The sequence below is a fragment of the Armatimonadota bacterium genome (assembly GCA_018268395.1).
Taxonomy (GTDB): Bacteria; Armatimonadota; Fimbriimonadia; order Fimbriimonadales; family Fimbriimonadaceae; genus JAEURO01.
In genome coordinates, this window is the sequence record JAFDWQ010000001.1 from 879,330 (window position 1) to 936,820 (window position 57,491).

Here is a 57,491-nt window from a genome sequence, read left to right on the forward strand (position 1 = left end):
GTCTCCAATGCGCGGCCCCTGTCGAACCGCGCAAGAAGGATCCCGCCGGTGCGCTGAAGCGTTACGAATCGGCGCGCGGCCAAAGCGAGCCTCCTCGCTGGGACAAGGGGACCGACGCTGTTCCTCAAACGGCGGACTTCGGCCTACCGGTTCCGGACGCGTCGGCCGTCTTCACGATCGCCGACGACGGTCTTGCTCCGTTCATCGACCTCGAAAGAACGCTTGAGATCCCCGATCCTCCGAGCGTCCGCCCGAGCGACGTCGTACGGCTTCTCGGCCCGCCGCGCGGCCCACCGGCGTCATAGGCTTCTCGTCGTCGCGCCCGAGCGCGTCGCGCCCAGGCGCAGGTACCGCCGACCCTTCGGCGACACGACAAGCCAAAGATGACCATCTTTATCGGAAAGACCATCGCCGCCGCACTTGCGACGGCGCCGCTCGCCTCTGCCCCGTTATCGCAGGTCGAGCCCCTCGACACTCCGACCACGTCCGTGGCCCAAGACGCACCGCCCGCGGAAGGGACCGCAGCGGGTCAACAGAACAAGAACGCGTTCAATCCCCAAATCTCCCTTGTCACCGACTTCCGGTGGAACGCCGTCGACAACGACAAGTCCTCGCGCAAGCGGGCGTTCCTCAAGGAAGCCGAACTCGGCTTCGCGGCCGACGTCGACCCCTTCCTCAAAGCGGAGGCCTATGTCGCTTTCGCGGACGAGGACGGCGAGACCGTATCGGACGTCGAGGAGGCCTTCGGGCGTTACAACAACCTGGCACCCGGCCTCTCGGCGAAGTTCGGGAAGATCGCAGCCGCGATCGGTCGCGTTCAGCGCAACCACGCCGACCAGCTCAACTGGCTCGACTACCCCCTCATGGTCGAGGACTTTCTGGGGGAAGAGGGCCTTCGCGCCGGGGGAGGGTCGCTCAGTTACCTGCTTCCAGGCGAGAAGTTCCATGAGTTCACCCTTGAAGCCATGGACTCCCACGACAAGGGCATCTTTGCCGGCGGCAACGCGGGGGCTCCGGTCGTGGTCGGCGCCTATCGCACGTTCTTCGACTTCAGTGCGGACTCGTCGGCCCAGTTCGGGGTCAGCTACGCGAACGGCCCGTCACCGACAGTGGGGTCACGGTCCGACCTTGTCGCCGCCGAGTTCACGTACAAGTGGCAGCCGGGGACGCCCGGTCGCTCGATGGTCTTCGAGGCCGAAGGCTATTGGGGCAAGCAGGGCGGTCTGTCCGATCGTAAGTTCGGCGGCTTCGCGGCCGTCACGTACGAGGTCCGGCCGCGGCTCTTCGCCTACGCCAAATACGACTACAGCGAAATCCCTGGAACGTCCGACCTGCACAAAGGTTGGAGCCTGGGTGCGACGCTGAAAGTCACCGAGTTCCACCATTGGCGTGCCGAGTTCCAACACCTTGACAGCAACTTCGAACCGGCCCGCAACCGCCTGAACCTCCAGTTCCAATGGATCATCGGCGCCCATCCCGCCCACAAGTATTGATCATGAAACGCACACTCTTGACCGCATTCGCCGCCTCATGCGCGGCCTCGTCGTTCGCCGTCGTGAAGATCGTCACGACGACACCGGACCTTGCGTCCATCGCTTCCGCCGTCGGCGGGGCCAACGTCTCCGTGTCCTCGATCCTGGTCGGAGCACGGGACCCTCACCGGATCGAAGCGAAACCCAGCTATATGAGCCGCGTCGGTGGCGCCGACCTCTTCCTTGCGATCGGGCTCGAGCTCGAAGTCGGGTACGAGCAGGCCATCCTGGACGGAAGTCGGAACCGAAAAGTCCAGGTCGGTTCGAGCGGACACGTCTACGCCTCGTCGTGGGTTCCGGTCCTCGAAAAACCGACGGGCGCCGTCTCGCGGGCCATGGGCGACATCCATCCTTACGGGAACCCCCACATCTGGCTCGACCCGTGGAACGGCAGGACGATCGCCTTTCGCCTCGCTGGAAAGTTGGGCGAACTCGACCCGGCCCACGCCGGACAGTACAAGACCAATGCCCAGGCGTTTGCTGAGCGGATCGATATCGCCATGTTCGGTGGCCAAGCCATGTCCAAATACGGAGCAGGCAAACTTTGGGACTGGCAGAAATCGGGCACCCTCCGGTCGAACGCGGGCTCCGTACTCGGCGGGTGGGCCGGAAAGATGGCCCCTCTCTATGGAAAGCAGATCGTCACGTACCACCGTTCGTTCAGCTACTTCGCCAACCGTTTCGGACTGAAGGTCGTCGACGAACTCGAACCGAAACCGGGCCTCGACCCGACGCCGGGCCATCTCGCCGAAGTCATCAAGGCCGTCTCGGCGAACGGGGTCAAGGTCATCTTGCAAGAGTCGTTCTATTCGGCGAAGCACGCGCAGCTCGTCGCGGCTCGGACGGGTGCGAAGGTCGTGACGGTGCCGCAGAACGTAGGTCATGATTCCGCTGCCCGCGACTACGTCTCGCTCTTCGATGTGATCGTCGACAGACTGACGGCGGCGGTGAGATAGGGCCATGGCGGACTTCTGGGCCCTGATGCAGTGGCCGGTCTTGGCCGCGCTCGTGATGTCGCCCGTGCACTGCCTGTTCGGGCTGCACATCGTCCGGCGCGGCGTCATCTTTATCGACCTTGCCGTGGCCCAGACGGCCGCACTCGGAATGGCCTTTGCGGTGGCGGGCGGACACGACGTCCACTCGCCCACCGCCTATTGGTCGTCCCTGTCGTTCGCTTTGGGGGCGGCCTTGCTCATTTCGCTCTCACGGCACAAGCTTGGACGCGTGCCCCACGAGGCGGTCATCGGGATCATCTTCGTTCTGGCCTCCGCGATGGGGATCGTCGTGCTCGAACAATCGCCGCACGGACTCGAAGAACTCAAGGACATCTTGAGCGGGAGCATCCTTCTGGTCCAACAGCAGGACGTCTCTGCGACGGCGGTGGCCTATGGCACGATCTTGGTCGCGATGCTCGCCCTATGGCGCTGGACCACGGCTGTGACCCTCCGTTCTGAAAACGCCCCTAAAGGCCTCTGGAGGACGCTCTGCGACTTTGCGTTCTACGGGCTGTTGGCGTTCGTCGTCGCGTCGTCGGTCAAGATCGCCGGGGTGCTCGTCGTCTTTACGTGGCTCGTCATGCCGCCCGTGATCGCCTTCTTTTGGCTGTCCAAGATGACGACGGCGGCGATGGTCGCCGTCCCTCTGGCCCTCTTGGGGTCGGTCGCTGGACTCTGGATGTCGTTCCGCTACGACTGGCCTACGGGCCCCGCCGTCGTGGTCGCCTTCGGAGCGGCCGTGGTCCTTGTCTATCTGGTGCGAGTCGTCGTCCCAGAACGGGCCGGTCAAAAGGAAGCGCCGCCATCCGTGGCGGAACTCGAATCAGCGTAGCGTCGGCGTCGAAAGGCGCCGACGTCAGACTCCTTGAGCGATGATGATCGCCTCAGCGACCTCCCTCATCGACATACGCTGGTTCATGGACTGCTGCTGGATCCGTCGGTACGCTTCGGCCTCGCTGACGCCTTCCCGCTCCATGAGGACGCCCTTCGCCTTTTCCACCAGCTTGCGAGACTCGAGGCGCTCGGTCAGATTCGACACCTCGCTCATCAATTGGCGGTTCTGCTCGAACCGGCTCCGCGCGACTTCGATCGCCGGTGAGAGGTCGCTCGGCTTGAACGGTTTCGTCAGGTAACCGAAGACGCCCGCGTCTTTGGCCCGATCGATCAGGTCCTTGTCGGAGTAGGCGGTCAAGAGCACGCACGGGGCGATGGCTTGCCCGGCCAGTTCCTCCGCGGCCTCGATGCCGTCCATGTGAGGCATCTTGACGTCCATCACGCAAACGTCGGGACGGTGCGTCCCCGCGAGTTCGACCGCACTCCGACCGTCCTCGGCTTCCGCCACGACTTCGTAGCCTAAGGTCTCCAGCATTTGCCGGAGGTCCAGGCGGATGATGGGATCGTCGTCTGCGATGAGTACACGCATCTTGGTCTCCGGGGGAGCGGCCAGGATACCTTTCAGGGTCCCGGAGAGCCCGGCGGGCAAGGGTCAAAGTCAACACGCGATGATCCTGAGCGTGACATTGAACCCGTGCGTGGACAAGACGTTGTTCACGGCCGGAGTCCGGCTTCACGACTCGAACAAAGTCGCCCGGACCGAGACCGACGCGGGGGGCAAAGGCGTCAACCTCTCGCGCATGGCCGCCCAACTCGGGGCGCGCACCGTCGCGACCGGTTTCATCGGGTGCGGGACCGGTCGCATGGTCGTCCACTCGCTGGAGCAGGCGGGGGCCGGTCACGACTTCGTCGAGGTCGCCGAAGAAACGAGGACGAACGTCTCCGTCGAATCCGGAGACGGGCCGCCGACGGTCTTCAGCGCCCCGGGCCCCCGTGTGGACGGACTCGAGTGGGAGCAACTGCTAACGATCGTCTCGCACCACTGCGACCGTCACGCTTGGATCGCTATGGGCGGGTCCCTTCCGCCTGGAGCCCCTCTTGACGCGTACCGGATCCTGGGTGACTTGGCGCACCAATGCGGCGCGAGGGTCTTGCTCGACGCGGACGGAGACGCGATGAAGGAGGGCCTTCATTGTGGCCCCGGCCTCATCAAACCGAACCTGGACGAAGCCGAGAGGCTTCTCGGCCGAACGCTCGGCTCTCTCCAAGAGGCCCGGGACGGTGCGGTCGAGCTTGCCGCGTTGATGAAGCAGAGAAACGCCGACGCCTCGGTCGCCCTGTCGCTCGGTGAGCACGGTGCCGTGCTCGTGACCCCCCGAGGCCTGTGGCTCGGGGTCCCGCCCCAGATCCAAGCCAAGAGTTCGATCGGGAGCGGTGACTCTTTCCTCGGCGCGTATTTAACGGCCCTCGGTAAAGGGCTCCATGAAAGGGATGCGCTACGGTCCGCAGTGGCGGCAGGGGCAGCGACAGCTCTGAGCGACGGCACCAGGATCGGAACCGTCGACGAAGTCGACGCCATGGAAGCGAGAACCGTGGTGCTCGACGAAAGCGACCTCGATGAGATCGATTGGCCGGCGGTCGACGCCTGGCCGTATCTCGGCTACCCCTCGGAAACGGGATAGGGCCTCGCGCCACGCTTCGGCCCCGGTATCATCGAACTCCTTGCCGGGGTGGCGGAATGGTAGACGCGGCGGTCTCAAAAACCGCTGGCCCACAAGGTCGTGCGGGTTCGAGTCCCGCCCCCGGCACCAATCCCGTCTGTTCGCCGTCAGGACCGGTCCAGGAAAACCCGACCAGGGAATATTCGTCCGACTTGCAGTGAAACCGGTATTCGCCTTACTCGCGCTGTGGTGTGCGGCCCTTTCGTCCGCGCAGAGCCTTCATTTTTCAGCGGACGGGTGCATTCCGTTCGAAACGATCGCCGGGACGACCGACGGTCGGCTCCTCGATGCGCGCGTCGACGTCCTACGGTGCAAACGCGACTGGGACGAGTACTTCAGCGCTCAGTTCGGCGCCGGCGGGCCGGTCTTCACGTCGCTCGTCCAACCGGACATTTGTCGGGAGCAAGTGATCGCCGTCAACCTGGGCAACGCCGGTACCGCGGGAGTACGGCCCGTCGTCCGGTCCGTCCGTTCCCTTGGAGGCGGTCTTTGGGAGGTCGTCGTCGACGCCACACGCCCCGAAGGCCTCTCGCAGGACGTCGCCGGCATCTTCAGCCCGTACGTCGCGTTCCGAACGCCCTATGGACCTGACGACTACGACGTCGTGATCCTGGACGGCAAGAAGCGGGACACCTTGAGGCTACGTTCGGAACCTGCACGGCGTCGATGGGATTGGAGGGATGGACGATGACGACTTTGATCGCCGCAGCTTTGCTCGGCCCGCAACAGCACGGTAACGTCCGTATGTTCGGACACTTCATGAAGACCACCGTCGTGACTCAAGCCGCACCAGGCGCTTCGATGGACAAAGACCTCGTGGTCGCGCGGTCGGAGGCCGAATGGAAGCGGTTGCGGGAGAAGCTCGGTCTCACGTCCGAGCAGGACCAGGAGTGGCGCAAGCTCCACGGTCCCTTGGGTGCCTTGGACTGGAAGGTGGACCAAGTGGTCTTTGCGCAAGCGGGTTCACGCCCGACAGGCGGTTACCAGGTCAAAGACCTGAAGGTTACGAAGAGCGCTTCCTCTGAATCGTGGACAGTCGAGCTTTACGTCTCGCCCCCGCCCAAGGACAGCCTGAACATGACGATGGTCACCTACCCGTACACGGTCTTTCGAATGCGGAAACTGACAGGTGCCCCGCGCTTGATCGTGCATCAGAACAAGGGCTAGGACGGCCTGACCCTTCGGGCTACCATCGGTTCGTGCGGGCTGAAACCGTTTCCGTCGGAACCGAAATCCTTTTGGGTCAGATCACGGACACCAATGCCGTCGAACTCGGTCGGGTCTACGCCGAGTGCGGCATAGGACACACGCACCGTCAGACGGTCGGCGACAACCTCGAGCGTCTGACCGAGTCCCTGCGTCTGGCGCTCTCTCGGTCGGACGTGGTCGTCACGATCGGAGGTCTGGGCCCGACCGAGGACGACCTGACCCGGGACGGCATCGCAGCGGCCCTCGACGACCCTCTCGTTCACGACCCTGAGGTCGAAGCCGCCTTACGCGCCCTGTTCGAGCGACGGCGTCTCGTCTGGCTCGACAGCCAAATCCGTCAGGCGTTCCGGCCGACGTGCTCGGAAACGGTCGGCAACCCGAACGGGACGGCTCCTGGTCTCGTATGCCGCAAAAACGGAAAGACCGTGATCGCGATGCCTGGACCTAAACCGGAGTTCGTCCCGATGCTGGAAGGACCGGTCCGTCGGATCCTGCTCGCTTTGGGAGACGGCGGCGTCATTCGGAGCCGTACGGTCCGCATCGCAGGGATGGGCGAGAGCGTGGTCGAAGACAGACTCAGGGACTTGATGCGGCAGTCCGACCCCACGGTCGCCCCTTACGCGAAAATTGGAGAAGTCCATCTGAGGATGACGGCCAAGCGTCCGACGGAATCCGAGGCGGACAGCGTCCTGGACGGTCTCGAGCGTGAAATCGTCGAGCGGCTGGGCGACGTCGTCTACGCGATCGGTGACCGTCCGCTTGAAGCCGTCGTCCTCGATCGGCTGCGCGAGACGGGAAAGACCCTGGCGACCGCCGAAAGTTGTACGGGCGGAGGGATCTCGCACAGACTGACGGCCGTCCCCGGCTCGTCGGACGTCTTTCTCGGCGGAGTGGTCAGCTACGCCGACAGTCTGAAGCGGTCCCTACTCGGCGTGTCACCGGCGACGCTCGACACCCAAGGGGCCGTCAGCGAGGCGTGCGCCAAGGAGATGGCGGACGGGATCCGACGGGCGACGGGCGCCGACTACGGGATCAGCGTCACCGGGATCGCGGGGCCTGGAGGCGGCACGGAAGAAAAGCCTGTCGGGCTTGTGTGGACCGGTCTGGCCACCCCGGAAGGGACCCGAGCGTTCCGCAACGACTTTCTGGGCGACCGACAATCGGTCCGCCAGCGAAGCGTACAAGCGGCCTTGACCGCACTGTGGACGTCGATCCGCGCCTCCTAGCCGTGCGGAACGTCCATTCGCTCGAAGAAGAACTCCATCATCCGTCGGAAGTCGACACCCGTGTGCCCCAGGTCTGTGCCGACCTGGACCTCGATCCCCTTTCCAAGCCGCCGGAAAGCTGAAACCAGTTGGAGACTGTTACAAGGATGGACGTTCTCGTCGGCCGTCCCGTAGTACAGCATCAGCCACCCTTTAAGCTTCTCGGCGTACGTCATCGCCGAGCCCGCGGTGTAGCCGTCCTTGTTCTCGTCGGCCAACCCCATATAGCGTTCGGTGTAGATCGTGTCGTAGTTGTGCCAGTCCGTCACGCCGCTGCTGCTGCATGCGGCCTTGTAGAGATCGGGGTACCGAAGGAGGCACATGATCGAGGCGTACCCGCCGTAGGACGTTCCTTGAATACCGATCCGTGTCGGATCGACATAGCCTTTGGAGACGAGCGCCTTCACGCCTGCAGCCTGATCGTCGATCTCCGCGATCCCCATGTTCCGGTAGAGCGGATCGCTGAACGCCTTTCCGCGACCGCCCGTTCCTCGGTTGTCGAACGAAGCGACGATAAAACCGTAGCCTGTGAGCTCGTTGTACGGTTGGAACGTTTCGGAGAACCCTGAGGAATGGGGATCGATCGGCCCCCCATAGACCGAGACGAGCAACGGATACTTCTTGGACGGGTCGAAGTTCCTCGGGAAGGAGACCGTGCCACAGATCTTCGTCTTGCCGTCGCCTCCCGTGAACTCGACGCGCTGGGAATGCGCATACCCTGCAGCCCGGAACTGAGAGAGGTCGGATTCGGCCAAAACCTTGATCACCTTGCCGTTCAAGTCGATCAGGCGCGTCACAGGCGCGTCCTGGCAGCTTTGCGCAACGTCGACGGCGTACCGACCGTCCGGCGAGAGTTCGACCCTGTGGTTCAAGGACGGATCCGTGACACGACGGTTGCCTTTTCCGTCGAGGCCGACCACCATCAACTGTTCCAGATAAGGGTTGTCCCCGTTCCGGGCCATATAGTAAAGCCGGTTGCCAGACACGTCGATCCGGACGACGGAGCCCATGTCGAACCCGTTCGCCGTCACAGGACGGAACGCTCCGGTCTTGGGGTCGAGAATCCCGACGTTGAGGAAGCCGTTCCGCTGGTGCTCCCAGAGCACTTTGCCCTTGAGTTCCGGCCGGGACGCGACGCCTTCCAAGCTGTCGAACGACCAGACTCCCAGTTTGTTCTCGACGTACGAGGCCGGCCACTCTTCCCGGACGATGACGCGGGCGACACCGGTGGACGGATCCGCTGCGCAATACTCCATCACCTTTTGCCGGCGGTCGGTGCGTCGGAACCGGAGTTCGGATCCGTCCGGAGCCCACTGGACGTCGTACACATAGTGTCCGATCCCGTCGTCGAACGGCCCTGGACGGACTTGGACCTGGACCGACTTCCCCTTCGCCGCGTCGTAGACGAACACGTCCACAACCGGGTTCTTTCCGCCCGGTTTGGGATAGGCCTGAGGCTCGAAGACGGGTTGGGCCGTCGCTTGCTTGAAGACGACCATGTTGTCGACGACAGGGGTTTCGTCGAACCGGTAGTACCAGAGGAGGTCACCTTTGGCATTCAGCCCCATCGCTTCTGACTGGTTGAGTTCCTCCCCGTAGACCCAACTCCCTTTTCCGTACTTGACCCGTTTGGCAAGGTCGCCGTCGGTGGTCACGGCCGCTTCAGCCTCACCTTCTTTCTGGAACGAGACGTTGCCGTCCTTGTACCAAGCCTTGACCTTGCCGTCTCCGTTGAAGACTTCGGAGTACTGCCCCCCGCGTCCAGGCGAGCGCCGCGAACGGCCCGAAGGCGGTGCGGCGGCCCGCTCTGGGGCTTTGTCGATCCGTGTTTCTTTTCCCGTAGCCGGGTCGAGCAGCTTCCACCCGTCCCCAGGGTCATAGCCGAGCTTGCCGTCAGCGGTCCACCTCCTTTCGCAGACGCCGAGCTTCACGGTCCCCCGCTGCTCCCTACCGTCCTTCTGCATGCGAGCTTGCACGGGCCAACCCGCCAGTCTGTCCTGTGCTGCGGACACGGAAACGAGCAGGGCGAAGAGGCCGAAGGCGAGGGGTTTCATCGTCGACGAAAGGTTAGACGATCCGGCACTTAGATCGCCGGTTTCTTTCTTTCGAACAGGGCTGCGAACGCGGGCGCGAGCACGAGGGCCGGCAGATAGACCTCGCTGTGGACCTTTTCCGCCATTTGCACCTTCAGCAGCCCGAGGCCGATCGCGACCAGCATCACCCCGCCTGCGGCCGTCGCCTCCGCGACGATGTTCGGGTTCTTGACGAGCGGCTTCAGGGGCCGGGCCAGCGCGGTCAGGGAGCTTTGCACGATCAATACGAACACGGCCGATGCCAGGACGCCCTGACCGTACGAACGGGAGGCCGCCGCGAGGAACACAGAGGACACGCCGTCGAGCAAGGACTTCAAACTCAGGAGGTCGATGCGTCGTTCGATCCCGTCCTGGATGCAACCCATGATCGTCATCGGCCCGACGCAGAAGAGGATCACGGCTCCGACCAGGCCCTCGTTGAACGCGTGGTCGGCTCCGCCGAAACGCAGGCGGACGGCCTCGCTCATCGCTTCGAGGCCCACGTCGATGCCGATCAGTTTTCCGATGACCCCGCCAAGGGCGATCGAAGCGGCGACGACCAGAACGTTCTTGGTCTCCAAGAACATCTTGATGCCGATCCCGACCGTGACCAATCCGATACCGGACATGGCGACGCTCTGCAGTCCGGGCGGTAGCCACGTCCCGACGCCGAGACCAAGCAGCGACCCGACCAAGACGGTCAAGGTGTTCAAGAGCGCGCCCCGGAACGGCAGGGGCGCCCGATCTGCGCGGTGTCCTTCTTGGCCGTCCACGTTCTCTATGACGGGACTCTCGGTCGTTGAAGTCGCCACGCTGTCGTCAGTTTAAAGACTTCATGCCGGGCCCCGACCTGACTTTCGTCAGGGGCCGTGTCTGGATCAGGCCGTTGCCTCGACACTGGGCACGGGGCCCTGAGGGTTCCGGCGCGAGTTGGCGGCCGCTATGGCGACACCGATCGCGACCAGAAGAAGGCAAACGACCTGCGCCAAAGTCACGGGTAGCCCCTTGACGTACGTCGAACTGGCGATCTGGGCCGCCATTTCCTCCTTCGTCCCGGCGCGGAAGAACTCATAGACGAAGCGGCTCAGCCCGTACGCGACCACGAACAGCCCGAACGAAACTCCAGGTTTCCGGGGCTTCGCCTTGTCCCAAAGGGCAATGGCTGCAGCACCGACGAGCATCAGGGCGGTATCGACGAGCTGAGCGGGGACGTGTTTGTCGGGCAGGCCCTGGACGATCACGCCGTACCACTCGGTCGTGGGCCGGCCGTAACAACAACCGTTGAACAAGCACCCGATCCGGCCGACGGCCTGGGCCACAAGGACCGGGACGCCGACCGTGTCCAAGAAGGGCCAGAACGGCACTTTCGCCCTCAATCGCCAGACGAGAAAACCGAAGAACCCGAAAAGGATGCCTCCGAAACTCGTCAACCCTTCGAACCGGAGCGACCACAGCTCAGCGGGATGGCTCTGATAGTACGGCCAGTTTTGGACGATGTAGGTGATACGAGCTCCCAAGATGCCGGGGAGGACCAGCCAGAACGCTGAATCCCAGATCTTGTCCTTGTCGATCCCGTAGTGCGGTGCCCTTTTCCGTGCGATCGAGACGGCGATGACGACGCCGATGACCAAGAGCACTCCGTACGACCGGACCGGAAAGCTGCCTAGGCGGAAGAGCTCGGGGTGCATACGCGGTTCAACAGTGTAGTGCCTGGAGCCCGTTGGGCCAGGACCCGCTTAACCTACGCCGAGCAGCTTGAGGAACACGATTTCGCCTTCAGCCTTGGATTCGGCCCTGATCTCGATCTTTTCAGGAGACGGGACCTTGACCGTCTTCGTCCAAATCCCGTCCGAACGGACTTTGGTCTTGAACAAGGCCTTCCCGTTGAAGGAGACGAGAATGACGTCGTCGGGCCGGCCCGTCCCTCGGAACAGCGTCACCTTTGGCATGAGCGGCTCATCGTCTTCGGTCGGGTTCGTGATGGTCAGGGTCTGCGTGGCGTCACCGGACACCTGGAACGTCCTCACCGGAGACTGTTTCGCCGTTCCACCGACGACCTTGACGAAGACCTCGGCCTTCCCGCCTCCGAACAGCTTGCCGCGACCGCTCCACGACCCGTCCGGTTTGGTCCACGCGACGCAGACGATGCGCCCGTTTTCGATGACTTCCAACTTGCTCTTCTTCGGAGCTGTCCCTCGGAAGGCAGTGATCCCGGCCTCCACCGTCGAGCCTTCCGAAGGTTCCGTGATCCACGGCTGGTCCGGTGTCGAAGGCTTGTCCGGAGCGGAAACGGGCTTGAAGGCCCAGAGGACGATGGCCAGGACCCCGACGACGGCGGCTTTGACCAGCGTCCTCACGAGGCGGCACCCGTCGCAAGCCTGGCGGCGTCTTCGATCCACCGTTCGGGTTCGATCCGCTGCCATTCGGCCGGCTGGATGATTTCGAGGATCCGGTCCGGACTCATCGCGGCCAGGTCCGAATACGTCAACACTCCGGCGTCGCGCAACTTCCGTTCGTAGAGGTGGCCGATTCCAATGATCTGGATCAGCGGGTCTTTCCCGGCCGGCCGGATCGGCTGGAACACGGGCGCACCAGTCCGGGACGCTTCTTCAGACACCCAGACGGGCGCCTCTTGGGCAGGCGGAACTTCGACTTCGGTTTCGGATGCGGCTTCGTCGACCTGAGGTTCAGGAACGTCCTCCGCAGGTCCTTGCCCTGTCTCGTACAAGTCCGGACTGTCGACGGCGGCGACTTCTTCGACCGGTTCGGGTTCGACGGTTTCGGGTCCGTCATAGACGAGTGGCGGGTCGTCGGCCGTGTCCGATGCCTCGGCCAACATCAGGACAGGGGCGTCTTCCCTTGTCTCGTCTTCGTCAGACCGAGTGCGCTCGATCTGTTCTTGAAGTTCGGCGATCGTGCTCCTTCGGGCGTCTAACTCCGCTTGGAGCCGGGCGACTTCTTCGGCCGACGGACGATAGGCGAGCTGGGCCTCGATACGTCGTAAGTTCTCGATGCTCTCGGCGACGGCCTGGTCCTTCGAGGCGGACACGAGCTTTAGCGACTCGACGTCCTTTTCCAGGGTCTCGGCCTTCGTCTTCAAGTTTTGCGCCTGCAGGACTTGTTCGCGATCGCTTTCGATCTGTCGCTTCAGTCCGTCAGCTTCTTGACGGTGCTGTTCGGCGGCCGCTTCGCTGGCCTCAAGCCGCTCCCTCAGTTCGGACAGTTCTTGCTCGAGGCCGACCGTCCGCTCGTTCGCAGCATCGGCCTGTTGGGCCAAAGCCTTCGCTTCGTCCAGTTCGGTTCGCAGTCCGCTCAAGGCCGCTTCCTTTTCGGCCAGGGTGGCCCTGGCGGTTTCGGCCTCGCTCTGGACCGCTTCCAAGCGATGTGACGCCGCCTCACCGTCCTCGATCCGGCTTTGAAGGTCATCGATGCGGCGTTGCGCGGCCGAAAGTTCTTCTTCCAACCCGGCACGGGCCGCCTCGGCCGAACGCAACGCCTCGACCTCTGACCGGTACGCGTGGAGGTCTTCGACAGTGCGCCGCGAGTCCGCCAGCGAGTGGTTCAGCGCGTCGATCTCGTTTTGAAGCCGGGCGCCTTCGTCTTGAGACAACATCAACTGGTGACGGGCGTCGTCCAAGTGGGCCGTCACCCGCTCGAGATCCGTGCGGGCCCGTTCCGCCTCGTTCTTGGCCTCGTCCCAGCCGGCTTGCGCCGCAGCGGCGGATCCGACAGTGTCGGTCTCGTGAAGGCGGGACCGCATCTCCAGCATCGATTCCGAATGTTGGGCGACGTCTCTGCGAAGTTTTTCGTTCTCGGCTTCAAGGAGGCCCGAAGTCTCTTTCGACCGTGCCGCTTCAGCCTGGAGGTCGAAACATTTCTGCTTCCAATTGGCCGCCTCCGTCTCGGCATGGCTGAGTTTCAAGGTCATGGCCGCGTCGAACGGAGGCTCCTCCTTTTTCCGGCGGAACAAGAGGGTCACGACCTCTCCGGCCGCGACGCCGATCGCGACACCAAGTACGAGCCACCACATCACTGGATCCATGAGACTGCCACTAGAAGAACGGTTGTCGGCGCACAGACGTGCCCCCTCAATTTTCGGGTAACTGTCGCCGTCTCTGGAGCCTCAGTCCTCGTTCCTGGTTCAACCTTCGGTCGACGGCGCGCCTTCGTCCTTCTTTTTGAAGACGTCCGAGAGCGTCCCCCAGACGAGAAGAGTCCCGGCGACCGTGATGCAAACGTCGGCGACGTTGAAGACCGGAAAATTGATCAACCGGATCCAGAACATGTCCGTGACCTTTCCGAAGCGGAGCCGGTCGGTCAGGTTCCCCACCGACCCTGAAGCCAGCAATGCGGCCGTCACGTGCGACAGCTTCGGGTCGTCCGGATGCTTCCAGCTGTACCACGCAGCGACGATCGCGATCCCCACCGCGACCGGTGTCAACACGACCCCGAAGCCCTGGAACATGCCGAAGGCCACGCCCTCGTTGTAGACCAGTTTGAGTTCGAACACGTTCGGCCAGAGCGTCACGATGTGCCCCTCGACCCCGCCTGTCGCCGACCGGGCCCACGCCTTGACGAGCTGGTCGACGAGCAGCAGACCGGGAGTCAGTGCGAGGAACAGGCGGAAGTTCCCTTTCATCGTCCGAGCACCTGTCGGTCCCTGGCGCTCAACCAGACTTCCTCACCATCGAGCTCGACCCGTTCGACGTCGGGCCTGCGCAGACGGCTCCTGGCGCATTCCGGCCAATCCGAGACGCGGAAACGGACCGAGCGCTCGCCGGGACCGACCTGGACGGCCGCCGACTTGAACAAGACGGCGAGGTCGCCGCAGTCGGCAAGAGCCGCCGATTCCTCCGCCGACAGCGTCAACGCGAACTCGATGGCCTGAGAGTCCCGTACGTCGCTCTCCGCCTTCCACTTTTCGAATTCGGAGTACACCCAGGCCCGGATCGAGAGGAGCGTCTCGAAGTTCGCGGCCAGAGCGGCGTCTTCGACCCGTTTCGGCTTCAGGCAGTCCAGAAAGACCGACGCATGACGGCGGCCAGGGATCTTCTCATAGACCTCCTCTGCCAAATGTGGGAGAAAGGTCGCCGAAAGGAGCGTCAAGGTCCGAAGGACTTCGTGACAGGCGTGCTGGGCCGCACGGCGAGAGGGCCAATCCTTACCGTCGCAGTAGAGACGGTCCTTGATCGAGTCACCGTAGAACGCGGAAACCTCCTCGCCGCAGAAGTTGTGCAGGGCGCTGAGGGCGGCGTTGTACTTATAGACCTTCAAAGAGCCCAGGCATCGGTCGGCGAGTTCCTCGGTCCGGTCGATGATCCATCGGTCGATCGGTTGGAGTTCGAAAGTCGCGTTTGGGTCGTAATCGTACAAGTTTCCTAGTAAAAATCTTAACGTATTACGAATACGGCGATACCCTTCGCCTGCCGCCTTGAGAAGGTTTTCCCCATACGGCGCGTCGTCTTCGAAGTCCACTGTCCCGGCCCAATACCGGAGGACGTCGGCTCCGAACGTGTCGCAGACAGCGACCGGATCGCTCACGTTTCCGGACCGCTTCGACATTTTCTGTCCCTTCTCGTCGTTGACCCATCCGTGAGTGACGACCTGACGATAGGGGGCCCCGCCCCGGACCGCCATGCCGAGGATCATCGAAACGTTGAACCAACCTCGGTGCTGGTCCGAACCTTCGAGGACGAGGTCTGACGGCAACGGCTCCTTCCATTCCGGTTCGACGTCGCCCTCCAGGACGCACAGGTGCGTGCACCCGCTGTCGAACCAGACGTCGAACACATCGGTCTCTTTTCGGAACTCCGTCTCGCCCGTCTCCGGATGCGTGTAACCGGCTGGGAGGATCGCTTCGGGGGGATCCGTGTACCACGCGTCGCTCCCCTTCTCTTCGACCAGTTTCGCGACCGCTTCCATCGCCACGGGGTCGAGCACGGGCGTCCCGCTTTGGGCTCCGTAGAAGACCGGGATGCCGACGCCCCAAGGCCTCTGACGACTGATGCACCAGTCCGGGCGGCCCTCGATCATGGAGCGAAAACGCGCGTGACCTGACTGAGGGAACCAGTCGACGTCATCGACCGCCCTCAACATGCGTTCGCGCAAGCCGTCATGGTCGATCTGCACGAACCACTGCTCGGTGGCGCGGAAGATCACGGGATTGTCGTCCCTCTCGGCGTGCGGATAGCTGTGCAGAAAGTCTTCCTGAGCGAGAAGGTGGCCGACTTCCTCCAGTCGGGATACGACGAGCGCGTCGCACTTCTTGTAGTACACGCCCGCGAACTCACCGGCCTCTTCGGTCATCGTTCCGCGAGCGTCGACGGGGCACAAGACAGGGAGGCCGTACTTTTGGCCCGTATAGAAGTCGTCCCGACCGTGGCCGGGCGCCGTGTGCACGATGCCCGTCCCGTCTTCCGTCGTGACATAGTCGGCGAGAACGCCCACGGAGTCCCGTTCGAAGACCGGATGTCGGAACGTCAAGCCCTCGAACGCCGAACCGGGAAGACTTCCGACGGTCGTGAAGTCCGTCCAACCGACTTTCTCCGCGACCTTTGCGACGAGTTCATGGAGGACGACGTAGTGCGAGCCGTCCACGTGGACGACGTCGTACGTGTATTCCGGGTGGAACGCCAAGGCCAGGTTGGCCGGGATCGTCCACGGCGTCGTCGTCCAGATCACCGCGTACACGTCCGTGAGGCCGGAAAGGGGTCCAGGAAGCCCGCCAGGAAGCGGAAAACGCACCGTAATGGCTTTGCTCCTGACGTCTTTGTAAACGATCTCCGTGTCGGCTAGAGCCGTCTGGACCGTGGGCGACCAAAGGGTCGGCCGAAGTCCGCGGTAAACGTAACCCCGTTCCACGAGCCGTTTGAAGACCCGAACGATCCCGGCTTCGTAACGGTAGTCCATCGTTCGGTACGGCTTGTCCCAGCGACCGAAGATCCCCAAGCGGCTGAACTGCTCCGTTTGAAGGTCGATGAACCGTGCCGCGTGCTCGCGGCAGGCCCGTCGGAGTTCGACTTTGTCCGGCGTTTGGTGCTGCTCGGCGAACTTCTTCATGACCGCCTGTTCGATCGGCAAGCCATGGTTGTCGAAACCGGGCACGTAGGGAACCCGGTAGCCCATCACCATCCTGCTCTTGAGGGCGAAGTCCTTCAAGATCTTGTTGAACGCCGTACCGATGTGGATCGGGCCGTTGGTATAAGGCGGCCCGTCGTGCATCAAGAACAACGGATCGTCCTTCCGGTGTTCTTGGACGGTCTCGTAGAGCCTCGCCTCTTTCCAAGCGGCCTGAATCGCCGGTTCGCGCACGGGAAGGTCCGCCTTCATGGGGATCGTGAAGTCGGCGTCGGGCAGGTTCAGGGTGAGCTTAAAGTCCATGCGCGCGAAGGAGCGAGTTTACCGACGTCCGCCGGGTGCGGCCAGGGAGGGGCCGCCGTTGAAGGAGGGCGGCTTCCGGGCCTAATGCCGGCGAGGGCCTTCCCCTGTCTGGTAACTACCGCAATCGTGTCCGGACAGATCGATCGGATCGGAGTCATCACCAGCGGCGGCGATTCGCCAGGAATGAACGCGGCCGTCCGGGCCGTCGTCAGGGCCGCGATCGGTCGCGGCATCGCCGTCACGGGCTTCCAGCACGGTTGGCAGGGCGTGATCGAGAACGAGTCGCGCGAAATGGTTTCGCGGTCGGTCGGAGGGATCATCTCCCAAGGCGGGACGATCCTTCGTTCGGCACGCTCGAAAGAGTTCAGGACCTTCGAAGGCCGCGCGAAGGCCCTGGACGTCCTTCGGGCTAACGGCGTCAGCGGCCTCGTCGTGATCGGTGGGGACGGCTCGTTGACGGGCGCGAAGATCCTCTCCGAGGAGTTTTCGTTCCCCGTCGTCGGCGTACCGGCCTCGATCGACAACGACATCAGCGGGACCGACTTTTCGATCGGGTTCGATACGGCCGTCAACACCGCGCTCGGTGCGATCGACAAGGTCCGCGACACCGCCTATTCCCATGAGCGGGTCTTCGTGATCGAGGTCATGGGCCGGGCGAACGGCTTCATCGCGCTCGAAGTCGCATTGGCCTGTGGGGCCGAAGCGGTGATCGTGCCCGAAGTCCCCTATTCTCTCCTTGAGATCTGCGACTATCTCCGGAACATGTCCGCGAAGGGCAAGCGGTCCGCGATCCTGATCGTCGCAGAGGGCGCCGCCCGAGCGAGCGACATCAAGGAATTCGTCCATTCGAACACGGGGTTCGAGGTCCGGTACCTCGTCCTCGGCCACATGCAACGGGGCGGCTCTCCGACCGCGTTCGACCGGGTTTTGGCCCTTCGCCTCGGCGCTTTGGCCGCGAACAGGCTCGTCAGCGGTTTTACGGGAGAGATGGTCGGCGTCGACGGCACGAAACTCGTTTCCCATCCGCTGTCGTACGTCCTCAGCACCGAACGGACGATCGATCCAGACAAGCTCCTTCTGGTCGACGCCATGGCGCAGTGACCTGCCGTCGGGTCCGCCCATAATCCAGAAAGTGAGCAAGTTGCACACGCTGACCGTGCCCGACGTCCTCTGGATCAACCTTCAGGTCACAGGCGCCCCAAGACCGTACTCGTACGCGACGCTGGAAGAAGGCACGTTCCTTCAGTACGGCCACGGGTCGAGCCGAGACCTTGCCGGTCAAGCGGCCCGCTTCTTGACCGGGTTCGTCCGACTTCGGCCGATTTCGGAAGGTTGCCCCGCCACGGCGTTCGTCGGTTGCGTCTCGTTCCTCGAAATGAACGGACATTCGCTGGATTTGGACGACGGATCGGCGGCGCAATGGGCTCAGGAGTGCTGGGCCGACCCCTCGAAGGCGGTTGGCGCCGTAGCGGCCCGACTCTCGGAAGACGATGCTCCTCACGGCCATGGTGTTCCGGACGTCCGGGCCATCGTCCAGTCCGTGCTCGCGCGGTATCCGGACACGGTCGCAAAACTGGCCGGGGCGACGACCGCCGTCGCCTGAATCAGACCGGGCCGAAAGCGCCGCCGAGGTAGAGCCCGGCAAGCAACAGCAACGTCCAGTTGTGCAAGGCGTGGTACGCGCCAGACCTCAGAACACCGCCGATACGGTACTGGTAGGCGAACCATCCTCCGGCAAGGCCGAGGGACAGTCCGATCCCGAGCGGAACGCCGACGATGCAGTGCGCCAGGCCGAATTTGAGGCTTTGCCACACGATCGGCCAGAAGTGATAGTGCCCCTTGCGGAAAACGTACTCCTCATTGAGGGCCAGACGGGGCACGTTGACCGCGAGGAGGCCGAGGAACACCCACGCGAAAACAGGGATCTGAAGGCCCGAAGCGATGAGGTTCCGAGCCGCGCCCGGCTTCTCGGCCGGAGTCGCGATCAGTTGGAGCCAGGAGAATCCCAGCACTTGGGGCCAAAGGGCGACGAGGACGAGCCCGACCGTCACGATCACGACCAGCACGGCCCAGGCACCGAGAAGGGCTGGAAGCCACTTCCAGCCCTTCAGGCACTCGAGGACCTGATAGTCCTCCTTGAGCGTCCCCCTCCGGAGCGCCAAGACCAAGTTCACCGTGACCCACGCCGTCGCTGCCCATCCGAGGATCGTCAGCGGAGTCACGGGCTGAGTCTGACAGATTACTTCCGGCGCCGACGGGCGAGGCCGACGATGCCAAGGCCGAGCGCGATCATCGAAGCAGGCTCGGGAACGGGGGTCAGCTGGGCCTGGCCGCCGCAGTTGTCTTGCGGGATCCAGAGCATCGCGTCCATCTTGTTGTTCTTGCCCGCGTCAAGCATCGAGATGGCGTCGTTGATGACGGCGGCATGAGAGTCGTACCAGCTCGAATCGAGCTTGAACTGTCCCTTGTTCTGCTTCAGGTCCGTGCCGTAGCGTGCGGCCCAGACGGCGATCTGGAGCGAAGCGGCCTTGTTGTCCGACGTGTCCTTACCCGCGCCGTTGGAGAGGACGCTGCCCGCCAGGGAGAAGATCGGGTCGTTCTTCGTCATCGCGGTCTTGACGTCCCAGGTCTGGCCGACGCTGACGATGTTGTCAAGGTCGACACAGTAGCTAGTGAAGACGGAGTTCTTGTCGAGGTTCTTGAATTCGAGTTGCCCGCCGAACCCCGAGAAGGCGTTGCCTTTGTAAACGATCTTCACGGTGAGGCCGTTACCTGTGCCTTTCAGCTTGATCGTATCGGCGAAGGACGCCGCCGCACACGCGGCGAGCGCGACGAGTGTCACAGTCCTGAGTTTCATCATGTGGCTCCTTGGTCCACAGGTCAAGGTGCAATCCGCATGCCCGATAGCGCACGGTCCCGCAATTCAGGGGCAATTACCGGGCCGGAAGACAAAACCGCCCGTGCGAAGGGCACGGGCGGCGTTCCGGAGAGAGGACGGAGTCAACGTCGTCGTTTCTTGGCCAGCGCGGCGAGTCCGAGACCGGCCGCGAGGAGGCTGAAGGGTTCAGGCACCGGTCGGAGTTGGGCTTGGCCCCCGTCGATCGGGCTCGGCTTCAAGTACACGGCGCTGTTCTGATCGTCGTTGCCGAAATAGGCTTTGGCCTGGCTGAAGATCGAGCCATGGCTACTGACCCACGACCATTCGAGCTGGAAGTCGCCGCCGGAGTTCGTGTTGAGGTTGGTCCCGTACCGTGCCGCCCACACGGCGATCTGCAAGGCGGCCGCTTTGTTGTCGCTGTTCACGGACGCAACGTTGTTCGCGAACACGGAACCTGCTTTGGAAATCCGGCTTCCCTGTGTCGCCGAGTCCTTTTCGACCACGTTGTAGACCTGTCCGTTGGAGATCGTGTGCTCAAGGTCCGCGCACATCGATTTGAACAGGATGTTCTTCTGCAAGTCCTTGAACGTCAACTGCCCCGCGAACGCTGACCGCTTGCTGCCATAGAACTTGTAATCGACTCCGCCGACCCCGAGGCCCGAACCCTCGTACCGGATGTCGTAGGCCTGCGCAGACGCGGCGAGCGCCCCCAGGAAGACGAGCGAAAGTGTGGTCTTCATCGTGTTTCCGAACCCTCCAAGACAAAACCGCGGAAAGCGCTCCGCGAAGGTCTATTCTGCAGCCCGATCGGGCCGTCAAGGCCTGGTCCGCGCAAATCCCGGCAATGGTGCGTGGACCTCGCCTAGGACCCCCGAGGTTTGGCAGGACCGAAGTTAAGCCGGGGACACGGGTTCTTCCGAAGAGGCCAGCCCGACCTTGGCGAAGAAGTCCTCGCCCATGATCAATTTGACCACCTTGTTCTGGTTGATCTTGTACTTTCTCGGTCGGGGGTCGATCACGTTGCACTCGACCGACTCGTCGAAATCGAACGTCGGGCCGGACGGTTGCCACCGCGCCTTGGTCGTCTTCAGCCACTTGGAGTCGTCGCGGTCGGGCGTGTCCAGCTTAAAGTGGGCGCCTCGACTCTCGTCCCGAAGGATCGCTCCCCCGACGATCGCCTTGCTCATTTCGATCATGTTCTGGAGCGACCGCGTAAAAGGCACGGCCTGATTGGTCCACCCTCCGGAATCGATCAACCGGCACTGCTTGGCCCGGTCCGAGAGTTCTTCCAGCTTGTCCCGCGCCGACAGAAGCTCCTTTTGAAGGCGCCAGATCCCGCAGTAGTTCCACATCGTCTCCTGCAGTTCGGCGAGAAGGCGGTACGGGTTCTCTGAGCCGGTCGACCCGTTCAGACCGTCGTATTCGGACCGCCGGTACGAGACCGCTTCGCTGAAAGTCGTCTGGGCGACGTCCTCCCACCCACCTTCCAGAGCCGAGCCGAGATAGGCTTGCACGCCCAGGGCTGCCAGTTCGCCTCCCGTCAGACACGTGAGCAGGGCGTTCGCGCCGAGGCGGTTCGCACCGTGGTACTGGTACTCGCACTCTCCGGCGGCGAAGAGTCCGGGAACGTTCGACATCTGGTTCCGGGGCGAGTTGACGTCGAGCGTTTCGCCGTTCGTCCCTTTTTCGTAGTCGACCCAAAGACCGCCCATCGTGTAGTGAACGGCCGGGTAGATCCGCATCGGGTTATCGATGGGGTCTTCCCGCATGAACTTTTCATAGATCTCGAGGACGCCTCCCAGTTTGTCGTTGATGAGGTCGCGGCTCCATCCCTTTTCGCGGTGCAGATGGCCGATGTCGAGATAGACCTGTTGCCGCCGCCCGACGCCTTTGTCCATTCGGCAGACGCAATAAATGATGAAGCTGACCAGGTCGCGGCTGAGGAGGTTTCCATACGTCGGGTCCAGCTCCTCGCAGAAATACCAGCGGTCCCTTTCGGGAATGTCCTTCGGCGGTCGCTTGTCCTCCGGATCGCGCGGCGACCAGAGCCGTCCTCCTTCGCCTCTTACCGACTCGCTGATCAACCGGCACTTGTCTTCACCGGGGATCGCGGTCGGATGGATCTGGACCATTTCCGGATTTCCATAGACGGCTCCTTCTTGGTAGCAGACGCTGACCGGGTCGCCCGTGTTGATGATGGAATTGGTGCTCCGGCCAAAGATGACGCCGTTCCCGCCGCTCGCGATCACGACGGCGTCGGCCGGGAAACTCTCGATCGCCATCGTCCGCAGGTCCTGCGCCACGATGCCTTTGCAGACCCCCTTGGCGTCTTTGACGAGGCCGACGAACGTCCATCCTTCGAACTTCTCGACGTCCTGGCTCGACTCGTATCGCCGGACTTGCTCGTCGAGCGCGTAAAGGAGCTGTTGCCCCGTCGTCGCGCCCGCATAGGCCGTACGGTGCTTCAAAGTCCCTCCGAACCGACGGAAACTCAGCATGCCTTCGGCCGTCCGGTTGAACGGCACGCCCATCCGGTCCAGGAGATAGATGATGGCGGGCGCCCGCTCGGCCATCCGCATCACGGGAGGCTGGTGGTTGAGAAAGTCCCCGCCTGTGATCGTGTCTTCGAAGTGCAGGTAAGGCGAGTCGCCTTCGCCCCTCAGGTTGACGGCACCGTTGATGCCTCCTTGGGCGCAGACGCTGTGGCTCCTCTTGACGGGGACGACGCTGAAGAGCTGGACTTTAACGCCGGCTTCGGCGAGCTTCATCGTGGTCATGAGCCCGGCCAATCCACCGCCGACGACGATCACCTTCCGTTGGGCCATGGGGTCGTCATCGTTTTACCCTGAGCACCGTCCACACGGCGGGGGCGGACGTCACGCGGCCTCGTCCTTGCCCGGACCGGCCGCCCCGGACCCAAGCGCTGTCGACGCCAGCCGTAAAATCGCCTCGATGACGGTCACCGTCCTGGGTGCAGGAAGCTGGGGCACGGCGCTTTCGCTCGTTCTCGCCAGGAACGGTCACGACGTGAACCTCCTCGGACGCGAATCCGGGGCTCTTGACGACCTGGTCCAGCGCCGCGAGAACCTGCGCTATCTGCCAGGGTTCGTCCTTCCCGAATCGGTCCGCGTCGCGTGGCTCGACGCCGACAGTCCGGTCGGCGACGTCACGGTGATCGCGGTGCCGTCGGGGGCCGTACAAGAGGTCCTCCCCGTCGTGTGCCGGTCGAACGTCGTCGTCGTAGCCAGCAAGGGCCTCGCGCCTGGCGGAGAGGCCCTCATCTCCGACGTCGTCGAAGCGGCTTGTCCGTCCTCCCGGGTCGTCGTCCTAAGCGGCCCGAACTTAGCCGTCGAACTCGCCCAGAGTATCCCGACGGTCGCGGTCGCGGCGAGCAAAGACTCCGATGCGGCTTGCCTCGTAAGGGACGCGTTCCATTGCAGGTCGTACCGCGTTTATGTCAGCGACGACGTCAAGGGCGTCGAGGTCGCGGGCGCGCTCAAGAACGTCATGGCGATCGCAGCGGGTATGTCCGACGGCCTTGGTTTCGGCGACAACACGAAGGGCGCGCTCCTGGCCCGTGGCCTCCACGAGACGGCGCGGATCGGGCTCGCCCTCGGTGCCCGGCTCGAGACGTTCCTCGGAATCGCGGGGGTCGGCGACCTCTTCGCGACCGCTAACTCTCGCCTGTCGCGCAACTACCGCGTCGGATTCGGGCTGGGCGAGGGCCGTCGGCTCGCAGACGTGCTTCAGCAGATCGGTCAGGTCGCCGAAGGGGTGACCACCGCTGAACTCGTCCTTCATCTGGCGCGAAAACTCGGCGTCGAGGCGCCGATCTGCGACGTCGTAAACCAGGTCATGCGCGGCAACGTCGATCCCAGAACGGCCGTTTGGCAGCTCATGGAACGGACGCCGAAGCGCGAAGGACTTGAAGCGCCCGGAACCGGTTGACGATCGCCCAGACCGAGACGGCGAGCGTCGCGATTGCGGCAAGGGCATAGCTTTGGGCGTGCATGAGACCGGTCGCCGCCAACCTTCGGTCCGCCTCCTTGGAAGGATCTTGAAGCACGGTTGCGGTGCCGAAGTAGACCAGGCACCAAAGCACGATGCCGAGCACAAGGATCGCGCCAAGACACACGGCCAGCGGACGCACGAGGTCGCGCCAACCCAGCACCGGCATCGGACCGACCCGACTGACGGCGGCCAAGACGAGCCCAGAGACCGCACCGAACCACCACGTCGCCAAGAATCCCCATCCTAGAGCCAGAAGCACGGGAGCCTGTGTCCCGATCGAAGGGTGGTAAGTGCCCAGGTACGGCTTACAGACGGACACGGAGAACAGGTCGTGGACAATTCCGAAGACGACAGCGGCCAGAATGCAGGTTCCGACGATGCGCACCCCTTGCACAGTTTTTTCGACGCGCCGGGCCGTCGTCGCGTTCGGCTCCAACGTGGGCGACCGCGGCCGGCACGTCCTGGAAGCGCTCAAGTTCCTGGGTTCGCGGGTCGGGATCGTTGCGTCGAGCGGGCTTTACGAGACCGCTCCGATGTACGTCGAAGACCAGCCTCCGTTCCTCAACGGTGCCGTCCTGATCGAAACGGACCTTGACCCTCGGGAACTGTTGAAGCTTTTGAAAGACATTGAGTCACGGATCGGCCGTCAAGCACGCGAGAGGAACGGACCCCGCGAGATCGACCTCGATCTGATCGACTTCGAAGGCGACGACGTCGACCACAGTGCGACGCTCACTGTCCCGCATCCGCGTGCCCACGAACGAAGGTTCGTACTCGATCCGATGAACGAAATCGCCCCTGATTGGGTTCTCAATGGATACGGGGCGGTACGCGACCTCTTGAAACGGGCCGACGTACAATCCCAGGAAGTCAGGCGGACGGCCGATGCCCCAATTCTCCTTTAGCGCCATCGACGGAAACGGGAGGCCCGTGCAAGGGGTCGTCGATGCCGGTACAGAGAACGAACTGATCGTCCGTTTGTCCGGCCAAGGGCTCCGGGTGCAGTCGATCACACGGGGAGCCGCGGCACCGACGCCCGCTACGCGGCCTCCGGCCCCGGCCGTGTCCACTGTGGCCGCACCGCCCGTGGCCCCGGTACGCCCTGTGACGCGAGTCGCCCATGAGCCCCGCCGTTCGGACGGCCGCCCCTATCTCGCTCCGGCAAAGACGGTCCGGACGAAACGGGCCACGTACAAGCAACTCATGTTCTTGTTCGCCCAGACCGCGACGATGCTTCGGAGCGGGGTCAGTCCGGCGGACACCTTTCAGAGGCTGTCGGTGTCGGCCGTCCCTCCCCATATCGCTCAGGCCGCACACGGCGTCGCCGACATGGCGACCGCAGGGATCAGCATGGCCGACGCTATGGCCGTCTATCCCGACGTCTTTCCCGAGGCTGCCGTCGGAGCGGTCCGCGCCGGCGAAAACGGTGGTTACGCGCACGAAGCCTGCCGGCTGCTCAGCGTCCAGTACGAAAAGTCGCACCGGATGATGTGGCACGTACGGTTCCTGCGATGGGCGACCATGATCGGCCTTTCCGCGATCCCGGTGGTCGAGTCGTTCGTGCAAGGACTTGACCGGTCGTTCGCCGACATGAGCGGCGTGGCCGGATTGGGGCAAGGCATGATGGCCGCGTTCCGCGGATGGTCCGGCCTTTGGCTCGTCCTGCTGTGGGCCTGTTACTTCGCCGCCAAGGCCTGGATGCGTCAGACCCGGAACCGGGATCTGCGTCACGCGCTCGCCCTCAAAGTACCCGTCTTTGCAGAGCGGGCGAAAAAGGAGGGGCTCGCGGCGTTCACGTTCCATACAGGGCGCCTGTCCCAGGCCGGCCTCAGTCCCAACCGCGCTTGGACGTTGGCCGCGGCCGCAGTACCGAACCAAGCTCTCGGGAGGGCCTTTGCCGCCATGAACGACGGGACGTCCGACGGAGTGCGTTTAGGCGACCTTGTCCGTCGGTCCGAGTTGTTCCCCCGCGACTACGCGAACATTTTGGAGACCGGAGAGGCGACAGGGACTTTGCCGCAAGCGTTGGAATACGTGTCCCAAACGGCAGACCGGGACCGCTCGTTCGCCGACCGGAAGGCGAACTGGTCCTTGTACGGCACCTACATCCTCCTTTTCATCGTCTTCGGGATCGTGTGCGGTACAGCTTTTTACACCGGATACTTCAACGCGCTTTACAAGCACACGGTCGGTGAGGCGGAGGCCGAACCCTGATGCCGGTGTTCACCTACACGGCCCAGCGTGAAGACGGTCAGACGGTTTCGGGGACCGCTCTCGGGGATTCGTTCGAAACCGTGGCGGGTCAATTGAAGTCGCAAGGGATGACCGTGCTGAGCCTTGCCGCCGCTCCCGCACCCGGGGATCCGGTGGTCGCGGCGCCGAGCCCGCTAAGACCCGAGCAACCGCGTGCCGCGGCTCCGCCCCCTACCGAAGCCCGCAGTACGTTCGCGACCCAGGTCGCGGGGCCGATCGTCGGCCAAGTCTCGCTCTCCGCGCTCCACTTCTTCTTCCGGCAACTGGGCACGATGTTGAACGCGGGCATCAATCCGGCAGACGCCCTCGAGACCCTGAGCAGGCAGACCGGCAGTCCGAAACTCATGTCGATCGTGCGCGAGACCAAGGAGCACGTCATCGCAGGCCGACCGATCAGCGTCGGTCTGCACCGCTATCCCGAAGTCTTCAACCCGCTCATGATGAGCATGGTCCGGGTCGGAGAAGAAGGAGGCTTCCTTGCCGACCAGTGCTCGCAACTCTCCGAGTACATCCAGCGGGACATGGAACTGAGGAACACGATCAAGCGCGAGACCGCGATGCCGAAACTGACGGTCGGCGCTAGCCTGGTCATCATCTTTGGCGCCAACGCGACGATCCAGGCGGTAGCGCCGGGCGGGCTCACGCTGCCGACCCCTTGGATCGTCTGGCTCGCGGCGGCCGCACTCGCGATCGGTGCGTTCCTCTTCGTCAAGTTCTTTTTGCCACGGCCTCAGGTCCGCCGTGCGTTCGACGAGTTCGTCCTCAACCTGCCCGGTGTGGGCCCGATGGTCCACGGATTCGCGATGGCGAAGTTCGGTCGGGCGTTCGGCGCTTTGTACAGGGGTGGCGTCGCGATCCCGAAGGCGGTCGTCCTATCTGCGGAAGCGTGCGGCAACGAGGCGGTCCGGGCCCGGGTCGTTCCGGCGGCGGCAAGGATCGAAGGCGGCGCCTCGATCACCGAGACCTTTACGGCGACCGGTGCTTTTTCGCCGCTGGTGCTCGATATGGCGAGGACCGGAGAGACGACGGGCAACATGGACGAGATGTTGCTACGGATGTCCGAGTTCTACGAGGACGAGGGCATTACGAAAGCCCAAATGGCGGCGAAGATCATTGGCGTCTTGGCCCTGGTCGCCGTCGGAGCGTACGTCCTCTTCATCTTGGTCTCTTTCTACTCGTCATACTTCGGTCGCATGACGAGCTCCTAAGGCGACCATAATCCGGAGTGCCGTCGCACTACGAGACTCTGGGGCTCGAACTCGGCGCGGGTGAAGCCGAAATCCGCGCGGCTTACCGACGGTTGGCCCGGACGCTCCACCCCGACGTCAACCGCGCAGAAGACGCGAAAGAGCGGTTCCAAGAACTGCAGACGGCTTACGAAGTCTTGAGCGACGCTCGGCGCAAAGCGGCCTATGACGACATCCTCGGCCGTCAGTCCGGTCGGTCGTCGATGCCTGCCGACAAGGAAGCCAGACGCCGTCAGAAGGAGCGCGAAGAGGAAGAAGAACTCGCCCGACGGGCTGAAGAACGAATGCGGGACGCGCGCCCCGGAGCCCGGATCGATCCGGCCGAGACGGAACGCCTCTCCCAACTGATCAATACGGGAAAGATCGTCGAAGCGGAACGGATGGCGGCCGACATGATCGCCCGCGAGCACCGGCAGCCCGTCCCACACGCCGTCTTGGGCGACGTGTACCGGTTCCGGGGCGAATATGCGAAGGCACTTCAGAGTTACGGGTACGCCGCACAGTACGAACCGAACAACCCGGTCTACCAACGGAAGTACGAACAACTTCTGGAAGGAGGTGTCGGAACGGTCGCCGCGGCACGGTCCGACACGTACGTCCCGGAGTTCAGCTTTCCGCCCCTTGCGGTCGGTGGAGGCGTCTGTCTCGCCGCCGTCCTCTATGTCGCCCTGTCGCCGGAACCGCCTCTCGGCCTCTTCTTCGCTCCGAAATGGACGCTAGGCAACCTCGCGATGCAGCTCGTAACGGGCCTCGTGGCGGGGGCGTGCCTGTCGCTTTCGGGAGCCCTTGCACGGTTCCAGGTCGCGGCCGGAGCCGCCATGACGAAGGTCCGACCCGCGACGGCTCTCGGGCTCGTCGCCGTGGTCTCGTTCTGGCTCGCGTGCCTCGTGTACTACGCGATCGGTCAGTCGCAACACGCGTTCAACCGTTCCCTGTCGCTGACGTTAGGCGCAGCGGCCGGGGTGACGGTCGCCTTCGCACTCGCAGGCTGGTCGCGCGGCGGCGACTTGGCGCTTCAAAACCTCCTATGGTGCGGGAATCTCGTCTACGTCTGCACGATGCTCGGTTGGTCCGTGACGGACGCTCTCAAGGGCAGTGCCTGATCCGGAGAGAGGGGCCCTGCGTGACGCTGCCGGGCGGCAGGCGTCAGACTGCATAATATGGCCGTGACCGCCAGAGTGCTCCCCTTCTTCGCCCTGCTCGCCGTCGTCGGTTGCGGAGGCGACAAAGCGGATTTCACGTCCGTGCCGAAGTCTTACGCCACGACGCTGGTCTCTCCAGCAGGCGCGACCGCGATCACGATCAAGGGCGCGTCCCGCGACGGTCGCATCGTCGGCAAGTACACCAAGGACGGCAAGGACAAGCTCTTCGGCTGGCTGGTCGACGGCGATACGACGGACATCGTCCTGCCCGCCGAATGTAAGGACATGGACGGCATCGACGACATCGGGAACCTGATCTGCTCCGACCGGACGGTCATCCCGACGAAGCTGTTCCTCTACAAGAGCGGCAGCGTCTCGTCCTTGACCCTCCCGACCGGCTACACCGATGTCACGGTGAACCAGATGACGGCGACGGGCGGCATCGCAGTCATGGCGAGCAAAACGGGCGAGACGAAGGGCTACTTGATGAAGATCGGCGAGGATCCGGTCGTCAAGACCGACGCGGGCGGGGCCACCGTCGCCGTGTCGGCGGACGGAAACGTCGCATGCAACATGACCGCGAACGCGCACGTGTCGTGTTTCGCCGTGATCGGCGACAAGAAGGGCCCCGTGTTCGCGGTCGCGAACGGTGATGTCGTCGCGGCCGGGATCAACGATGCCGGTGTCATGGTCGCGACGAAGACCCCTCCGGGCGACGTTCCGCGCGCGGTCAAGATCACAGGCCCCAACATGGCTCTGCTCCCGTTACCCGCCGGTGCGACCGAAAGCGTCGCGACGGACATTGAGAACGGCGGCCTAATGGCGGGGCGGGCCAAAGTCGGGGCCGAATGGGAAGCTTGCGTCTGGTTTCCAAAGGGCGAAGCGGTGCTGGTCAAAAACCTGGTGAAGCCCCCCATCGCCGGCGTCAAGTACACGTCCGTCAGGGTCGTCACCCCTCTCGGGATCGTGGTCTGCGAAGGCACGAAGACGACGGGAAACGTGACCGTCCCCATCCTGTACGCGCTTAATCCGTCGTACTGAGACCCTTGAGAGGCCAATCGCCGGCCACCGTTCAGGCCGACCTTGACGGTGGCCGTCCGTTGCTTCCTGGAGACTCGGCCGTCCCCCGGTACAATCGGCCCTTCCGATGCCGAAAAAGACCTCGATCATGACGGCGATCCCGTACGTCAACAGCACGCCCCACATCGGCAACGTGTTGACGACCTTGAGCGGCGACATCACCGCTCGGTACATGCGGATGCGCGGGCACGACGTCTTCTTCCAGGTCGGGACCGATGAAAACGGGCTGAAGATCAAGGAAGCGGCCGAAGCGAAGGGCGAAGACGTCCATACGTTCGTCGACGCGATCTCCCAGCGGTTCGCCGACATCTTTCAGAGCCTGAAAATCTCGTCCGACGCTTTCGTGCGGACGACGGAGGACCGTCACGTCAAAGCGTGTCAGGAGCTGTTCCGCCGCCTCCAGGCGACAGGCCATATCTACGAAGGCACCTACGAAGGATGGTACGACGTCTCGACGGAGACCTTTTTCAAGGAGGAGGAGCTCGTCGATGGACTCTCGCCCGACGGCAACGAAGTGCGCTGGGTCAGCGAGCAGAACTGGTTCTTCCGTCTCAGCGCCTTCCAGCAACCCCTCCTTGACGCTTACGCCGATGGCACCCTTCGCGTCGTTCCGGAAACGCGGCAGAACGAGGTTTTGAGCTTCATCAACCAGGGCCTGCGCGACCTCTGCGTGTCCCGGACGAACCCGGGCTGGGGGATCCCCCTTCCCGACGACCCGTCCAAGGTCATTTATGTCTGGTTCGACGCCTTGATCAACTACCTGACAGCGACCGGATGGCCGGACGCGGGCTGGGAGGACGCATGGCCGCCCGTCGTCCAATGGCTGGGCAAAGACATCCTGACCCGGTTCCATGCGACCCTCTGGCCGGCGATGCTTATGGGCGTCGGCGCGTGGGACGGTTTCGTCACGAAAGAGCGGCCGTTCACGGTCGTCGCTCACGGTTGGATCCTGCTCGGAGCGGACAAGATCTCCAAGTCCAAGGGCAACGTCGTCGAGCCGTTGGTCCTGGCCGCCGATCTTGCGGCCCGCGCCGGCGTTCCGGAACCGATCGCCGTGGACGCCCTCCGGTACTACGAGGCCGCGACGATGTCCTTCGAAAGCGACTCGACGTTCACGTACGAGGACTTCGACCGGCGCTACAACTCGGATCTGGCCAATGACCTTGGCAACGCCCTGAACAGGTCGCTGAGCATGGCCCACAAGTTCGTGGGGGGCTCTGTCCCTGAAGGCCCTAGCCTTCCCGAAGCGGTCGAGGCCGTCTGGTCGGCGCGTTCGGCGTACGACCAGGCGATGACCGATTTCCGGCTCGACCGGGCGACGGACGCGGCTTGGGGCCTTGTCCGCTACTTGAACAAAGCGATCGATACTTGGGCTCCGTGGTCGTTGGCCAAGAACGGGGACGCGTCCCTCGGCTCTGTCGTCCGCTCTATGCTGCTGTGCTTGCGTTCAGCCGAAGGACTGGTCCGGCCCTTGATCCCGGACGCCGCGGACGCGATGGCGGCCCAACTCGGCTTGCCCCCCTTGACCGCTTGGGACCAGATCGGTGACGAAGGGTCGTTGCCGGCAGGGACGGCCCTGTCGCAACCTGTCCCGATCTTCCCTAGGCTCGAGACCAAGCCCGCGACAGCCCCCGCACCGGATAAGAAAACAATGGAAGACAAGCCGAAGTCCGAGAAGCCGAAAGCCGGCCCGGCGCCCGTGATCGAGTTCCCGGACTTCGCCAAAGTCGAACTTCGCGTGGCCCGGATCATCGAAGCCGAGAGGATCGAAGGGAGCGAGAAGCTGATGAAGCTCCAAGTCCGGATCGGAGACGAGCCGCGGCAGATCGTGGCCGGGATCGCAAAGGCGTACGCCCCGCTCGACCTGATCGGGCGGCAGATCATCGTCGTCGCGAACCTCAAACCTGCAAAGCTGATGGGCCACGAAAGTCAAGGCATGCTGCTTGCCGCCGACGACACGGACGGGGCTCCGATCCTGCTACAGCCCGAACGGGAGTCTCCCGACGGAACGAGCGTTCACTGACCGTCGGACTCTTCCTCGGCCGGTCGGCCCCGTGATCGGATAACATCGCTCCATGCAACGCAGGGAGTTCCTGAAAGCGGCGGCGGCGGCAGGAGCGACCGCCCTCGGCTCGAAGCTGGCAATGGCGTCCGGAGGTCCGGATCCGGCAGGACCGGCCGGTGAAGCGCAGGCCAAACAAAAGCGGTCGACGATGATCGACGCGACCGCAAAGAAGATGGACAAGGTCCGCGTCGGGTTCATCGGCGTCGGCGCACGCGGCAGTGGCCACGTCGAGCAAATGCTGCTGATCGACGGCGTGGAAGTGACGGCCATCTGCGACGATTGGAAGGACCTTGCCGACCGCTCGGCCGCCGCCTGCGTCAAGGCCGGACGTGCGAAACCGGCCGTCTATAAGGACGGCCCCTTGGCGTACAAAAAACTGCTGGACCGCAGCGACGTCGACATCGTCATCATTGCGACGCCGTGGGATTGGCACACACGGATGGCCGTCGACGCCATGGAGCGAGGCAAGCACGCCTTCATCGAAGTCCCGGCCGCCGTCACGATCGACGAGTGCTGGAAACTGGTCGACACGTCTGAAAAGACCCGCAAGCTGTGCATGATGATGGAGAACGTCTGCTACGGCCGTGAAGAGCTCATGGTGCTCAACATGTGCCGCCTCGGCGTCTTCGGCGAACTCCTCCATGGCGAAGGTGCCTATATCCACGATCTGCGCGGCCAGATGCACGAGGTCGAACACGGCACGGGTTCGTGGCGGACCGTCCAATACCAGAAGCGCAACGGGAACCTTTATCCGACGCACGGTCTCGGGCCTGTCGCCCAGTACATGGGCGTCAACCGTGGCGACCGGTTCGACTTTCTTTCGTCGGTCAGCTCTCCGAGCCGCGTCCGGTCGATTTACGCGAAGAAGAACTTCCCGCCCGACCACAAGTGGAACAAGACGCCGTTCGTCTGCGGCGACATCAACACGTCGCTGATCAAGACCGTCCTTGGGCGGTCGATCATGGTGCAGTGGGACGAACAACTGCCCCGCCCGTACAATCGGTTGAACCTGATACAGGGGACCAAAGGCGTTTGGGGCGGCTTCCCGGACCGTGTGGTCGTGGAAGGGATGTCCAAGAGTACGGACTCCTGGGAAGAGGACGACAAGCTCAAGCCGTATTACGAAAAGTTCGACCACCCGTTGTGGAAGCGCATCGCGAGCGACCCTTCGAACAAGGGAGGCCACGGCGGGATGGATTTCATTATGCTGTGGCGGATCGTCTATTGCCTCAGGAACGGCCTCCCGCTCGATCAAGACGTCTACGACGCCGCGGCATGGTCGGCCATCTCGCCGTTGAGCGAAGCGTCCGTGAAGAATCGAGGAAAGTCCCTGGACTTCCCCGACTTCACGAGGGGCGGATGGAAGTTGCGGAAGCCTCTTCCCGCTGTGTCCTGACGAGGACGAAAGTGGTGAGCCGGCTGGGACTCGAACCCAGGACCCACGCCTTAAAAGGGCGTTGCTCTACCGACTGAGCTACCGGCTCACGGCTGGAGACGTTACCCGTTCTGGCCGCGGACGGATGGGGCGGGTAACCTGGTTTCATGCCCGAAGACGCCTTGACGTACGCCTCATCCGGCGTCGACATCGACGTGGCGGACCAGGCCGTACGCCTGATCGTGCCCGCCGTCGAAGCGACGCACAACGAGCGCGTCCTCGGTGGGATCGGCGGTTTTGGTGCCTTGTTCCAGGCGACGTTTCCGGACATGGCCAACCCGGTCTTGGTCAGTAGCATCGACGGAGTCGGCACGAAGACCAAGGTCGCGGCCATGGCCGGGGACTGGTCCGGGATCGGAAAGGACCTCGTCAACCATTGCGTCAACGACATTCTCTGTCAGGGAGCACGGCCGCTGTACTTCCTCGACTACTTCGGGTGCTCCCGCCTTTCACCGCAAGTCTTCGACCAGGTCGTCTCAGGTGCGGCGGCGGCGTGCCAGGACGTGGGTTGCGCGCTCATCGGCGGAGAGACGGCCGAACTCCCCGGCGTCTATGCCGATGAAGAGATCGACGTCGTCGGCGCGATTACGGGAGTCGTCGACTTTGACAAACGGCTGCCGCGGCCCAAAGCCTCCCCTGGGGACCGATTGGTCGGCATCGCGTCGAACGGACTCCACACGAACGGCTACTCGTTAGCAAGGCGGGCCCTCTTCGAGGTCGGCGGGCTATCGGTTCGGGACAAGCTCGCCGGTACGGACGAGACGTTGGCAGACGCCTTGCTCATGCCCCACCGCTGTTATTTCCATCCGGTCCATACCGTCGTCCAAGAGTCGGCCGGTGTGTTGGGCGCCGCCCACATCACGGGTGGAGGCATCACAGGCAACCTTCCGCGCTCGCTCCCCCATGGCGTGCAAGCGGTCGTCAACAAGCGTTCGTGGGAGCCCCTCCAGATCTTCCGCACCATACAGGCGGTCGGAAACGTGCCGGAAGACGAGATGTTCCGGACCTTCAACATGGGCATCGGGATGATCTTGATCGTCTCCCACGACCAGGCCGCACCCGTCGTCGCGCGATTGAACGCCTTGGGAGAGCACGCGGCCGAGATCGGTGAACTCCGCCCCGGTTCCGGTGACGTGCACTTCGTCTGACGATGGATTGGACGGTCGACTACGGATCCGGGCCCAGACCCTGTAAAGTGCCCCACGCTTGGCGTCAAGACGTCGACGTCCGGTGGGAGGGCCCTGCCGTCTATCGGACGACGGTCACCGTCGACGAACCTGATACGTGGGTCGTCTTCGAAGGGGTCAGCTATGCGGCCACGGTCGCCATCGATGGGACACCTGTCCGTGAGCACCAAGGGATCTGGGACGCTTGGGCCGTCGCGGTGCCGACGGGGGTCCGCGAGATCACCGTCGAAGTCGTCAAGAACGGCGGCCCGACGTTTCCGGTCCGCGACGTTCTGAGCGGGTTCCTGCCCTATGTCTTCCACACCTTCGGCGGGATCTTTCGGGACGTACGTCTCGTGGTCTCGCGCGAAGATCCGACGCGGGTCGACCGGCCTGCCCCGCCGAGTCGGATCCGCGTCGAAGGGAACCGGCTGTTCCTCGACGATCGGCCGTGGACGGTGCGCGGTGTCCTGTCATGGGGCTGGTACCCCGGTCTCGGACACTGCCATCCTTCGGTCGACGACGTCCGGAAAGAGGTCAGAAGGATCAAGAGAGCCGGGTTCAACCTCGTCAAGTTCTGCCTTTGGGTGCCGCCGCACCACTTCCTCGACGTCCTGTCCGAAGAGGGCCTCGTCGCCTGGGTGGAACTGCCGCTGTGGATGCCCAGCCCGGAGCCGGAGCGGCTCGAAGCGATGCTGGCCGAGGCCGAGACGATCGTCCGACAATATCGGAGGCACGACGCGATCGTCGCCTGGACCTGCGGCTGTGAGCTTTCGGAATCGACGCCCCACGAGGTGCGCCGGAGGCTCTTCGAAACGGTGCGCGACCTGACCGGGTGCCCTTTGGTCAAAGACAATTCGGGAAGCGCCGAGATGTACGGCGGCGACCTGCGCGAATACGGGACGTTCTTCGACTTCCATCCTTACTGCGACACGGTGTTCTATCCGCCCGTCTTGGATTCGCTCCAGAACGGGCCCCGGCGGGCGATGCCTGTCCTTTTGGGCGAAACCAACGATTACGACGAGTACAGGCCCCTTGGACGCTGGAGCGGTCCTGAAGCGGTCACTGCCGATCCGGACCGTCCTTGGATCCTGGAACACGTCTCGACTCCACGGCCGTACTGGCTGTCCTCAGACCCGAGGCTCAACGACCAAGGAGTCCGGTGGCAGCACGACGTGCCTGGGGTCCTCGACTCTTTGCACAGCATTCCCGACGCCTCGGAAGAACGACGGCTCCGGCTCCTCTCGCGGCAAAAGTCGGCGGCTGTTCGGAACCGGGTCACGGAGGACGTCGCTGCCCGTGCGGACATCGCGGGCTTCGTCGTGACCGGTCTCGTCGAGACGCCGATCTCGACCTCCGGCGTCGTGGACCAGGGTGAGGACGCCTTCGAACCGCAAGCGTTCGTCTGGTCGTCGCCTGTGACGTTCTTCTCGATCCCCCACCGGCGACCTCCTTGGGTCGACGGCGGGAACAGACCGGGCTGGCTGGATCCCTGGTGCCACTTTCCTGGCCCTGCCGTGATCGCGATCGGAGCCAGGTCGGACCTCGACCATTTCGGGACAGCTGTCGTCAGGGTGGGCGGGACCAAGGTCTTCGAGTCCGACATCCAGATCACGGGGGGTCGACCGCACGAGGTGGCCCGACTGGAGGTGGAGTTCGGTGCCGGCCCTGTGGACCTGCAGATCGCCTTCGAGCCCAACGGTGCGTTGTGGCCGCTGCGGGTCTACGAGCGGTTGTCCAAAGACGACCTCGCCGGCTGGACGCTTTCAGGAACACCCTTCCGGCACCTCGACCAACCAGGACGTGACGGTCCGTCCGGCCTGGTCACGACGGGCTGGGACGACGCGGTCCGATCGTGCGTTCATGACGAGCGCCCGGTCGTCGCGTTTTTGGGAGAAGACCGGTCTGTGGCGACCGTAAGAGCACCGTTCTGGCGCGAATGCGTCCAGACTTCGCGACCGCCGGTCCCTGAGAACGACTGGACTTTCCTGTATCCGGTCGCGACCGATGCCGTCCTCAGTCGGGAGTGGCTCGAAACGGAACTTCCTGGGGCCGAGTGGTTTATGACGCGGGTCGACACCCGGACTTACGGACGCTCGTGTTACGTCGCCAAACGGGGCCACACCGTCGTCACCACCCTACGCCCTTGGGGTGGACTGGGCGCACAACCCTATGGCCTGGAGAACAACCCGGCCGGATGCGAACTTCTCCGAATGCTGACGAAGCTGGCCGTTCAAGGTTAAGCCCAGGCCGTCAAGCCGCCGGTCAAAGTCTGGCCGTCCCACACGTATTCGCCGAAGAACCGCGCGTGGGAACCTCCTTGACAGATCCATGTCCCGGCGACGAGTTCGGGCTTCTCCAAGACGGAGTGAGAGTGACCCCCGAAAATCACATCGATGTCGCCTCCTGCTTCAGCTAGGACGCGGTCTTGGGCGAGTCCGATATGGGTCAGGGCGAAGACCGCGTCGACCTGGGGCCGAAGCTCGGCCGCGACTTTGACGGCCGTCTCGATCGGCGGGTCCCAGAGGTAGGCGCTGGCCGACCGGGTCTTCATCCGCGCCGTCACCATGGCGACGGAAACGCCGAAAACGCCGATTTTGAACCCGCTTCTCTCAAGGATCAGAGAGGACGACAACGGTGACGTCCCATCGCGCTTATGGAGGTTGGCGCAGAGGACGGGATGGGTCGCACCCGCCAGTTTCGCTCGGAACGCCGCTTCGAGCACGTGCGTCTCCCGGTTACCGATCACGCTCGCGTCGCAACGGAGTCGTTGGAAAAGTCCCCATACCTCCTCCCGGCCGACCGGAACGCCGAGATTGCCGGTCTTGATGCAGTCACCGGTGTCGAAATAGAGGTCGGCACGGTCACGGGCATGGGACAGGAACGCGAACCGATCCGGCCGGAGTCGTCCGTGCAGGTCGTTCGTGTGGAGGATCTTCAGCGCCAAACCGGGCTTAATTGAAGGCGCCGTTCGCGCCGAGCCAGTCCAAGGCCAGCATGATCAGCATGAACGCGCCGCCTAGATACAGGGTCATTCTTCCGATCTTGTCTTCGATCGTTTGACGCCCTTTGAAGGTCGTACGGATGCCGCTGCTGCCACCGGACATCGCATCGCCCTTACCCGTCATCAGGACGATGAGCGAGAATACGACGGCCGCCAAGATGCCGAGCGTGAGCAGGATGTAATAGGCGATCTTCATGGCCGGATCGGGGAGGATACCTTTGCCCGAGTGTGCGGCCAGGGGTCCTCGCTCGGTCACATGGCCCTGGTCCGTGTCTCCCCGATCACCCAGATCGTCGCACCCGCCACGACGATGTTGATGATGTTGTAGAGGACGAGGAGGAGTCCTAAGGGGCCCGCGAACACGATGCCGAGCAAGGACCCGATCAGGCCTCCCAACCCTCCGACCAGTTTCAAGAAGGACAAGACGTTGACGATCCCCCGGACCAGTTCGGCCTGCAACAGGAGCCCGATGCCGACAAGGACGCTGAACGCACTGATCGCGATCCCGGCATAGCTAAAGACCGAAAGCTCTTGGCCCTTAGCCGTCAGGAACGGTTCGGCCACACCGATCGCGCCGCCGACGATCCACCAGACCGAGATCGTGTAGTAAAGCCCCCAGACGAACTTGTGCGAGACATAGCGGCCGGACTGTCCGGCCACGTCCCCCGGTTTGGCCGAACCCTTGGCCCTCGGCACCTTCGTCACGTCGGCCTGGCAGAACTGACACTTCTGCGCGAAGTCCGGCAACGTGTTCTTGCAGTTCGGACACTGGATCATGGCCCTATACCCGCCCCGACGGCCGCAGTATGCCGCCCTTGGACGCCGGACTGCAACCAGCGAGCCGCCGTCCCCCCTTCATTGGTAGCATCGTTGCGTGAAGTGCGACGTGTTGATCGTCGGCGGAGGCACGGGCGGGTCGGCCGCGGCCGCCGCCCTCAAGGGTCGGGGCTTGACCGTTGTCCTGACCGAAGAGACCGATTGCCTCGGCGGACAGTTCACGTCCCAATGCGTCCCTCCGGACGAACACCCTTGGATCGAGCAGTTCGGGTGTACCCGTCGCTACCGGGAGTTCCGATACCGGGCGCGGCGGTCTGCCCTGACTCGGACAAGCCGGGCCGACCTGTCCCCGTACGACGGCGGTTTTAACCCCGGGCAGGGATGGGTCAGCCGCCTCTGTACCCTCCCGTCGGACTTTGCCCTGGCCTTCCGGACACAGCTCGAATCCGGCCCCGTCGTCGGCCCGGACAGTGAAGGAAGCCTTCTTGTCCTTCTGCGTCACGTCGCGACCGCGGCGATGACCGACGGTTGTACGGTACGGGCCGTCCACGTCCGGAACGTGGCCACCGGAGAAGAACAGTGGATCGAACCAAGGTTCGTCCTCGACGCCACGGAGACGGGCGACCTCTTACCGATGACAGGGACGGAATGGACGCTCGGGGCGGAAAGCAAAGACGAGACGGGCGAACCGCACGCCGTCGACGGGCCGGCCCAGCCGGACAACGTCCAGGCCTTTACATGGTGCGCGGCCATCGAGTGGGACGGTAGCGGCGCAGACCACACGATCGCAGAGCCCGAGGACTATGGCTTCTGGCGTGAGTTCGTGCCGCCCCATTGGACGGGCCGCCTTCTGGACTTGACCTTCCCGAACGTCAGGACGGGCGAACCCATGACCTTGCCGTTGTTCGAACCTGAAGACGGCGAAGTCTCAACGTACAGGTCAGGTGGGCCATTGACGTTGTTCGGATACCGCCAGATCGTTTCGCAGAGCCAAGGGATTCAGGGATCGAACCCGGTCACCGTCATGAACTGGCCGCAGAACGACTACATGACCGGGTCGATCGTCGAGGTCGACGGCGCGTCGCGAGAGGCCCACCTGCGTGGCAGCAGGCAATTGACGCTGAGCGTCCTCTATTGGCTTCAGACCGAAACGGGGTTCCGCGGCCTCCGGTTGCGACCCGATGTCACGGGCACCCGCGACGGTTTGGCGAAAGCGCCGTACATCCGTGAGGGCCGAAGGATCAAGTCTCTGACGACCGTTTTGGAACAAGACGTGGCCGTCGACTGTAATCCGGGACGAGACCGTGCGCGGGACGTCGCGGACAGCGTCGGCGTCGGCGCGTACCGCATCGACCTCCATCCCGCCGTCAACGGTGCCGCGACCATCGATATCGGCGCCTTGCCGTTCCAGATCCCGCTCGGCGCTCTCGTACCAAAGGAGACGGCAAACCTGTTGCCCGCGTGCAAGAACATCGGGACGACCCACGTGACCAACGGCTGCTTCCGGCTCCACCCCGTGGAGTGGAACATCGGCGAGTCCGCCGGTCTGCTCGCCTTGTTCTGCATCGTCCACGGAGTGCCTCCACAAGCCGTCCACGCTTCGCCCGCCCTGTTGGCCGAGTTTCAGGGTCTTCTGATCCGGGAAGGCATCGAGACGGAGTGGCCCCGACTAGGCCCACTTTGAGGCGACCGAAGCTGAAGCAGGCAGGTCGTGAAACTGCGCGGAGGTTGGAACAGTAGTGACCGTTCGTGCTTTCTTTGTCTCTCGCTCTCGTCCTCGGCGTTCCTGTCGAGGAAGCTCAACCTCCGTTGTCGGGCCCGCTCTTGATGCGGCACCCGACCGCGAACGCGACGCACGTCGTGTTCTCGTTCGCAGGCGACCTTTGGTCCGTTGCCAGGCAGGGCGGCGACGCCGTCAGGCTGACGACCTCGGCAGGTACGGAGTCCGACCCGACGTTCTCTCCCGACGGGAAGCGGATCGCGTTCACGGGCCAGTATTCCGGGACGAACGACGTCTACGTCATGGACGCGGGCGGCGGTGAACCCCAACGGTTGACCTACTACGCCGGGAACGATACGGTCATCGGTTGGACGCCGGACGGTCAGTCCGTCCTCTTCTCTTCGACGTACGAGACCGAAACGGACCTCCCGGCGCTGTACACCGTGCCGATGACGGGGGGAATGCCACAGAGGTTGCCGCTACCGAGCGGCACCCACGGCAGCTATTCACCCGACGGCAGACACCTGGCTTACGATCCGGGTTTCCGCTGGCAGGCCGCCTGGAAGCGGTACCGCGGCGGTCAGACGTCGAAAGTGTGGATCGCAGACCTGAGCGATTCGCAGGTCAAGGAAGTCCCGCGCAAGAACTCGAACGACACCAACGCCCTCTGGACCGACGGTGCGGTCTTCTTCCTCTCCGACCGAAACGGCCCGACGACCCTCTTCTCTTACGACCTCCGATCGGGCAAGGTCGCGGAGCGGGTCAAGCCTGGCACCTTCGAGATGAAGTCGGCCACCGTCTGCGGGACGACCATCGCGTTCGAACGGCTCGGCGAGATCGGCCTCTTCGACACGTCTACGGGACAGGTGTCCATCGTCGACGTCCGGATCGCCGGCGAGTTCCCCGAAAGCCGACCGCAGTACAAGAGCGTCGCCCCACTGATCGCGTCCTCGAACATTTCGCCGACCGGGGTCAGAGCCGTCTTCGAAGCGCGCGGGGACATCTACACCGTCCCGGCCGCAAAGGGCGATATCAAGAACCTGACGCAGACCAGCGGCGTCATGGAGCGGTCCCCGGCTTGGTCACCCGACGGACAGTCGGTCTGCTATCTGTCGGACGAAGGCGGAGAGTACAGGCTGGTGGTCCGCCCCGCCTCGGGATCCGGCGAGCCGAAGTCGTACGTCTTGGGCGAAGCGCCTGCCTTCTACTACGGACCGACATGGTCTCCCGACAGCACGAAGGTCGCATACAGCGACAACCGCAACTCGGTCTGGTACCTCGATCTGAAGTCGGGCAAGAACGTCAAAGTCGATGTGAACCCGTACGTCAACCCGACGTACGTCTTATCGCCGTCTTGGTCGCCGGACAGTAAGTGGTTGACGTACCGGCGCGACTTGGACAGCCATCTCTCCGCCGTCTTCGTGTACAGCCTCGAATCCGGAAAGGCGACGCAGTTGACGGACGGGTTGGGCGACGCCAGGAACCCGGTCTTCGACGTCGGCGGCAAGTACCTCTACTTTACGGCGAGCACGAACTCGGGCCACAGCAACAGTTGGCTCGACCTGTCTTCGTACCGCTCGATCAACCAAGATTCGAGCGTCTATGTCACCGTCTTGCGGAACGACCTCCCGTCTCCCCTGGCGCCTGAGAGCGACGACGAAGCCGTTAAAACGCCTGACGCGCCGAAGACGGAACCGAAAAAGGAGGAGTTCCGGATCGATCTGGACCGGATCCGTCAACGCATCTTGGCATTGCCGCTGCCGGCCAAAAACTATCAGGCCCTGCTGCCAGGGCCGGCCGACAGCGTCCTGGCCGCAGACACAACGGCCGTAGCGTCGATCCTCTCCCAGCCCCGCGTCACCTTGACCAAGTTCAGCTTGGCGACCCGGTCAGCGACCCCGCTCACGTCCGATTTCGGTGTCTTGTCGGTCACTCCGAACGGTGAAAAGATGCTGGTCGGACGCGGACCGCTGTGGGCGATCGTCCCGACCGCGGCTCCCTCGGGCCCGGGCCAAGGTGCGCTGGACCTTTCCTCGATGTCGACGAAGGTCGAGCCGATGGACGAGTGGAGGCAGATGTACCGCGAGGCCTGGCGCATCCAACGCGACTTCCTCTACGACCCCAATTTTCACGGGATCGACCTCAAGTCGATGGAGCGCAAGTACGAGCCGTTCGTCGCCAACGTGCGGTCACGGAACGATCTGAACTACCTGTTCGAGGACATGCTGGGTGAAATCTGCATCGGTCACATGTTCGTCGGCGGTGGCGACGTCCCGTCGGTCGCCGCTGTTCCTGGAGGGCTTCTCGGAGCGGACTACAAGCTCGAACAGGGACGATATCGGTTCGCGCGGGTCTACGACGGAGAGAACTGGAACCCGTCGCTGCGTGCACCGTTGACCCAGCCGGGCGTCAACGTCGTCGTGGGCGAGTTCCTTCTCGCGGTCAACGGACGCGAGCTCACAGCCAAGGACAGCGTGCACCAGGTGCTCGAGGCGACGGCAGGCAAACAGGTACGGATCAAAGTCGGGCCGAACGCCGACGGTTCCAAGTCGCGTGAAGTCACGGTGGTCCCCGTTCCGAGCGAAGCGGGTCTCCGGCATTTGGCATGGCGCGAAGACAACCTCCGCAAGGTCGAGAAGCTGAGCAACGGTCGTCTCGGATACATGCACATTCCGGACACGAACGTCGGCGGCTGGACGAACTTCAACCGTTACTTCTACGCCCAGGTCGGCAAAGAAGGCATCGTCATCGACGAGCGGTTCAACCATGGCGGACAGGTCGACGACTTTATGGTCGACAATCTGAACCGGCCGCTCCGTTCGAGGTGGGCGTCCCGGTACGGCAAGGACTTCTCCTCACCGCTCGGTGCGATCTATGGCCCCAAGGTGATGATCGTGAACGAGTATGCGGGATCGGGCGGCGACTACTTCCCTTGGCACTTCCGCCAGGCGAAAGTAGGGCCGATCGTCGGGAAGCGGACGTGGGGCGGCCTGGTCGGGATCCTCAACTTTCCAAGCCTGATGGACGGCGGCGGGGTCACGGCTCCGAACATCGCCTTCTACAACTTGAAGGGCGAATGGGAAGTCGAGAACCACGGTGTCGATCCCGACATCGAGGTCGAAATGGATCCGGCCCTCTGGCGGAAAGGTCACGACCCGCAGCTCGAGCGCGCCGTGGACGAGGCGATGAAGTTGCTTGCCAAGAACCCGTCGAAACCTGTCGTCCGACCTGCTTACCAGGACAAGTCGCGCACACCCGGCGGCTAGACCGCTAGTGCTTCGGAAAGCGCGTCCTGACAGGCGGTCAGGACGCGCTCCGGATCTTGGCCCGCATCGATGGTCCGCCAACGCTGGGGCTCGAGCGAAGCTTCCGTCAAGAACCCACGACGGATCGTTTCGTGAAAGGCGATCGGCTCACCGTCGATGCGATCGGCAGACCCTAGACGCCCGATCCCGACGACGGGATCCACGTCTAACAAGAGCGTCAAGTCCGGGACGAGACCGCCCGTCGCATATCGGTTCCAGTCCCGCAACCTCTCCAGGTCGAGTCCTCGGCCATATCCTTGGTACACGACCGTCGAATCGGCGTACCGGTCGCACAACACGACCGTCCCACGGACCAGGGCGGGCCGGACGATGTTCGCCACGTGCTGGGCCCGATCCGCCAAAAAGAGGAAAAGCTCACAAACGGGAGGCACCTCGCCCCCTTCGAGCAAGATCTTCCGGATCGCTCCACCGATTTCGCCTGACCCAGGCTCCCGGGTGATCAAGACGTCCTTCCCCATGACGCGCAACCAGTCCGCCAACCCGGACACGGCCGTGCTCTTGCCCGCTCCCTCCGGGCCCTCGAACGTCACGAACACGCCGTCAGGATACCGGCGCTTCTGGATAGAATCCGGAGACAGACGATGACCGAAGCGGAATTGGTCTTCGCGCTCGCCGGACTGCTGTCGGGCGAAAGGGTCCTGGGCGGCGAGGCGGTCCGGAGAGCGTACGATTGCGACGCCTACACCGTCGATCGTAGCCTCCCTTCGTGCGTCGTGTTCCCGGAGTCGACGGAAGACGTCCGGTCCGTCGTCCGGTGGTGCCTGGCCCATAGCGTCCCCTATACGCCTCGAGGAGCAGGGACCGGCCTTAGCGGGGGGTCCATGCCTGCCCTCGGCGGCGTCGTCCTCAGCACCAAACGGATGACGCGGATCTTGGAAACAGACGTCGAGGACCGGTGCCTCCGCGTCCAATCAGGGGCCGTCAACCTCAAAGTGTCCGAAAGCGTGCGTCCATTCGGCCTCCACTTCGCCCCTGACCCTTCGAGCCAGAGCGTGTGCACCGTCGGAGGCAACATCAGTGAGAACTCCGGCGGCCCTCACACGCTGAAGTACGGCGTTACGGCCCAACACGTCTTGGCCCTGACGTTGGTCGGACCGGACGGCGAGGTCAGCGAGCTGGGTTCACGCGTTCCTGGACAGCCGTGGAGCGACCTGATCGACGTCGTCATCGGAGCGGAAGGGACCTTGGGCACGGTGACCGAAGCCTGGATCAAGCTGACCCCGTTGCCGGACGAAGTGAGGACCGCGCTCTTCGGCTTCCGCGACCCACGGTCGGCGACAGAAGCCGTGTCCGCCGTCATCGCCTCCGGCGTCCTTCCGGCCGCTCTCGAGATCATGGACAGCCGGATCCTCGTCGCCTTGAAAGCTGCGTTCGGACTGGAGTTCCCGTCGACCGTCGACACTCTCTTGCTCGTAGAGTGTGACGGCCCCGTCGGTGTGGCCGAAGCGCAAATGGCCGAGGTCCGGGCCGTGTGCGCCGCTATGCGGGCGGAATTCGAACAGCTCGCGGCCGACGACGCCGAACGGGCCAAGCTCTGGACAGCGCGCAAAAAGGGGATCGGCGCCATGGGCCGGCTCGCTCCAACGATCGTGACCCACGACGGCGTCATTCCACGCTCGAAACTCCCCGAAATGCTGGACTTCGTCTACAGGGTCGCGGACGAAGCCGGGATCGGCGTCGCGAACATCTTTCATGCCGGCGACGGCAACCTTCATCCGTGCTTCTACTTTGACGACAGGGTCGAAGGCGCCGTGGACCGGGTCGTCGCTGCGGGTGAGACGATCCTCTCGAAGTGCCTTGAACTGGGAGGCTCGGTCACGGGCGAACATGGCGTCGGAGTCGAGAAGGCCGGGCTTTGGGCGTCGTCTCTGTCACCTGGGAGCCTGGCTCTTCAACATGCTGTCCGCGAAGTCTTCGACGTCAACGATCTGTGCAACCCTTGCAAGTTGTTCCCTGATCAAAAAGGGTGCATCGAACACCGCTCTCGGTGGCGGGGTGCGGCGACGTGAGCAAGTTGGTCCGCGGCCTTGGAACGAAGACGTTCTTCCTACCGGACAGTTCCGGGCCCTTCTTAGACGCCGGAGCGGGACGCTCCGAGATCGTCGACGTGAGTCCGGAAGACCAGACGGTGACCGTCGGAACGGGCACCCGGATCGACGACTTGCAGCACGAACTCGCCCGGTACGGCCAGACCTTGCCGATCCCGACCGACGACTGGGGCGCGCTGCTTCGCGGCGTTCCCGGTACGGTCGGAGGTCTGATCGGCGCCAATCTGCCGCACGCCCTTGCGGCTCAGTGCGGAGGAGTCAAGGACTGGCTCCTGCACGCCGAAGTCTGGTTCAAGGGCGGCCCTGCCTCCTCTGGGGCCAAAGTCGTCAAGAGCGTGGCCGGGTACGACGTCCACAAGCTCTACGTGGGGTCGTGGGGTTCCCTCGGGCCGGTGCTCGAAGCGACGCTCCGGACATGGCCGATCCGGGCTTTACCGAAGGTCGAGGCGGTCCGGCACAGCGAATGGGGCGGGGGGCCCTTCTGGGCCGTGAGGACGTTGCGGAGCATGTTCTCGACGTATGAGATGGGCGTGGGGTCCATCCTTGCCTCCGACCCGGCCTCGTGTACACTTTGGGTCGATTCGGAGCCACCCCGACCGGGCGAGGGTTGGGTCTTGGGGCCGGCCGGACACCGCTGGCCCGAGCCTTCCGCCCCTCGGCTCACGTCCCGCCTGAAGGCCGTGTTCGACCCCGAAGGAGAGTGGAGATGAACGACGTCCTTGACCGCGCCGAAAAGTTCCTTTCGACCCGCGTCGCCCCGAACGCGAACGCGATCGACCGTGATCCCGAAGAACTTCGTAAAGCGTTGCAGGGCATGTGCGACGAAGGCCTGATGGCCCTTCGAAGACCTCGGACGTTCGGTGGGCCCGAGCTTCCTGAACCGGAGTTCAGGACGTTCCAAGAATCCGTGGCCCGGCGGTCCGGATCACTCGCCTTCCTTCAGACCCAACACCAAAGCGCCGGCAGCATGATCGCCAAAGGCGAGAACGCGGCGCTGGCCCAAGAATATCTGCCCCTCATGGCCGACGGTCGAAAGCTCGTCGGCATCGGCTTCAGCCAACTGCGCCGCCCCGGTCCGCCGATCCTCACCGCCGAGCCCCATGCTGACGGCTTTCTCTTAAGCGGCCATGTGCCATGGGTGACGGGTTGGACCTTCTATCCGGAGTTCTTGATCGGAGCGGCGTTACCGGACGGGAGCGCCGTGTTCGGCATCGTTCCCTTCGTCGATTCTCCAGGGATCACTTTCAGCGAGCCGATGAAACTGGCGGCCATGGAGTCACCGTTGACGGTCACTGCCGACCTCGCTGGTTTGACCCTGACCGACGATCGGGTCGCTTTCGTCAAGCCGCCTGGCTGGATCCATCAGAACGACCTCATCAACATCACGATCCAAGGGTTCTTCGCGGTCGGATGCGCTCTCGCCGGCCTTGACGTGGTCTGGCGGGCGTACGAGAAGAAGCGGACGGACTTCTTGAGGACCGCGCACCAGAAGCTCGAAGCCGAGGTCTTGGCGTGCCGAGAGGCCATGGTGAAAGCCCAGGAGACCTCGACGGAAGACGTCACGACCGCCGAAAAGCTCCGAGTCCGTGCGTGGGCGATCGAACTCGCGGCCAGGTGCGCCCATGCGGGCGTCGCGGCGAGCAGCGGAGCGGCCAACAGCATCGACCACGATGCACAACGGGTGTACCGTGAGGCACTCGTCTATACCGTCAGCGCCCAAACGGCCCCGATCATGGAGGCCACGCTCGAACGCCTCTCCCGAAGCGGGTAACGTCACCCCGTGCGCCTGGTCGTCTGCCTCGTCGTCGTGGGAGCGGCCGTCGCCGTACGCGCTGACCGGGACATCACCGTCCCCTTGGGCCGCAAGCTTTTGGACGGCACGGTCCGCCTCGAGTACACGGGCGTTCCCGGAGAACGCGACGCCCGCGCGTGGCTCGGGACAGGCTTCCTGAAGGCCTACGAACTCGAATTCAGCCTCGAGAGGACCAAGACTCAAGACTGGTCGGCCAGCTTCGACCTTTCCTACAACTACACGCCACCGATCGTCGACGTCGCGCCAGGCCTGAGCGTGGGCGTCCAGGACGTTCTGAACCGGAGCGAAAACGGCCGGGCCGCTTACCTGGCGATGACGTACCGCTACGGCAACGAAGGGGCCTTGAACCAGGACGTGCCCACTGAACTGACTTTTGGTCTCTGGTCGCGGTCGTCCGGCCTGGCGTTCGTCAACGTGAGCCTCCCGTTTTCGGACCGCGTGTTCCTGTTGGGCGAACACGACAGCCGCCGGGCCGCAGCCGGAATCAGGATCCGTCCGCTTCCGGGTCTGGACTTGAAGACGGTGTTCGAAGCCGACGGGACCCACTTCGGTCTCTCGTTGCGTCAGAAGTTCTGAGTTCGAGCCCCGCTTCCCGGCACGCTTCCGCGATCCGTTCGGACAAAAACCGGGCGAACTCGTCCCGGTCGCCGCTCGGCGCCGCCTCGTCGAACGTGAACGGCCGCCCGTAGACCACGGTCGTCCGGCCCCGTTTCGGTCGCCGGGCTCCTCTAGGAAACATCACGGCCGTCCCTCCGAGCCCCACGGGGACGATCGCTGCACCGCTCCGCTTGGCCAAGACCGACGTCCCGGGTAAGACCGCGTTCATCGTCTCGCCGTCGTTCCTTCCCCCCTCCGGGAACACCAGAACGGCTTCGCCGCCTTGAAGCCATTGGAGGGCACGACGGATGGCGGCAGCATCGCTTTCCCCACGTTTGACCGGAAACGCTCCAAGACTACGGATCAGCTTTCCGAAAAGGGCGTTCCGGAACAGTTCTTCCTTTGCCATGAACCGGAGCATCCGCGGGCACGTGCTGCCCACGAGGGGCGGGTCCAGGTGACTACAATGGACCGGAGCGACAAGGACCGGCCCTTCGCGCGGCACGTTCTCCTTCCCGACGACACGGCACCCTCCCATGGCTTGAAAGAACAGGGTGCGCGCCACCCATGCGGCGAACCAATACCACTGCGGTATAATGTCCCCAGTTGTCACGATTCTTCTCCGTTTCTGACTCGTTTCATGCTGAACATGGTGCGCCACTGATGGATCTGACCTCTTGGAAGGCCCCTCCGATGCCGAAAATCATTAATGGAAAACAGGTGAGTTGACGATGCCTCTTTCGAAATCCCGCAAAGGAGTCATGTCCGACCTGAGAAAGTTGGTGAAGAACATTAAGGACCAGGTGGAACTGGCCGAACTTGACCTTCAATCCGAAGACGCTCACGCCACCCTCAGGTACCGGTTACAGTTCGTCGAGGAATTCGCCAGGCTCGGCCAGCAGACGCTCGGGCCGGCGGAGGACTCCGACGTCAAGGCGCAAACCTCGGCCAACGGTCAAGAGTCTCCTCGCCAAGCGTGACCTGTGCGATCAAACGGCCGATCCACGGGCCGAACTTAAACCCGTGCCCGCTGCACGGACTGGCGAAGAGCACACGACGATCGACCCAGCCGAGCCGAAAGTCTTCGTTCGTGGACACGGTGTAGAGACACCCCAAGGCTTCGACTACGGTCGCGGTGCAGGCGGCCCGTGGAAACCTCGAACGCGCACGGTCGATCATTAACGCCATTGCATCTTCTTGTGGTATCCGTTCGACGTCTTCCGGATCGGTCTCGGGGCCAGGCGGATGGAAGCCGATCTTGGTCGTCGAAGCGTCCGGTTCGCTGGGAAAGCCGTAGAGCATGGGATCGGAGTAGTCGATCCAAACCGGCCCCTGGGTTTCAAAGTCCAGATAGACGACGGTCTGCAACGTCACTCGAAGATCGAGGTCGAGGAACTTTGTCACCCACGCGCCGGTGGTCAGGACGACGCGGTCGAAGCCGTTTAGGGCCCTCAAGTCGGTGACTTTTCCCTCGACATAGTCGGCGCCCCGATCTTGGACGGCCTTCAAAAGCCCCTCCAAGACGGCGGGGACGTCGGCCCATCCAGCGCTCAAAGTCATGACTGCGATTTCATCATGTTTGAGAGCCATCTGTGGACAGACCGTTTTAATATCGACGTCTGTCAAGACCCGGTGCGGGACGTTCAGGTTGTCCAACGTGTCCAGTTCGTGCACGATCTCGGACGAGTCGTGCCGTCCGATCGACAGGAGCCCGACCTCGTGGATCAGCTTGCGCCCCAAGTCCTTCTCAAGGTCGTGCCACATCTCGTGGCCCTCGAGCAGGATCTCCGTATAGAACTGATCGGGGTAAGCCTGCCGAACGATGCGCGAGCGGCCGTGGCTACTCCCTTGTGTGTTCCCCGGTCGGATCTGCTCGAAGAGCGTGACCTGATGGCCGCGCTTGAGCAGTTCCCGGGCGGTGCAAAGTCCCATGATCCCGGCACCGACGATGGCGACGTTCATCCGGACCCCCTCCTCGTGTGCAGGGGATGGTTCGTGCCCCGAACATGAGGAGGGGGCAGGGGGTGGAGCGGTCCGGAAGGTGTGCCGTTCATCGTGAGAACACACCTATCGGGGGCCAGAGCGCAAGGGCTGCTGCGCCGTAGAGTCCGGCGTCTTCACCGAACGGTGAAAGGCTACAGGCATGTTCATGAAGCTCCTCGTCTTCGGCCAGCTTCTGAAACCAATCGCTCGCGGCGACGCCTCCACAGACGACGATTCCGTCTGGCATGAAAAGATCGTGGACGAGGGCCAAGACCGACTCGAACACCCTGTAGTATCCCAACTTTTCGTCATCTGAATGGAGCCTGGCAGCGATCTTGCCGCCCAAAGACTCTTCGACCGTCAGGCCGCCGGGCAAAAAGAGGTCGTTGACTCTTGGATAACGGCCGTTCCACGCCGTCAGTAGTTCTTCACGAACGACGTAGCCCGCCCCGACACCGGTGCCGAGTGAGATCGTGAACGTCTTCTCTCCGATTCCGATCGGAGCACAAGCGTGCCCCCATGCTGCGGCAAGTCCGTCGTTCAAGGGAAAGGCGCGGAGTCCCTCGCGGAAGGAATATCCCACGTTGTCCGGGATGGTGTCCTTCGTTTCATGCATCTTGCCCGTTCTGGGATCGATCGTCCCGCCCGTCGCGATCCCGACCTTAGCGACTCCGGCGTTCTGGCACTGCTCAAGGATCCAAGACTTCCGGACTTCGTTCGAATCGGGTAGAGGGATCCGAACGATAGGTCCTGGCTTCCAGTCAGGGCCGAACGTGGCGAACCTCATCCAGGTTCCACCGATGTCGACCGCCCCGACCGCACTCTGCGGTCTCCGGGTCGCGGAGACGAACTTCGCCGTCTGCTTGTAGGCGTCATTGATCGCTGAGCCGATGACGACACCGATCGCTCCCGTTGCCAACGCAGCCTTCACCTGGGACTCCTGATCGAAGCGACCTTCTGCGAGCAACGGTAGACCTGAGCGATGTTCCCTGACCAATAGTAGGTCCGGTCGGGGGGACCCGCAGTCTTGGTCTGTATAACCGGCGAGCGTTGAGGAGACGATGTCGAAGCCGCAGAGCTTCGCACGAAGGAACATGGCCTGCGAATCGCAGTCGGCGAGGGCGATCCTTCCGGCCGCACGGACCTTTGCCAGCATGGGCTCCAAGGTCTCCCCACCCGGTTGCGACCGTCCCGTGCAATCCATCGCGATGACCTCGCAACCTGTTTCCAGTAACTCTTCGACCTCGCGCATCGTCGGCGTGATGTAGATCTCGGAGTCGGGATACTTGCGTTTGATCAGCCCGATCACAGGAACGCCGGTCTCACCTTTGATCCGCTTGATGTTCTCGACGCCCTCGAGCCGTAGCACCTTCACCCCTTGCATCAGCGAAGCTTTTGCCAATTTGAGGAGCGTTTCGGGATCGTCCAGAGGCGAGCCGGGGGAGGCTTGCACCGACGCGATCAGCGGACACTCCTTGAGGACGGCAAGGAATTCGGTGGTCGTCAAATGTCCGACCCCTGTCGAACGGTCTCGGCGACGGACAGTGCGGATCCGCCGTTCGGCGGCCCGCTGAACCGCGGGCCGTGCTTCTCCCGGAGTTTGACCGCCGCCTCAAAGGCCTTTTTCACGTCCGCGACGAGAAGGGAGTAGCCCCCGTCGCTTGCCGCTCCTTGGTTCCGAAGGATATAGGCAGGGTGCAAGGTCGCCAGGATCGCCCGCGCCAGAGCCGACTGGAAGAACCGGCCCCGTTCCACGGTGATCTTGAAGTCCTTTTTGATCAGGTTGCGGGAGCTCGGCGCCCCGACGCACAGGATCACTTCCGGGCCGATCGCCTCGAGTTGCGGCATCAGCCATTGTCGGCACGTCGCAGCCTCGCTATCGGATGGAGGGCGGTTCTGGGGCCGGCCCGACGACCAATCGGCGGCCCGGCATTTGACCGTGTTGCAGATGTACACGTGCTCGCGTGTCAGACCGTTGTCGAGGAGCGCCTGGTCGAGCAGCTTGCCCGCACGCCCGACGAAGGGCCGCCCCGTTTTGTCCTCTTCGTCGCCAGGGCCTTCGCCGACGATGACGAGCGGTGCCGAAGGGTTCCCTTCGCCGAACACGACGTTCCGGCGACGTTCGCACAGCCCGCACGACGTGCAAGCCAAGGCTTGAACTTTGAGTCCTTCCAGTCTCGCGGGATCGGGCACGCCGGATTCACTTTAGCCGACCGAACGACCGGAAGTCAGGCTTGGCTACTCGGCCTCGATGACGGCACGCAGCTTGTCCCACGTTTCGCGGAGGTCTTGCGGGATGACCCGGACGTTTCCGACAGCGGTCATGAAGTTCGTGTCCCCGGCCCAGCGCGGCACCACGTGCCAATGCAGGTGTTGCGGGATACCGGCGCCCGCCGCCGAACCGACGTTGGCCCCGATGTTGAAGCCCTCCGGCCGATACGCCGTCTTCAGCCATCCTACTGCACGCTGGACGAGCCTTCCTACGTCCAAGAGTTCGCTCTCGTCCAGGGCTTGGACGTCGTTCCCGTGCCGATACGGTGCGACCATCACGTGCCCGCTTGTATAAGGAAAGGCGTTCAGCATGACGTACGCCTTGTCCCCCCGATAAAGGACGAGACCGTCGCGGTCGCTCGGCGCGTTCAAAACCTCGCAGAAGAGGCATTGGCCGGATTCGACGGCACTTGCCTGACGGACATAGTCGAAACGCCAGGGCGCCCAAAGGCGTTCGGTCATCGTGAACCGGAGGGTACCTGCGCCGCCAGGCCCGGATCGCTCGGGGGCGGAGGGTGCGGCTCGATGTTCTGGTCGCCTCGGCCGTTCTTTCCGCGGAACAGCCGCTCGAGGAACCACATGAGGTACTCGACCTCGTACGTGGGTTTCACTTCGCGCTGGACGATCTCCATCGCGTTCGACAGTCCGAGTTTCGACTTGAACAGGAGCTTGCAGGCCTTATGGAGGGCCAAACGCGAATCCTGGGTGACGCCGAGGCGGCGGAGTCCCACGGCATTGATGTCGTGGACGGTCTGCTCGAGACCTTCGACGAGCATGAACGGGGGGACGTCGCGGACGATCCTGGACATTCCGCCGACCATGGCCAACCGTCCGATACGGACGAACTGGTGGATCCCGGTCATACCCCCGACCGTCACCATGTCCTCGACCGTGACGTGCCCGCTGACGCCGACCGAATTCGCCATCGTCACGTCGTTCCGGACGACGACGTTATGGCCCAAGTGCACAAAGGCCATGAAATAGTTGCGGTCGCCGACGACCGTCGTCTGCCCTTCTCCCGTCGCGCGGTGGATCGTGACGTACTCGTGGCAGTTGTTGTCGTCGCCGATCCTCAGGAAGGTCGGCTCACCGGCCCACTTCCGGTCTTGAGGATCGCCGCCGATCACGGCGCCCTGGGCGAAGATGTTGCGTTGCCCGATCGTCGTCCCGCCTCGGACGGTGACGTGCGAGATCAGCTTCGTCCCGGCCCCGATCGTCACGCCCGACTCGACGTAGCAGAACGGCCCGACCTGGACGTCAGCCGCCAGTTCGGCGCCCTGTTCTACGACCGCGCTCGGGTGGATCTTCGCCAATTCCTATGTCCCTGGTGGCAACAGCTTAAAGGTCATTTCCATCGAGGCCGCCGTCTGACCGTCCACCGTACAGACGCCTCTGATGCGACCGACCCCTCGTTTGATCCACAAGAGTTCGACGTCCGAGATCAACGTATCGCCAGGAACGACGGGACGTCGGAGCTTCACTTCGTCGATCGCACCGATCACGGGGACGAAACCCTTGTATTCCTCGAACGTGAGCAGGATCACCGCTCCGGCCTGGGCCATCGCCTCGATGATCAGGACCCCGGGCATGATCGGTTTACCGGGATAGTGTCCTTGGAAGAACGACTCGTTGACGGTGACGTTCTTGAGCCCAATAGCCCGCTTTCCTGGCTCGAGTTCAAGGATGCGGTCGACCAGCAGCATCGGGTAGCGGTGCGGCAGCACCTCCATGATCTCGGTGACGTTCATGCTCGGCCTTACGACGGTTCGGTCTGGGCCAGTTTATCACGCGCGTCCGCACGGGACTGTTTCTTGTGCCGCCAGACCTCGAGAACGATGATGGCGAACGTGATCCCAAGGACGCCTAGGATCACCCACTCGAAGTTGTCGCGCACGAGCGGGATCTCCCCTAGGTAGTACCCGAGCAGGGTGCAGACGACGACCCAGATGACCGACGAGATCACGCTGAGGGGGAAGAACATGGCGTACGGCATGGCTTCCATACCGGCTACGAACGGGGCGACCGTCCGGACGATCGCGACCCATTTGCCCATGATGATCGTCTTCTTGCCGTGCTTCAGGTAGAAGGCGCGGGTCTTCTCCAGGTGTTTCGCGTTGAACACCTTCGACTTCGGGTTGCTGAAGAGCCTTTTGCCGACCGCTCTTCCGATCCAAAAATTCGTGTTGTCCCCAAGGATCGACGCCGCGATCAAGAGCGGGATCAGGATCGTGATATTGAGCCCTTTATGAATGGGATTGGCGAAGAGCCCCGCGGCTAACAAGAGCGTGTCTCCCGGCAAGAACGGCGTGATGACGAGGCCGGTCTCGCAGAAGATGCACAGCGCCAAGATGCCGTAAGTCCATCCCTGGTACGTGGCGATGATGGCGCCGAGGTGCTTGTCCAGGTGAAGGACGATCTCGATGAGGCTGTGATCGTTCATGCCGCGTTAGCGGATTCTACGGGCTCAGGAGGTCGTTGAGTTTTCGCGTCTGGGCCAGACGGCGCAATTTCTTGATCGCCTGCACCTCGATCTGGCGGACCCGTTCGCGGCTGACCTGCAGTTCCTCGCACAGTTCGTCCCTGACGTCGCTCATCTCCGACTCGCTGAATTTCAGGCGGTACGTCATGACCCGGCGTTCCCGTTCGTTGAGTTCCATCAAGACTTCGTGGAGCTCTTCGACGAACTCGCCGTTGAGGACGATCTCCTCGGGATCGGAGCAGTTGCCGTCTTTGATGAGGCTGCCGAGCGTCGTGTTCTCGTTGTCGCCGACCTTCATGTCGAGCGAGAGCAGTTCCTGGGACGACTGGATGAACTGCTGCAGACGCTTGCTGCTGATCCCGAGTTCGCTGGCGATCTGGTCGGACGTCGGCTCGCGGCCGATCTCACGGAAGACCTTGGCCCTGGCCCGTTCGATCTTGCGGAGCGTCTGCGAGACGTGGGCGGGAAGCCGGATCGCCTTGGACTTGTTATCGATCGCGCGACCGATGGCCTGCCGGATCCAGTGTGTGGCGTAGGTAGAAAAACGGAAGCCTCGTGCGGGGTTGAACCTTTGGACGGCGTGCATCAGGCCGATGGCGCCTTCCTGGATGAGGTCTTCGAGCGGGACGGTCCGCGAGTGGTACGACTTCGCGATGTTGATGACGAGCCGCATGTTGGACTCGATCAAGCGCTGCCTGGCTTCGGCCGAACCGGCCTGAGAGGCTTTCGCCAACTCGACCTCTTCCTCGAACGTCAAGAGGGGGGCCTGGGTCAACCGGCCAAGGTAGCTCGGGATGTCATCACCGTGCTCGTACGCCTCATGACGGATCATAACCGACTCACGCTCCTAGGGGCCGACCTGGCCCGATTGGGACGGCCGCCTGTTCGGGAACAACGCAAGAGGCGTGCCAATGGCTGTCCTACGCCGGCACGCCCGCGCCTGTTGCACCTCGCAGCGGTTTCCTTCATCTTTGACGCCGCAAAGTATCATGAGGTTCGATGAATGAAGAGGCCATCCTGAGAAACCGTGTCGACGGGTGGCACCGCCTCGGAGAGCTGTCCGATAAGGCCGACCTCGGGTTCAAGCGGTTGACCGGCGAAGAAACGGTGGAGTTCGTCCGGCTTTACCGCAAAGCCTCCGCCGACCTCTCTTTCCTCGCCACTCAGACCAGCAACGCCGAAGTCGTCTCCTATCTGAACGGGATCGTGGCCCGTGCTTACGGGCTCCTCTACCGGGCTCCGACCCGCCCTTTTGCCGAATGGGCCGCCGAGGGCGTCCGTTCAGGAGCCCAGACGTTCAGGAAGAACGCCTGGGCGTTCTTCCTGGCGTTCGCCCTGTTCTTCGGTTCGAACGGGGTCGGTTATGCGATCGGCCGCTACCGTCCGGACGTCAGATCGGAAATCGTGTCGCCCGACATGGAACACAACTTCGACGCCTGGAAACAGGGCAAGTTCGAGCGACGGGCCGGGGGCGAGAACATGGCGATGACGGCCTTTTACGCCTCCAACAACCCGCGTGCGGGTGTTTTGGCGAACGCACTCGGTGTCGCCAGCTTCGGCGTCCTGACGGCCTACCAGCTTTTCATGAACGGGGTCACGACGGGGATCCTCGCGGCCGACATGGCCTCCGTCGGCAAGCTCGGCTTTCTCGTGTCGTCGATCATGCCTCACGGCGTGAGCGAGATCGGCGGGTTCTTGGTGACGTCGGCAGCCGGGTTCGTCATGGCCAGGTCCATGCTCGCCCCTGGCCGTCAGAAGCGCACCGAATCGATCCGATCGGCGGGTAAAGAGGCCGTCGTCCTCCTCCTGACAGGCACCACCATGATCGTCTGCGCCGCTCCCATCGAAGGGTTCTTCAGCTTCAACCCGGCCGTGCCCCAAGCCGTCAAAGTCGCGTTCGCGGTCGTCGCGCTCCTCGGTTGGACCGCGTATTTCGTCGGATTCGCCCGGGACGACAGGCAGGCCTCTTCTCAGAAATCGGCCTGACCCGCGGAGCGGTGGAAGGGGATGACGTCCCGGATGTTCTTCATTCCCGTGACGTACATGATCAGCCTTTCGAACCCAAGGCCGAACCCGGAGTGGGGCGCGGAGCCGAACCGTCTCAGGTCGAGGTACCACCAGTAAAGGGCCTTGTCGAGGCCGAGTTCGTCGAGCCGGGCTTCGAGACGGGACAGATCGTCCTCTCGCTGGGAACCACCGATCAGTTCGCCGATCCGGGGGACGAGGACGTCCATCGCCCGGACCGTCTTCCCGTCGTCGTTCTGCTTCATGTAGAACGCCTTGATGTCCTTCGGATAGTCGGTCAGGATCACCGGACGGCCGACTCTCTTCTCGGTCAGCCAGCGCTCGTGTTCGCTCTGGAGGTCGGTGCCCCATCCGACCGGGTACTCCCAGTCCTCGCCGCTCTTGACGAGCATGTCGACGGCTTCGGTATAGGTCAGCCGCTCGAAGCCCGAACTCACGACATGGTCGAGCGTCGAAAGCAACTCGGGCTCGATCCGCTTGTCGAAGAACTCCAAATCCGGGCCACAAGCGTCGAGGATGTCCTGAATGACTTCCCGGACGAACTCCTCCGCGAGGTTCATGTCGCCGTCGATGTCGCAGAACGCCATTTCGGGCTCGATCATCCAGAACTCGGCCAAATGACGAGGGGTGTGGGAGTTTTCGGCCCGGAACGTCGGGCCGAACGTGTACACGTTGGTCAACCCCATCGCGTACGTCTCGACGTTCAGCTGTCCGCTGACCGTCAGGTAGGCGGGCTTGCCGAAGAAGTCTTCGGACGGATCGGAAGACTTGAGCTTGTACCCTTCTCCCTGGTGCTCCATCAGCGTCGTGACCGCGAACATCGCGCCCGCACCCTCACAGTCGCTTGCGGTGATGACAGGCGTGTGGACCCAATGGAAGCCGCGCGAGTGGAAGAACTTATGGACGGCGTAGGCGGCTTGGTGCCTGACCCGCGCGACGGCGCCGAACGTGTTCCCGCGGACGCGCAGGTGCGCGATCTCGCGGAGGAACTCCATCGTGGCCCCTTTCTTCTGCAAGGGGTATGTGGCCGGATCAGCCTCGCCGTAGACTTCGACCCCGGTCGCCTTGAGTTCGATCGACTGCCCCTCGCCAAGAGACTCGACGAGCACACCGTCGAACCGGACGCAGGCACCCGTCGTGATCCGCTTGAGAAGGTCGTCGGG

Annotated in this window: 55 protein-coding genes and 2 tRNA genes (2 of these 57 cut by a window edge); 29 read left to right on the forward strand and 28 right to left on the reverse strand. The window is 63.4% G+C overall.

What is annotated here, in order from left to right:
• The 4 genes from JST30_04005 to JST30_04020 form a co-directional block, all read left to right on the forward strand.
• Positions 1 to 305 carry the 3' portion of a hypothetical protein gene (locus JST30_04005; protein ID MBS1713481.1) on the forward strand. It extends 100 nt beyond the left edge of the window, so 305 of the gene's 405 nt are visible here — the last part of the coding sequence; the start codon falls outside the window, past its left edge; its stop codon occupies positions 303 to 305.
• Between the two features lie 78 nt (positions 306 to 383).
• Positions 384 to 1,493 carry a hypothetical protein gene (locus JST30_04010; GenBank protein ID MBS1713482.1) on the forward strand — a complete coding sequence of 370 codons (1,110 nt, stop codon included), beginning with the start codon at positions 384 to 386 and terminating at the stop codon, positions 1,491 to 1,493.
• 2 nt (positions 1,494 to 1,495) lie between these two features.
• Positions 1,496 to 2,488 (forward strand): zinc ABC transporter substrate-binding protein, encoded by a 993-nt coding sequence (locus JST30_04015; protein MBS1713483.1) that lies wholly within the window; start codon positions 1,496 to 1,498, stop codon positions 2,486 to 2,488.
• A 4-nt stretch (positions 2,489 to 2,492) separates the two neighbouring features.
• Positions 2,493 to 3,359, forward strand: coding sequence for a metal ABC transporter permease (locus JST30_04020; protein ID MBS1713484.1), 867 nt, complete (start codon positions 2,493 to 2,495; stop codon positions 3,357 to 3,359).
• Positions 3,360 to 3,383: 24 nt separating this feature from the next.
• On the opposite strand, the gene JST30_04025 is transcribed toward JST30_04020, so the two are convergent.
• Positions 3,384 to 3,950, reverse strand: coding sequence for a response regulator (locus JST30_04025; GenBank protein MBS1713485.1), 567 nt, complete (start codon positions 3,948 to 3,950; stop codon positions 3,384 to 3,386).
• A 79-nt stretch (positions 3,951 to 4,029) separates the two neighbouring features.
• Here JST30_04025 and JST30_04030 point away from each other — a divergent pair, with 79 nt between their 5' ends.
• The 5 genes from JST30_04030 (at position 4,030) to JST30_04050 (ending at position 7,517) form a co-directional block, all read left to right on the forward strand.
• Positions 4,030 to 5,043 carry a 1-phosphofructokinase family hexose kinase gene (locus tag JST30_04030; protein ID MBS1713486.1) on the forward strand — a complete coding sequence of 338 codons (1,014 nt, stop codon included), beginning with the start codon at positions 4,030 to 4,032 and terminating at the stop codon, positions 5,041 to 5,043.
• Between the two features lie 42 nt (positions 5,044 to 5,085).
• Positions 5,086 to 5,172 (forward strand) — tRNA-Leu (locus JST30_04035).
• Between the two features lie 67 nt (positions 5,173 to 5,239).
• A complete protein-coding gene (locus JST30_04040; GenBank protein ID MBS1713487.1) occupies positions 5,240 to 5,773 on the forward strand; it encodes a hypothetical protein in 534 nt (177 codons plus the stop codon).
• Positions 5,770 to 6,249, forward strand: coding sequence for a protease complex subunit PrcB family protein (locus JST30_04045; GenBank protein ID MBS1713488.1), 480 nt, complete (start codon positions 5,770 to 5,772; stop codon positions 6,247 to 6,249). The genes JST30_04040 and JST30_04045 overlap by 4 nt, the downstream gene beginning before the upstream one ends.
• A gap of 32 nt (positions 6,250 to 6,281) precedes the next feature.
• Positions 6,282 to 7,517, forward strand: a complete 1,236-nt coding sequence (locus JST30_04050) for a competence/damage-inducible protein A (protein MBS1713489.1) — start codon at positions 6,282 to 6,284, stop codon at positions 7,515 to 7,517.
• Here JST30_04050 and JST30_04055 read toward each other — a convergent pair.
• The 7 genes from JST30_04055 to ileS form a co-directional block, all read right to left on the reverse strand.
• Positions 7,514 to 9,610 (reverse strand): S9 family peptidase, encoded by a 2,097-nt coding sequence (locus JST30_04055; GenBank protein ID MBS1713490.1) that lies wholly within the window; start codon positions 9,608 to 9,610, stop codon positions 7,514 to 7,516. The two genes, JST30_04050 and JST30_04055, sit on opposite strands and share 4 nt — an antisense overlap.
• 29 nt (positions 9,611 to 9,639) lie before the next feature.
• Positions 9,640 to 10,440 (reverse strand): DUF554 domain-containing protein, encoded by an 801-nt coding sequence (locus tag JST30_04060; GenBank protein MBS1713491.1) that lies wholly within the window; start codon positions 10,438 to 10,440, stop codon positions 9,640 to 9,642.
• Between the two features lie 66 nt (positions 10,441 to 10,506).
• Entirely contained in the window at positions 10,507 to 11,316 is an 810-nt protein-coding gene (gene lgt / locus JST30_04065) for a prolipoprotein diacylglyceryl transferase (protein MBS1713492.1), read from the reverse strand.
• Positions 11,317 to 11,364: 48 nt separating this feature from the next.
• Positions 11,365 to 11,985 (reverse strand): hypothetical protein, encoded by a 621-nt coding sequence (locus JST30_04070; GenBank protein ID MBS1713493.1) that lies wholly within the window; start codon positions 11,983 to 11,985, stop codon positions 11,365 to 11,367.
• Positions 11,982 to 13,670, reverse strand: a complete 1,689-nt coding sequence (locus tag JST30_04075; protein ID MBS1713494.1) for a hypothetical protein — start codon at positions 13,668 to 13,670, stop codon at positions 11,982 to 11,984. The genes JST30_04070 and JST30_04075 overlap by 4 nt, the downstream gene beginning before the upstream one ends.
• A 99-nt stretch (positions 13,671 to 13,769) precedes the next feature.
• A complete protein-coding gene (gene lspA / locus JST30_04080) occupies positions 13,770 to 14,267 on the reverse strand; it encodes a signal peptidase II (protein MBS1713495.1) in 498 nt (165 codons plus the stop codon).
• On the reverse strand, positions 14,264 to 17,008 hold the full coding sequence (gene ileS / locus JST30_04085; protein ID MBS1713496.1) for an isoleucine--tRNA ligase: 2,745 nt from the start codon (positions 17,006 to 17,008) through the stop codon (positions 14,264 to 14,266). Before ileS ends, lspA begins: the two co-directional genes overlap by 4 nt.
• Positions 17,009 to 17,146: 138 nt before the next feature.
• Between ileS and pfkA the strand changes: the two genes are divergently transcribed.
• Complete coding sequence (gene pfkA / locus JST30_04090; GenBank protein ID MBS1713497.1) at positions 17,147 to 18,109, forward strand: 6-phosphofructokinase; 963 nt, start codon at positions 17,147 to 17,149, stop codon at positions 18,107 to 18,109.
• A 31-nt stretch (positions 18,110 to 18,140) separates the two neighbouring features.
• Entirely contained in the window at positions 18,141 to 18,611 is a 471-nt protein-coding gene (locus JST30_04095) for a hypothetical protein (protein ID MBS1713498.1), read from the forward strand.
• Between the two features lies 1 nt (position 18,612).
• Here JST30_04095 and JST30_04100 read toward each other — a convergent pair whose 3' ends face one another.
• The 4 genes from JST30_04100 to sdhA all read right to left on the reverse strand — a co-directional run bounded on the left by JST30_04100 (position 18,613) and on the right by sdhA (position 22,711).
• Entirely contained in the window at positions 18,613 to 19,230 is a 618-nt protein-coding gene (locus JST30_04100) for a hypothetical protein (protein MBS1713499.1), read from the reverse strand.
• 17 nt (positions 19,231 to 19,247) lie between these two features.
• Positions 19,248 to 19,868 (reverse strand): PEP-CTERM sorting domain-containing protein, encoded by a 621-nt coding sequence (locus tag JST30_04105; GenBank protein ID MBS1713500.1) that lies wholly within the window; start codon positions 19,866 to 19,868, stop codon positions 19,248 to 19,250.
• Between the two features lie 140 nt (positions 19,869 to 20,008).
• The gene (locus tag JST30_04110; GenBank protein MBS1713501.1) at positions 20,009 to 20,626 is read right to left on the reverse strand and encodes a hypothetical protein; all 618 of its coding nucleotides are present in this window, start codon (positions 20,624 to 20,626) and stop codon (positions 20,009 to 20,011) included.
• Positions 20,627 to 20,779: 153 nt separating this feature from the next.
• Positions 20,780 to 22,711, reverse strand: a complete 1,932-nt coding sequence (gene sdhA, locus JST30_04115) for a succinate dehydrogenase (quinone) flavoprotein subunit (protein MBS1713502.1) — start codon at positions 22,709 to 22,711, stop codon at positions 20,780 to 20,782.
• 127 nt (positions 22,712 to 22,838) lie between these two features.
• Here sdhA and JST30_04120 point away from each other — a divergent pair, with 127 nt between their 5' ends.
• Positions 22,839 to 23,834 carry an NAD(P)-dependent glycerol-3-phosphate dehydrogenase gene (locus JST30_04120; protein MBS1713503.1) on the forward strand — a complete coding sequence of 332 codons (996 nt, stop codon included), beginning with the start codon at positions 22,839 to 22,841 and terminating at the stop codon, positions 23,832 to 23,834.
• On the opposite strand, the gene JST30_04125 is transcribed toward JST30_04120, so the two are convergent.
• Positions 23,782 to 24,282 (reverse strand): hypothetical protein, encoded by a 501-nt coding sequence (locus JST30_04125; protein ID MBS1713504.1) that lies wholly within the window; start codon positions 24,280 to 24,282, stop codon positions 23,782 to 23,784. The two genes, JST30_04120 and JST30_04125, sit on opposite strands and share 53 nt — an antisense overlap.
• On the opposite strand from JST30_04125, the gene folK reads away from it, so the two are divergent.
• The 7 genes from folK to JST30_04160 all read left to right on the forward strand — a co-directional run bounded on the left by folK (position 24,275) and on the right by JST30_04160 (position 33,080).
• Entirely contained in the window at positions 24,275 to 24,802 is a 528-nt protein-coding gene (folK, locus tag JST30_04130) for a 2-amino-4-hydroxy-6-hydroxymethyldihydropteridine diphosphokinase (protein MBS1713505.1), read from the forward strand. The two genes, JST30_04125 and folK, sit on opposite strands and share 8 nt — an antisense overlap.
• The gene (locus JST30_04135; GenBank protein MBS1713506.1) at positions 24,783 to 26,111 is read left to right on the forward strand and encodes a type II secretion system F family protein; all 1,329 of its coding nucleotides are present in this window, start codon (positions 24,783 to 24,785) and stop codon (positions 26,109 to 26,111) included. The genes folK and JST30_04135 overlap by 20 nt, the downstream gene beginning before the upstream one ends.
• A complete protein-coding gene (locus tag JST30_04140; protein ID MBS1713507.1) occupies positions 26,111 to 27,358 on the forward strand; it encodes a type II secretion system F family protein in 1,248 nt (415 codons plus the stop codon). Before JST30_04135 ends, JST30_04140 begins: the two co-directional genes overlap by 1 nt.
• A gap of 17 nt (positions 27,359 to 27,375) precedes the next feature.
• Entirely contained in the window at positions 27,376 to 28,500 is a 1,125-nt protein-coding gene (locus tag JST30_04145) for a DnaJ domain-containing protein (GenBank protein ID MBS1713508.1), read from the forward strand.
• A gap of 63 nt (positions 28,501 to 28,563) precedes the next feature.
• The gene (locus JST30_04150; GenBank protein MBS1713509.1) at positions 28,564 to 29,580 is read left to right on the forward strand and encodes a hypothetical protein; all 1,017 of its coding nucleotides are present in this window, start codon (positions 28,564 to 28,566) and stop codon (positions 29,578 to 29,580) included.
• 106 nt (positions 29,581 to 29,686) lie between these two features.
• Entirely contained in the window at positions 29,687 to 31,642 is a 1,956-nt protein-coding gene (gene metG, locus JST30_04155) for a methionine--tRNA ligase (protein ID MBS1713510.1), read from the forward strand.
• A 52-nt stretch (positions 31,643 to 31,694) separates the two neighbouring features.
• Positions 31,695 to 33,080: a Gfo/Idh/MocA family oxidoreductase gene (locus tag JST30_04160; protein ID MBS1713511.1), complete on the forward strand. Its 1,386-nt coding sequence runs from the start codon at positions 31,695 to 31,697 to the stop codon at positions 33,078 to 33,080.
• 12 nt (positions 33,081 to 33,092) lie between these two features.
• Here JST30_04160 and JST30_04165 read toward each other — a convergent pair.
• Positions 33,093 to 33,168 (reverse strand) — tRNA-Lys (locus JST30_04165).
• A 58-nt stretch (positions 33,169 to 33,226) separates the two neighbouring features.
• On the opposite strand from JST30_04165, the gene JST30_04170 reads away from it, so the two are divergent.
• Both JST30_04170 and JST30_04175 read left to right on the forward strand, forming a co-directional pair.
• The gene (locus JST30_04170; protein ID MBS1713512.1) at positions 33,227 to 34,267 is read left to right on the forward strand and encodes a phosphoribosylformylglycinamidine cyclo-ligase; all 1,041 of its coding nucleotides are present in this window, start codon (positions 33,227 to 33,229) and stop codon (positions 34,265 to 34,267) included.
• Between the two features lie 2 nt (positions 34,268 to 34,269).
• Positions 34,270 to 36,528, forward strand: coding sequence for a hypothetical protein (locus JST30_04175; protein MBS1713513.1), 2,259 nt, complete (start codon positions 34,270 to 34,272; stop codon positions 36,526 to 36,528).
• Here the strand turns inward: JST30_04175 and JST30_04180 are convergent.
• The 3 genes from JST30_04180 to JST30_04190 are packed head-to-tail and all read right to left on the reverse strand — an operon-like array spanning position 36,525 to position 38,066.
• The gene (locus JST30_04180; GenBank protein ID MBS1713514.1) at positions 36,525 to 37,232 is read right to left on the reverse strand and encodes a metallophosphoesterase; all 708 of its coding nucleotides are present in this window, start codon (positions 37,230 to 37,232) and stop codon (positions 36,525 to 36,527) included. The two genes, JST30_04175 and JST30_04180, sit on opposite strands and share 4 nt — an antisense overlap.
• 7 nt (positions 37,233 to 37,239) lie before the next feature.
• Complete coding sequence (gene secG, locus JST30_04185) at positions 37,240 to 37,485, reverse strand: preprotein translocase subunit SecG (protein ID MBS1713515.1); 246 nt, start codon at positions 37,483 to 37,485, stop codon at positions 37,240 to 37,242.
• Positions 37,486 to 37,541: 56 nt separating this feature from the next.
• Positions 37,542 to 38,066 carry a hypothetical protein gene (locus JST30_04190; protein MBS1713516.1) on the reverse strand — a complete coding sequence of 175 codons (525 nt, stop codon included), beginning with the start codon at positions 38,064 to 38,066 and terminating at the stop codon, positions 37,542 to 37,544.
• Between the two features lie 97 nt (positions 38,067 to 38,163).
• Between JST30_04190 and JST30_04195 the strand changes: the two genes are divergently transcribed.
• Positions 38,164 to 39,750: an FAD-dependent oxidoreductase gene (locus tag JST30_04195; GenBank protein ID MBS1713517.1), complete on the forward strand. Its 1,587-nt coding sequence runs from the start codon at positions 38,164 to 38,166 to the stop codon at positions 39,748 to 39,750.
• A gap of 65 nt (positions 39,751 to 39,815) precedes the next feature.
• Positions 39,816 to 43,052, forward strand: coding sequence for a PD40 domain-containing protein (locus tag JST30_04200; GenBank protein ID MBS1713518.1), 3,237 nt, complete (start codon positions 39,816 to 39,818; stop codon positions 43,050 to 43,052).
• Here JST30_04200 and tmk read toward each other — a convergent pair.
• A complete protein-coding gene (gene tmk, locus JST30_04205; protein MBS1713519.1) occupies positions 43,049 to 43,648 on the reverse strand; it encodes a dTMP kinase in 600 nt (199 codons plus the stop codon). The genes JST30_04200 and tmk overlap by 4 nt on opposite strands.
• A gap of 45 nt (positions 43,649 to 43,693) precedes the next feature.
• Between tmk and JST30_04210 the strand changes: the two genes are divergently transcribed.
• From JST30_04210 to JST30_04225, 4 genes are read left to right on the forward strand one after another with little or no spacing between them, the layout of a single operon-like run.
• Positions 43,694 to 45,121, forward strand: coding sequence for an FAD-binding protein (locus JST30_04210; GenBank protein ID MBS1713520.1), 1,428 nt, complete (start codon positions 43,694 to 43,696; stop codon positions 45,119 to 45,121).
• On the forward strand, positions 45,118 to 45,870 hold the full coding sequence (locus JST30_04215; protein MBS1713521.1) for an FAD-binding oxidoreductase: 753 nt from the start codon (positions 45,118 to 45,120) through the stop codon (positions 45,868 to 45,870). Before JST30_04210 ends, JST30_04215 begins: the two co-directional genes overlap by 4 nt.
• Positions 45,867 to 46,931 (forward strand): acyl-CoA/acyl-ACP dehydrogenase, encoded by a 1,065-nt coding sequence (locus tag JST30_04220; protein ID MBS1713522.1) that lies wholly within the window; start codon positions 45,867 to 45,869, stop codon positions 46,929 to 46,931. The genes JST30_04215 and JST30_04220 overlap by 4 nt, the downstream gene beginning before the upstream one ends.
• 9 nt (positions 46,932 to 46,940) lie before the next feature.
• Entirely contained in the window at positions 46,941 to 47,549 is a 609-nt protein-coding gene (locus tag JST30_04225) for a hypothetical protein (protein ID MBS1713523.1), read from the forward strand.
• Here JST30_04225 and JST30_04230 read toward each other — a convergent pair.
• Positions 47,458 to 48,183, reverse strand: a complete 726-nt coding sequence (locus tag JST30_04230) for a 1-acyl-sn-glycerol-3-phosphate acyltransferase (protein MBS1713524.1) — start codon at positions 48,181 to 48,183, stop codon at positions 47,458 to 47,460. The genes JST30_04225 and JST30_04230 overlap by 92 nt on opposite strands.
• A 148-nt stretch (positions 48,184 to 48,331) precedes the next feature.
• Here JST30_04230 and JST30_04235 point away from each other — a divergent pair, with 148 nt between their 5' ends.
• Positions 48,332 to 48,550, forward strand: a complete 219-nt coding sequence (locus JST30_04235) for a hypothetical protein (GenBank protein ID MBS1713525.1) — start codon at positions 48,332 to 48,334, stop codon at positions 48,548 to 48,550.
• Here the strand turns inward: JST30_04235 and JST30_04240 are convergent.
• The 8 genes from JST30_04240 to JST30_04275 all read right to left on the reverse strand — a co-directional run bounded on the left by JST30_04240 (position 48,501) and on the right by JST30_04275 (position 55,135).
• Positions 48,501 to 49,532 carry an FAD-dependent oxidoreductase gene (locus JST30_04240; GenBank protein ID MBS1713526.1) on the reverse strand — a complete coding sequence of 344 codons (1,032 nt, stop codon included), beginning with the start codon at positions 49,530 to 49,532 and terminating at the stop codon, positions 48,501 to 48,503. The two genes, JST30_04235 and JST30_04240, sit on opposite strands and share 50 nt — an antisense overlap.
• Before the next feature lie 88 nt (positions 49,533 to 49,620).
• Positions 49,621 to 51,060 (reverse strand): putative N-acetylmannosamine-6-phosphate 2-epimerase, encoded by a 1,440-nt coding sequence (locus tag JST30_04245; protein ID MBS1713527.1) that lies wholly within the window; start codon positions 51,058 to 51,060, stop codon positions 49,621 to 49,623.
• Positions 51,057 to 51,728, reverse strand: a complete 672-nt coding sequence (locus tag JST30_04250) for a uracil-DNA glycosylase (GenBank protein ID MBS1713528.1) — start codon at positions 51,726 to 51,728, stop codon at positions 51,057 to 51,059. Before JST30_04250 ends, JST30_04245 begins: the two co-directional genes overlap by 4 nt.
• 63 nt (positions 51,729 to 51,791) lie before the next feature.
• Positions 51,792 to 52,286 (reverse strand): HIT domain-containing protein, encoded by a 495-nt coding sequence (locus JST30_04255; protein ID MBS1713529.1) that lies wholly within the window; start codon positions 52,284 to 52,286, stop codon positions 51,792 to 51,794.
• Positions 52,283 to 53,137 carry an acyl-ACP--UDP-N-acetylglucosamine O-acyltransferase gene (lpxA, locus tag JST30_04260; GenBank protein ID MBS1713530.1) on the reverse strand — a complete coding sequence of 285 codons (855 nt, stop codon included), beginning with the start codon at positions 53,135 to 53,137 and terminating at the stop codon, positions 52,283 to 52,285. The genes JST30_04255 and lpxA overlap by 4 nt, the downstream gene beginning before the upstream one ends.
• A gap of 3 nt (positions 53,138 to 53,140) precedes the next feature.
• Positions 53,141 to 53,572, reverse strand: coding sequence for a 3-hydroxyacyl-ACP dehydratase FabZ (gene fabZ, locus JST30_04265; GenBank protein ID MBS1713531.1), 432 nt, complete (start codon positions 53,570 to 53,572; stop codon positions 53,141 to 53,143).
• 8 nt (positions 53,573 to 53,580) lie between these two features.
• Positions 53,581 to 54,264 carry a VTT domain-containing protein gene (locus JST30_04270; protein ID MBS1713532.1) on the reverse strand — a complete coding sequence of 228 codons (684 nt, stop codon included), beginning with the start codon at positions 54,262 to 54,264 and terminating at the stop codon, positions 53,581 to 53,583.
• 16 nt (positions 54,265 to 54,280) lie between these two features.
• Entirely contained in the window at positions 54,281 to 55,135 is an 855-nt protein-coding gene (locus JST30_04275) for an RNA polymerase sigma factor RpoD/SigA (protein MBS1713533.1), read from the reverse strand.
• A 167-nt stretch (positions 55,136 to 55,302) separates the two neighbouring features.
• On the opposite strand from JST30_04275, the gene JST30_04280 reads away from it, so the two are divergent.
• Complete coding sequence (locus JST30_04280) at positions 55,303 to 56,289, forward strand: stage II sporulation protein M (protein ID MBS1713534.1); 987 nt, start codon at positions 55,303 to 55,305, stop codon at positions 56,287 to 56,289.
• Here JST30_04280 and asnS read toward each other — a convergent pair.
• Positions 56,274 to 57,491, reverse strand: partial view of an asparagine--tRNA ligase gene (gene asnS / locus JST30_04285; protein MBS1713535.1) — the 3' portion only. Its footprint extends 174 nt past the window's final position; the window shows 1,218 of its 1,392 coding nt (coding positions 175-1,392); the start codon falls outside the window, past its right edge — the gene reads right to left on this strand; the stop codon is at positions 56,274 to 56,276. The two genes, JST30_04280 and asnS, sit on opposite strands and share 16 nt — an antisense overlap.

Bases quoted from the DNA above. Each gene is read 5' to 3' on its own strand.
- JST30_04235 (MBS1713525.1), top strand. From the start codon at position 48,332: ATGTCCGACCTGAGAAAGTTGGTGAAGAACATTAAGGACCAGGTGGAA.
- JST30_04220 (MBS1713522.1), top strand. From the start codon at position 45,867: ATGAACGACGTCCTTGACCGCGCCGAAAAGTTCCTTTCGACCCGCGTC.
- JST30_04270 (MBS1713532.1), bottom strand. From the start codon at position 54,264: ATGAACGATCACAGCCTCATCGAGATCGTCCTTCACCTGGACAAGCAC.
- ileS (MBS1713496.1), bottom strand. From the start codon at position 17,008: ATGGACTTTAAGCTCACCCTGAACCTGCCCGACGCCGACTTCACGATC.
- metG (MBS1713510.1), top strand. From the start codon at position 29,687: ATGCCGAAAAAGACCTCGATCATGACGGCGATCCCGTACGTCAACAGC.
- JST30_04055 (MBS1713490.1), bottom strand. From the start codon at position 9,610: ATGAAACCCCTCGCCTTCGGCCTCTTCGCCCTGCTCGTTTCCGTGTCC.
- JST30_04240 (MBS1713526.1), bottom strand. From the start codon at position 49,532: ATGAACGTCGCCATCGTCGGTGCCGGGATCATGGGACTTTGCACCGCC.
- JST30_04210 (MBS1713520.1), top strand. From the start codon at position 43,694: ATGACCGAAGCGGAATTGGTCTTCGCGCTCGCCGGACTGCTGTCGGGC.
- JST30_04025 (MBS1713485.1), bottom strand. From the start codon at position 3,950: ATGCGTGTACTCATCGCAGACGACGATCCCATCATCCGCCTGGACCTC.
- JST30_04015 (MBS1713483.1), top strand. From the start codon at position 1,496: ATGAAACGCACACTCTTGACCGCATTCGCCGCCTCATGCGCGGCCTCG.
- sdhA (MBS1713502.1), bottom strand. From the start codon at position 22,711: ATGGCCCAACGGAAGGTGATCGTCGTCGGCGGTGGATTGGCCGGGCTC.
- JST30_04010 (MBS1713482.1), top strand. From the start codon at position 384: ATGACCATCTTTATCGGAAAGACCATCGCCGCCGCACTTGCGACGGCG.
- JST30_04030 (MBS1713486.1), top strand. From the start codon at position 4,030: ATGATCCTGAGCGTGACATTGAACCCGTGCGTGGACAAGACGTTGTTC.
- JST30_04275 (MBS1713533.1), bottom strand. From the start codon at position 55,135: ATGATCCGTCATGAGGCGTACGAGCACGGTGATGACATCCCGAGCTAC.
- secG (MBS1713515.1), bottom strand. From the start codon at position 37,485: ATGAAGATCGCCTATTACATCCTGCTCACGCTCGGCATCTTGGCGGCC.
- folK (MBS1713505.1), top strand. From the start codon at position 24,275: ATGCGCACCCCTTGCACAGTTTTTTCGACGCGCCGGGCCGTCGTCGCG.
- JST30_04255 (MBS1713529.1), bottom strand. From the start codon at position 52,286: ATGACCGAACGCCTTTGGGCGCCCTGGCGTTTCGACTATGTCCGTCAG.
- JST30_04045 (MBS1713488.1), top strand. From the start codon at position 5,770: ATGACGACTTTGATCGCCGCAGCTTTGCTCGGCCCGCAACAGCACGGT.
- JST30_04135 (MBS1713506.1), top strand. From the start codon at position 24,783: ATGCCCCAATTCTCCTTTAGCGCCATCGACGGAAACGGGAGGCCCGTG.
- JST30_04140 (MBS1713507.1), top strand. From the start codon at position 26,111: ATGCCGGTGTTCACCTACACGGCCCAGCGTGAAGACGGTCAGACGGTT.
- JST30_04075 (MBS1713494.1), bottom strand. From the start codon at position 13,670: ATGGATCCAGTGATGTGGTGGCTCGTACTTGGTGTCGCGATCGGCGTC.
- JST30_04120 (MBS1713503.1), top strand. From the start codon at position 22,839: ATGACGGTCACCGTCCTGGGTGCAGGAAGCTGGGGCACGGCGCTTTCG.
- JST30_04170 (MBS1713512.1), top strand. From the start codon at position 33,227: ATGCCCGAAGACGCCTTGACGTACGCCTCATCCGGCGTCGACATCGAC.
- lgt (MBS1713492.1), bottom strand. From the start codon at position 11,316: ATGCACCCCGAGCTCTTCCGCCTAGGCAGCTTTCCGGTCCGGTCGTAC.
- JST30_04280 (MBS1713534.1), top strand. From the start codon at position 55,303: ATGAATGAAGAGGCCATCCTGAGAAACCGTGTCGACGGGTGGCACCGC.
- JST30_04110 (MBS1713501.1), bottom strand. From the start codon at position 20,626: ATGAAGACCACACTTTCGCTCGTCTTCCTGGGGGCGCTCGCCGCGTCT.
- lspA (MBS1713495.1), bottom strand. From the start codon at position 14,267: ATGAAAGGGAACTTCCGCCTGTTCCTCGCACTGACTCCCGGTCTGCTG.
- JST30_04175 (MBS1713513.1), top strand. From the start codon at position 34,270: ATGGATTGGACGGTCGACTACGGATCCGGGCCCAGACCCTGTAAAGTG.
- fabZ (MBS1713531.1), bottom strand. From the start codon at position 53,572: ATGAACGTCACCGAGATCATGGAGGTGCTGCCGCACCGCTACCCGATG.
- JST30_04190 (MBS1713516.1), bottom strand. From the start codon at position 38,066: ATGATCCAGTGTCCGAACTGCAAGAACACGTTGCCGGACTTCGCGCAG.
- JST30_04160 (MBS1713511.1), top strand. From the start codon at position 31,695: ATGCAACGCAGGGAGTTCCTGAAAGCGGCGGCGGCGGCAGGAGCGACC.
- JST30_04105 (MBS1713500.1), bottom strand. From the start codon at position 19,868: ATGATGAAACTCAGGACTGTGACACTCGTCGCGCTCGCCGCGTGTGCG.
- JST30_04020 (MBS1713484.1), top strand. From the start codon at position 2,493: ATGGCGGACTTCTGGGCCCTGATGCAGTGGCCGGTCTTGGCCGCGCTC.